We start from the raw sequence: 55448 nt of genomic DNA, 5'->3' as shown, positions 1-55448 counted from the left end.
TGCCTGAACCACAGGAGGGCGTCATGGCAACCGGCAAAAACATCCGGACCTATTTTCAGGGCCAATGGCATGACGGGGATACTCCCATCATGCGCGCAGCGGATCACGGGTCGTGGCTAGGGTCTTCGGTCTTTGACGGCGCCCGTTATTTCGACGGGTTGGCCCCTGATCTGCACGCGCATTGCGCCCGGGTGAACCGGTCCGCCGAAGCCCTGATGCTGACACCGACCATGACAACCGAGCAGATGGTCGAATTGGTGCATGAAGGGTTGCAAGCCTACAGCCCTGACACGGCTGTCTATATCCGCCCGATGTATTGGGGCATTGACGGCGATAGCACGGCAATCGTTCCGCAGGAAAACAGCACAGGGTTTGCCATCTGTCTGGAAGAAATCCCAATGGCACCTGAAACGGCTTCGGCCACGCTGTCGACCACGCGATTCCGTCGCCCGGTACTGGAATCGGCTGTGGTCAATGCCAAGGCCGGGTGCCTTTACCCCAATAATGCGCGCATGTTGCAAGAGGTACGCTCCAAAGGATTCTCGAACGCTCTGGTCGCTGACGCGATGGGCAATGTGGCCGAAACGGCAACGGCCAACATCTTCATGGTCAAGGATGGCGAGGTCTTTACCCCGATCCCCAACGGCACATTTTTGGCAGGGATCACGCGGGCGCGACATATCAAGAATCTGCGCGAGGATGGTGTCACAGTTCATGAAACGGTCTTGGGTTTCGAGGATTTTCACCAGGCGGATGAGGTTTTCATGTCCGGCAATATGAGCAAGATCACACCGGTAACTGCGCTGGAGGACACACAGTTTCAGGTTGGTCCCATTGCCCGCCGTGCCCGCGCACTTTACTGGGACTGGGCTGCAAGCGAACGCTAGTACATCGACATGAACGTGTCCGAGTTGCCAGCACGCAAACGCTCGGGCATGATCCCTTAAAATTGAAGAGGACACCCATGCGTAAGTTCTTAGTTGTTCTGGATGACAGCCGTGAATGCCTGAACGCAATGCGGTTCGCCGCGATGCGTGCCGCGCATACAGGTGGCGGAGTGACGATCTTGTCGGTTATTCCGCCGGACGAGTTCAATCACTGGATCGGTGTTGCCGAAACCATGCGCGAAGAAGCCCGGGAACGTATCCATGCCCATTTCGAAGTCTTCGCCAAATGGATGCGCGACAAACAGAATGTAGAACCTGAACTGGCCATTCGCGAAGGTGATCCGGTGCCGCAGATCATCGAACACGTTCAGTCTGACCCTGAGATCGGCGTTCTTGTTCTTGGGGCGGGGACTGACAAGAAAGGCCCCGGCCCGCTGGTAACTCAGCTCACAAAAAACTCTGGCAGCCTACCGATCCCGATCACGATTGTTCCAGGTGATCTGAGCAAGGAAAAGCTGGAAGAAATCACCTGAGGATCGAACATGGCGAAGACGTTGCAGTTCTGGTTCGACTTCGCCTCGACCTATTCCTATCTCAGCGCGATGCGGATCGAACAGGCCGCGCAGGACAAAGGCGTCCCGGTCGACTGGCAGCCTTTTCTGTTAGGTCCGATTTTCGCGGAGCAGGGATGGCGCACGTCGCCGTTCAACCTGTATCCGGCCAAAGGGCGCTATATGTGGCGCGACATGGAACGTCTTTGCGGCGCACGAGGGCTGCCGTTGGTTCGGCCTGACCCATTCCCGCAAAACTCCCTCACCGCAGCACGCCTGGCTCTGGCCCTTGAGCATGGCGAAGAACGGGTTGCCTTCGCAAAGGCTGTCTTCAGCGCTGAATTTGGGGGCGGGAGGGACATTTCTGACGAAGACGTGCTTGAGGATTGCCTGAAGATAGCGGGTCTGCCTGCGGCAGTGATGAATCGTGCAAAAGATCCGAGCATCAAGGCTGCGCTGTTCGAGCAATCCGCGCGCGCAAAAGCACTTGGCCTGTTCGGCGCACCCAGTTTTGTGGCAGGAACAGAGCTGTTTTGGGGGGATGACCGGCTGGATGACGCGATTCGTTACGCGGTCACAATTTAGAATCGTTCCAAATATTGACTTCTCCGACCCCTGAGCGCATATCAGAAACACCTCAGACGGAGCTGCCTCATGTTCATCCAGACCGAATCCACCCCAAACCCGGCCACGTTGAAATTTCTGCCCGGCCAAACGGTTCTTGAGGCTGGAACCGCAGATTTCCCGACAGCCGAGGCTGGTGACAAGTCCCCATTGGCCAAACGAATCTTTGCGGTAAACGGCGTGACGGGGGTGTTCTTTGGAAACGACTTTGTCACGGTGACCAAATCCGACGATGTTCAATGGGATCACATCAAACCTGCAATTCTTGGCGCAGTGATGGAGCATTATCAATCCGGTCAACCCGTCATGGGTGCCGACGCGGCAGCGGCCTCGGGTCATGCCGAACATACCGGAGAAGATGCAGAAATCGTCAACCAGATCAAAGACCTGCTGGACAGCCGCGTGCGCCCGGCCGTGGCACAGGACGGTGGCGACATCACCTTTCATGGTTTTGATCGCGGCGTCGTCTATCTGCACATGCAAGGCGCCTGCGCGGGATGCCCGTCATCGACCCTGACACTGAAGATGGGTATCGAAAACCTGCTGCGCCATTACATCCCCGAAGTGACTGAGGTTCGCCCAGTTGCCGTCTGACCCGACGATCCTGGCATTTGATACATCGGCCGCGCATTGCGCGGCCGCTTTGTTGCGTGGCGGTGTGATCGCAGTATCCCGTGTCGAAGGCATGTCGCGGGGTCAAGCCGAACGATTGATGCCCTTGCTGCAAGAAGTGCTGACCGAGGCCGGTTGCGTATGGGCCGATCTGGACGCTATCGGTGTTGGGATTGGGCCAGGAAATTTCACGGGTATACGCATCTCGGTCTCTGCCGCCCGGGGCCTTGCCTTGGGCCTTGGCGTCCCGGCGGTGGGCGTTTCTGGATTCGATGCTCTGATTGAACTGGCAGAAGAGAGCCAACTTCCAGCCATCCCTGCGCCGCGCGAACAGGTGTATGTACAACTTCCCGGAACCGGCCCTTGCCTTTTGCCTAGGGACGAGGCCGAACAGCATGGGCCTTTGTATGTCTGCTCCGACCCCGCATTGCAGGTACAAGCCGTTGCCAGACATGCCGCAAGACGATGGCGCAAGGTCAGTGCACCTCCGGCCCCGCTATATGTCAGACCTGCGGACGCAGCCCCGTCCCGAGATGTGCCGCCTGTGTTGCTGGACCAATGACGCCTTACGAGATGGCAGCGACACATGCAGCGGCATTCACCCAGTCACGCCCATGGACTGCCGATGAATTCGCCAGCCTTTTGGAGAACCGGTTAACTGATTACGTTGGGGATGACCGTTGCTTTGCCCTGTTTCAGGTGATCGCGGGTGAGGCAGAGTTGCTGACGATTGCGACTCACCCCGCGTTTCAAAGACAAGGTCTGGGGTTTCAGACCATGCGCAACTGGCACGACCGGGCAGTCACCTTGCAGGCAAACCGCGCTTTTCTGGACGTCGCAGCCGACAATGTTGCAGCAATCGCGCTGTATGGGCGATCCGGGTATCGCCAGTGCGGTCAGCGCAAGAGTTATTATTCCAGAAAAACAGGCCCAAATATCGATGCTCTTGTGATGGAACGCCCACTGCCCTAACGGCAACCAAAGATTTTTTAGACCATTTGGTCAGAAATCAATTGACCATGACGGTTGCAAACGTCCTTAATTCCCGCCATCACAACACTTATGCTCGCTAAAAGTGGGTAAACGGGGCTAATCTGACTTCGTGCCAACAAAAAAAATGGGAGACTTAAATGACCCTGATGAAATCCTTGATGGGTGCTGCCGCTGCTGTCGCTCTGACCGCAGGTGCAGCTTTCGCCGAACCGGCGCTGATCTTTGACCTGGGCGGCAAGTTCGACAAATCTTTCAACGAAGCTGCCTATAATGGCGCGCAGCGTTGGGCCAATGAGACCGGCGGCAAGTATCGCGAGATCGAGATCCAGTCGGAAGCACAGCGCGAACAGGCTCTGCGCCGTTTCGCAGAATCAGGTGCCAACCCGATCATCACCATGGGCTTTGGTATGGCTGATCCGTTGTCGGCTGTTGCAGGCGACTATCCTGAAACCAAATTCGTGGCTGTCGACGTGAACTGGCTGGACATCCCCAACATCCGCCAGATCGGCTTTGCCGAGCATGAAGGGTCGTACCTGGTTGGCATGATGGCCGCGATGGCATCAAAATCCGGCACCGTTGGCTTTATCGGCGGTATGGACATTCCGCTGATCCGCCACTTTGGCTGCGGATACGCACAAGGCGCCAAAGCGGTGAACCCGGACATCAATGTTGTCGCCAACATGACCGGCACCACCCCTGCGGCGTGGAACGATCCTGTAAAAGGTTCCGAACTTACAAAAGCACAGATCAGCCAGGGTGCTGACGTGATCTATGCCGCGGCTGGTGGTACAGGTGTAGGCGTTCTGCAAACGGCAGCCGACGAAGGCATTCTGTCGATCGGCGTGGACAGCAACCAGAACCACCTGCATCCGGGCAAGGTCCTGACGTCGATGCTGAAACGTGTCGACGTCGCGGTGTATGACGCGATGAAAGCAGGTGACGCCGTAGAAACCGGCGTGTTCACCATGGGACTGGCCGAAGAAGGTGTAGGCGTCGCCATGGACGATAACAACAAAGAGCTTGTCTCAGTTCGCATGAACGATGCGGTGGAAGAAGCCCGCAAAGCCATCATCAACGGCGATATCACCGTTGTCAGCTATTACGAGAACGACAGCTGCCCCGCACTGCAGTTCTGATATCGCGCGGGGCGGAAGGAACCCTTCCGCCCTGCCATCCACTCTGCCATCCGTGCCACCTGCCGGATGGGCTTTTCGGCAGTTGAGGGTAAGACATGACCGTCCCCGCCATTGAGCTCAAAGGGATTTCCAAATCCTTTGGGCCGGTTCAGGCCAACAAAGACATCTCAATCAGCGTCGCCCCCGGTACGATCCATGGGATCATCGGTGAAAACGGTGCGGGCAAGTCCACGCTGATGAGCATCCTCTACGGCTTTTACAAAGCCGACAAAGGTGAAATTTGGATCAACGGAACAAAGACCGAAATCCCTGACAGCCAGGCGGCTATCGCCTCGGGCATCGGGATGGTGTTTCAGCATTTCAAGCTGGTGGAGAATTTCACGGTTCTGGAAAACATCGTTCTGGGTGCTGAAGATGGCGGCCTTCTGGCTCCGTCTCTGGTCAAGGCCCGCAAAGAGCTGAAAGAACTGGAAGAAGAATACGAACTGTTCGTTGACCCCGACAAACGCATTGATGAGATCGGTGTGGGGATGCAGCAGCGTGTCGAGATTTTGAAGGCTTTGTATCGCAAGGCCGAGATTCTGATTCTGGATGAACCAACTGGTGTTCTGACCCCGGCTGAGGCTGACCAACTGTTTCGTATCCTGGATCGTCTGCGGGCCGAAGGGAAAACGATCATCGTGATCACCCACAAGCTGCGCGAAATCATGGAAAACACCGATACCGTTTCGGTCATGCGCCGTGGGCAGATGACAGCTACGGTGAAAACTTTGGACACCAGCCCGGAAGAACTGGCCGAACTGATGGTAGGCCGTAAGGTTTTGCTGCAAGTCGACAAGGTGCCTGCGACGCCGGGCAAACCCATTCTTGAGATCGAAAAGCTGAGCGTTTTCGATTCCGCCGGTGTTGAACGGGTCAAAGGTATCGACCTGACCGTTCGTGCCGGTGAGATCGTCGGTATTGCCGGTGTGGCGGGCAATGGGCAGTCGGAACTGCTGGAGGTTCTGGGCGGGATGCGTCCGGGACAAGGCTCGATCAAGCTGAACGGCGAACCGCTGGCCCTAAGCGGAGCCGGATCTGACGGTCAGGCGCGTCGTGCACAGCATATAGCGCATGTGCCGGAAGATCGGCAGCGTGAAGGCCTGATTATGGATTTCCACGCGTGGGAAAACGTGGCCTTTGGCTATCACCGGGACCCCGCTTATCAGCGGGGCCTGTTCATGGACAATGCCGCGTTGCGTGCTGATACCGAAGCCAAGATCGAGAAATTCGATGTCCGGCCACCGGATCCTTGGCTTGCAGCCAAGAGCTTTTCGGGTGGAAACCAGCAGAAAATCGTCGTTGCCCGCGAAATCGAGCGAAACCCTGACCTGCTGCTGGTCGGCCAGCCGACGCGCGGCGTTGACATCGGCGCGATCGAATTCATTCACAAGCAGATCGTGGCCCTGCGCGATCAAGGCAAGGCGATCCTGCTGGTTTCGGTTGAGTTGGAAGAGATATTCTCGCTGTCCGACCGGATCGCAGTGATGTTCGACGGGCATATCATGGGTGAACGGCTGCCCAATGAAACAGATGAAAAAGAACTTGGCCTGCTGATGGCCGGTGTTGCAGGAGAGGCCGCGTAGGATGGAAAAAATGCCTAAATGGGCAGATGTTGTTCTGATCCCGCTGATCAGTCTGATGCTGGCCGCTATCCTGTCGGCGCTGGTCATTCTCGCCATCGGAGAAAACCCCGTCGAGGCTGTTAAGCTGATGGTTTCGGGCGCGTTGGGGTCAACCTATGGCTGGGGCTATACGCTCTATTACGCAACAAACTTCATGTTTACCGGCCTTGCGGTCGCCGTCGCATTCCACGCCCGCTTGTTCAACATCGGTGGCGAAGGTCAGGCGATGTTGGGCGGTCTTGGGGTGGCAATGGTTTGCCTTTACGTCGACTGGCCGCATTGGAGCATTGCATTGCTTGCGGCCTGCGCGGCATCAATGCTGTTCGGCGCGTTTTGGGCCGCTATCCCGGCCTATCTTCAGGCCAAGCGCGGCAGCCATATCGTGATCACCACGATCATGTTCAATTTTATCGCCGCTGCGTTTCTCAACTACATGCTGGTCAATGTCATGCGCCCGCAAGGGTCGCAGGACCCGGCAACCGCACGGTTCCCCGAATCCGTCCATCTGCCAACATTCCAGTCAATGTTCTCAACCGCAGAGAACGTGGTGTTCCGGGGGGCTCCGGTAAACATTACGTTCTTCATCGCTTTGCTGGCCTGTGTCGTCGTCTGGGCGCTGATCTGGCGGACCCGGCTGGGCTATGAAATCCGTGCTTACGGCCACTCGGAAACCGGCGCGGTCTATGCCGGCATCTCGCCGGTTCGCATTACCATTGTTGCGATGCTGATCTCGGGTGCGCTGGCAGGTCTGATGGCCATCAACAACGTTATGGGCGAGGCGGAGCGCCTTGTTCTGAACTCGACCGAGGGCGCTGGGTTCATCGGGATTGCGGTGGCCCTTATGGGGCGGTCACATCCTTTCGGCGTATTGCTGGCCGCGCTTTTGTTCGGGTTCCTATATCAGGGCGGGGCCGAGCTGGCACTGTGGGCATCGATCCCGCGTGAACTGATCGTGGTCATTCAGGCGCTGGTGATCCTGTTCACCGGGGCACTGGACAACATGGTACGGATGCCGCTTGAGAAACTGTTCCTTGGTATGCGGAAGAGGGCAGAGTAATGGACTTCTTTGTAACCCTCATCCAGGTTCTGGATTCGACCATCCGCCTTTCCACGCCGCTTCTGCTGGCCTGTTTGGCCGGTCTGTATTCGGAACGGGCTGGCATTTTCGACATCGGGCTGGAAGGTAAGATGCTGGTAGCCGCGTTCTTTTCTGCGGCTGTCGCGGCGGTTACAGGGTCAGTCTGGCTGGGCCTGCTGGCTGGTATCGGATCGTCACTGGTGCTGTCAGGACTGCACGGGTTGGCATCGATAACCTTCCGGGGCAACCAGCTGATCTCGGGTGTCGCCATCAACTTTCTTGCCTCGGGCCTGACGGTGCTTGTCGCCCAAAGCTGGTTCCAGCAGGGCGGTCGCACGCCCTCGCTCTTTGGTGGCGGCCGGTTCGAGCCTATCAATTTTCCATTTTCCGACGCGCTCGGAGGGGTTCCGATTGTCGGCCCGATCTATTCCGAACTGCTCTCAGGCCATTCCATCCTTGTCTATGTCGCATTCCTGATGGTCCCAGCGACATGGTGGGTGCTCTTCCGCACACGGTTCGGCCTGCGCCTGCGAGCTGTGGGTGAAAACCCGGCAGCGGTCGACACAGCAGGCGTGTCCGTGGTTGGCCTACGTTTCGCAGCCGTCGCGATCTGTGGTGTACTTTGTGGTATTGCAGGTGCTTACCTGGCAACGGCTTTGCAGGCTGGGTTCGTCAAAGAAATGACCGCTGGTCGCGGCTTTATTGCACTGGCTGCCCTGATCTTTGCCAAATGGCGCCCGTGGCACGCCATGTGGGCCTGTTTGCTGTTTGGCCTGCTTCAGGCCGTAGCACTTCGATTCCAGAACATCGATCTTGGCGGCATAGTGATTCCGGTCCAGGTGATGGATGCCCTGCCCTATATTCTGACAGTGGTTATTCTGGCCGGGTTTGTTGGCAAGGCCGTACCACCGCGTGCAGGCGGAGAGCCCTACATCAAGGAGCGCTAATAAGGCCAGTTCCGAAATGAGTTTCGGTCCTGTTCGCTGCAAGGCGGCATGCAGAGTTGATTTTGCATGCCGCAACCGTTCTAAGAGGGTATGCACGTATACCTTCCCATAGCCGAAGTTTCTGTCAGCCCATTCCTGCTGTTGGGGATCGGTGGGGTCGTCGGTGTTTTATCCGGCATGTTCGGGGTCGGCGGAGGATTTTTGATCACTCCGCTGCTGTTTTTTATCGGCATTCCCCCGGCGGTTGCCGTGGCCACATCGGCCAATCAGGTTGTCGCCTCTTCTATTTCGGGATTGCTGGCGCATCTCAGGCGCAAGACCGTGGACCTAAAGATGGGAAGCGTTCTTCTGACCGGAGGGTTGTTTGGCGCGGCCCTGGGTATGCTGGTTTTCAATTTTCTCAAACACCTCGGTCAGGTCGATCTGGCTGTACAGATTTGCTACGTCGTGTTTCTGGGGGCCATCGGGACCCTCATGTTCATCGAAAGTCTTGCCGTCATCCGAAAGGCCAGCAAGTCCGGTACTCAATCTGCCCCCAAGCGACGCCAGCGTACATGGGTTCACACACTTCCCTTCAAGATGCGGTTTCGGGCATCAAGCCTTTATATCTCGGTTATACCACCTGCGCTGGTCGGGTTTGGCGTTGGCATCCTGTCTGCGATCATGGGTGTCGGCGGAGGGTTCATCATGGTGCCCGCGATGATCTATGTTCTTGGCATCCCAACCAAAGTGGTTATCGGGACATCCCTGTTCCAGATCATTTTCGTCGCCGGTTTCACAACCATGATACATGCATCGACAAATTTCAGCGTCGACATAGTCCTTGCCCTGTTCCTGTTGACCGGCGGAGTTCTGGGCGCACAGTTGGGGACGCAGATCGGTGCGCGTCTGAAAGCAGAACAGCTGCGCATTCTACTCGCGCTTCTTGTCATGAGTGTTGCCGGAAAGATCGGATTTGACCTTCTGTTGCCGCCAATAGAGATCTTTTCTCTGGCAGAACCGGGAGGGGTATGATGTTGATCGATCCGCGCCACGCGACAATTACCGCTCTTGAACTCGAGTGTGATAGAAGGCAAGCCAAGACCCAGCGCAAAGTGACGGTATCATGCATATTTACCTGCCCATAGCCGAAGTCTCGGTAAATGCATTTCTACTCCTTGGTCTGGGTGGAATGGTTGGAATTCTGTCGGGGATGTTCGGGGTCGGCGGCGGGTTCCTCATGACGCCGCTGCTGTTCTTCATTGGCATACCACCGGCTGTTGCGGTTGCGACCGAGGCCAATCAGATTGTTGCCTCGTCTTTTTCCGGGGTGCTGGCTCATTTTCGACGAAAGACCGTAGACCTCAAGATGGGTACGGTATTGTTAACAGGTGGTCTGATCGGGGCTGCGTTGGGTGTTGTTGTCTTTAACTACCTAAAAAGCCTGGGCCAGGTCGACCTTCTGGTAACCCTCTGTTACGTGGTCTTCCTTGGTATCATTGGCAGTCTGATGTTCTTCGAAAGCCTGAGGGCGCTGCGCAAAGCCAAAAAAGGCGGGGCAGCGCCAGCCAAGCGCCGCCAACGTGGCTGGGTTCATTCAATGCCCTTCAAGATGCGCTTTCGCACATCAGGTCTTTATATCTCGGTCATTCCACCGGCTGTGGTTGGTCTAAGCGTCGGGGTCTTGTCCGCGATCATGGGTGTCGGTGGCGGTTTCATCATGGTCCCGGCGATGATCTACCTGCTGGGGATGCCTACCAAAGTCGTTGTCGGCACATCGTTGTTTCAGATCATCTTTGTAACTGCATTTACAACAATGCTGCACGCGACCACCAACTATACAGTGGACATCGTCCTGGCGGTTTTGCTGCTGGTCGGAGGCGTCGTTGGCGCTCAGATCGGAACCGTAATCGGATCGCGCATGCCGGCTGAACAGCTGCGCGTTCTGTTAGCGGCGCTGGTTCTGGTCGTCTGCGGCAAGCTGGCCCTTGATTTGCTTCTTGAACCATCCGAGCTTTATTCGCTTGGCAACAGCGGGGGGCATTGAGAATGCTGCGCTATGTCTTTGCCGCTTTGTGCCTGTTCAGCCTGCCAGCCGCTGCCGATGAAGAGCAGGTCGTCCTGGGCCTTAGCCAGGATCGTGTTGCGATCACTGCCGACTTTGACGGGTCCGAGATCCTCATTTTCGGGGCCATCAAACGGGAAACCCCTATTCCCCCAGGCCCACCGGTCGCGGTTATCGTCGCAGTTGCAGGCCCGTCCGAGCCCGTTACGGTTCGCCGCAAAGAGCGAAAGCTGGGAATATGGGTTAACACCGATAGCGTTCTGGTCGACCTGGCACCAAGCTTTTACGCGGTTGCCACCAGCGAACCGTTGGATCAAATTCTGACCGATACCGAAGACCTGCGTCACCGCATTTCGATTGAACGCGCGATCCGGTCGGTCGGAGCGGCCATGCACATCCGTGGTGCTCAGGATTTTGCAGATGCCGTAATCCGTATCCGTGAATCCGAACACCTGTATTCCATCCGCGAGAACACAGTGGCCGTCGACGAGCAAACCTTGTTCCGGACGTCAATCGACATGCCCGCGGACCTCACCGAAGGGGATTATTCCGCCCGGATCTTCCTGACCCGCGGAGGAGAGGTCGTATCACAATACGAAACCACAATCGATGTCCGCAAAGTCGGGTTGGAGCGGTTTCTGTACAACATGTCCCGTCAGCAACCCGTTTGGTACGGGCTGATGTCATTGGTTATCGCGATTGCCGCAGGTTGGGGCGCGTCGACAGCGTTCCGTCTGTTGCGGGAAAACTGACACTCACCCCCTGCCGATATAGGGCATGGTCGTGGCCATGACCGTCATGAACTGCACATTCGCTTCGGGCGGCAAGGTGGCCATATGCAGAACAGACCGCGCGGCATCTTCGACCGCCATGGTCGGGTCCGGCGTCTGGCCTGCCGCCTGCGCCGCATCCACCAGATCCTGAACCATCTGCGTACGTGCGTTGCCGATATCGATCTGACCACATGCAATTCCAAAGGATCGCCCATCCAGTGAAAGGCTGCGCGTCAGCCCCGTAATGGCATGTTTGGTCGCCGAATAATGTACAGAATTCGGGCGCGGAACATGCGCAGCAATCGAGCCGTTATTGATGATCCGCCCGCCCTGCGGGCTTTGATGACGCATGATCCCAAAGGCCTCTCGCGCGCATAGAAACATACCGTTCAGGTTGACGTTGACGGTTTGATACCAATCGTCCAACGCGATTTCGTCGATTGTGCCGCCGCGGGCAAAAATACCAGCGTTGTTAAACAGAACATCAAGTCGCCCTGTCCGATCCATGAAGGCGTGGAACGCCTGTTTGACGGCGTCCGGGTCGGTCACATCTGCGGGTAATGCTATGGCCGCCGGGTATTCCTGCGCGAGGGCATTCAGCTTGTCCGCGCTGCGCGCCAGCAGCCCGACCGTCCAGCCCTGCACCAGAAAAAGCTCGGCGGTGGCCCGACCTATGCCAGAGCTTGCACCAGTTACGATTATGGAACCCATGTCTCTTCTGTCTCCAGTGTGAGTGAAACTGCGGGGACCGCGCGCAAATCATCAATCTGCAACGGATGGCTGGGCTTCGACAGCCGGTTACGGACCACCCAGATCAAACGCTCTTGTGCGCGTGTGATCGCAACATAAGCCAAACGCTTCCACAAAGGTTGCCCGGCCTCGGAACGGCCCATACGGGCCGCGGCGTAAATGTCAGGGGCAAACACCTGAACCGTGTCCCACTGTGATCCTTGTGCCTTATGTATCGTCACCGCAGCCCCGTGCAAAAACGTCGCCCCCATGCGGGCAGCAAAAGGAATGAAGGGCTCTTCCTCATCCGGTTTTTCGATCTGGACAATCGACGCAGCACTGACCTGAGGGTCTTCGGCCCCCATCACATGCAAGCGAGAAAACCCCGGTTTGCGACCGGGACCAAGATAAACAACCTGGGCCCCCTTGATCAGGCCGCGCGCCTCAAGATCCAACCGCTTCTTGCGGTGCTTCAACGGCAACTCGATCCCGTCGCAGATCAGCGGCTCGCCTTCCAAAAGCTCCGTATCCGGTGCACCATGAACCTGCCTGAACGCCTGTATCAAACGAATGCGCGTGGCGTTGCGCCAGACCAGAACCGGGCTGCGCGCCATCAGATCAACTTCGACCCGCTGCCCCCAAACGACCCTGTCATCCCGCCGGGCAGTGTCTTCGACCAGACGTTCAAATTCTTCAAATCCCATCGACGGATCGGCAAGAGCGTGCGCCAGATCCAGAATCGGGTTATCCGCGTCCTGCCGATGCACACGCTGAAGCGTCAGCTTTCGCGGTTCGGGCAAGGCTTCAAACACCATGCTGCCGGACTGATTGACCGGAGCCAACTGTGCGGGATCACCGAACAGTAGAAGGGTCGGGAATATCTCTTTCAGGTCCTCGAACTGACGATCATCCAGCATCGACGCCTCATCGACAAACCCGATATCCAGCGGTTCCTCACGTCGTTTCCAACCAGTGATGAAATCTGAACCGCGCAATCCGGCTGCGGCCAGCGCTCCGGGGATCGATTTGTTGTTACGATAAAACGCAGCGGCACGGTCCAAAGCTTCGTCTGTCAGACCTTCGATCTCGGGGCGTTCATCATTCCCGGCCAGCCACTCGGCGATACGCTCGTATTCTGGGTCATAGACCGGCGTATAAAGGATGCGGTGAATAGTAGTTGCCGGAACACCGCGAAGGCGCAGAACACTTGCGGCTTTGTTCGTGGGGGCCAGAATGGCAAGGCTGCGCTTGTCTCTGGATTTCCGGCTTTCGTAATCGCCGGACACGACCTGAACGCCGGTCTCCGCCAGCGCTTTGTAAAGTTCGGCCAGTAGCAACGTTTTGCCGGACCCGGCCTTGCCGATGACAGCCATCACACCAGACTTCCCTGCCCCCGGCAGTTTCAGAAGGGCATCGTCCTCCAGGTCGACACCGGCTGAGCGCAGCATCTCAGCGATGCTGTCATACGCGGCGGCCTGATCATCTGAGAAGGTCACGTTGGGCAAAGACATGGCGCGACCCTACAGGGCCGCGCCAACCATCACCAGATGCGGAATTGCGTTTTCCGGCCCTTAGGCAGACAAGGCAAATCGGTGCAGTTTGGATCGCCCGAAAGCCGCCTTGAACCACATGCGCGAAAGCTCACGCGGGATCCCTGCCCGTTCAGCCACGCGGTTGCAATCATCCGCTGAATAGGGCCACAACCCAACCGAGATCTGGTCACGCCCTTTGCCTTGGGTTCCAAGTACCTCGGGGGACGACCCGATCAGACGATAGATCCGGATCATACGGGCATCAAAAACACCGGCAATATGCGTCAGGCCAAAGCCTTCCATCATCTCGCCCCCGCTTAGCATGATGGCCCCGGCAGTGTGCGGGCTGGCTGTGCGGGACAGGCAGAACCGGGTCACCTCCCAGATCAGCGGGCTGCAAATCGGCTTGCCGCCGTTGAGATGCCCAAACACCTCATTGATCATTACCCGGCCGGTTGTCGGCAATACCCGCATCGACCCGCCATGGCTGCCATCCGGTTCTTCCCAGATGACATAAAGCGGGTTGAGGTCGTCGTACTCATCTCGCTCTTCTCCTTTTTTGTTGACATGGACATCCCACCCCAACCGGGTTTTGAACTGATCTGCGCGATCCTTGAACATCCCCTCAGCCAGAGTCGGAAATCTGTGTAACTCATCGGCATATAGATAACGCAACATGACTTTTCCCCTTGTCGTCCTGTGCAGGAACGAAGGGGGTACAGAGTCGTGGTTAATATTGCGTTTTGAGGACGCTCTGGCCTTAAACGACTATTAATCCCCGGCTGAGTGCCGTTGCGATTGCGTGGGTCGTGTTAAGGGCTCCGAGTTTCGACCGGGCGCTTTCAATGTAAACGCGTAGCGTGTGTTCGGAAATCGACAGGGAATGCGCCACCTGAGCACGGCTGTAACCCAGTGCCAAAAGGGTAATGGCATCGATTTCACGGGGTGACAGGCCGCGCGTGGCATCCGGTTGCCTGTCCTTTTCAAACTCCAGCGCTTTGCGGTTGATGTAGTGCGCAACAAGAATCAACTCACGCCCGTAGGTCGAGATGAAGGTCTGCCAGGTTTGATCGTCGCAGCTGTGGTTAACGGTAAAAAGAGCGAACTGACCGTTTGGCCCTCGGATCGGGATCGAGTATCCCTGATTGCCGACCCCATGGTCGTGGGCATCCTGAAGGAAAGATTTGGCCACCTTGCTGGACCAGTCCAGAGACTTCCAGTCAACTGGGTGAAATCGCTGGAAACACCCCAGAATTACAGGGTCGATACGATGATAGTTTTTTTCCCTGTACCGTTCGTCCCAGGCGTCTGAGTAGGTCGTATAGCCGTATTGGTCCCCCGCGCCGTCAACCCAATGATATGTCAGATGTGCGACCTTCAAAGTGTCTCGCAGACACTCGGCAACGATGCTGAGCTCTTCAAGCGTGCTGGTGTTTTCCAAATCCTGTAGGATTTGACCCAAATCGGTTTTCGTTCCCATCCGCGGGCGCCCGTGCCTCGTTCTTCAGGGACGCAATCTCGGCCGCGGCAATCAGTCTTGTATCATCAAGCTGTTCTGCAAGCGCGCTCAACCCATTCGCAACGGCGAACGCATTGAGGTCCGATAGTACGTCCAATATCCACTCATTTTGCGCCATCAGGGTCTCTCTGAAACAGTTAACGAAGCGTTAACACAACCATAACATGTATGATCTTTTTCGACCTATTCACCGGTTTCTACTCCCCAAAAATAGCGGGAGTAAGAATCGCAAGCATTTGAAACCATGAAAAAGGTCTGCAAACAGCAAACCACCCGCGAACCGGCAGTGCGATTCGCGGGTGGTTTTTGTCTAACGTCCTAAACTTTATCAGCCTGCGTCCAAAACTTCTTCGAGGGTGCGCAGCCCGGTACGCGGCGCCTGAACAAGCACAGACATGTTGCCCGGCTTGTGTTCATTCCGCAGCATTTTCATATGTGCTTCCGGTAGGTCGTTCCAGGCAAACACCTCGGACATACAGGGATCCAGGCGGCGCTCGACCATCAGCTTGTTCGCCGCCGCCGCCTGTTTCAGATGGGCAAAATGCGAACCCTGCAGGCGTTTCTGGTGCATCCACATGTAACGCACATCGAATGTGCAGTTAAACCCGGACGTCCCCGCACAAATCACAACCATGCCGCCTTTTTTCACCACGAAAGTCGAGACCGGGAAGGTGCTCTCGCCCGGATGCTCGAACACCATGTCGACATTGTTGCCCTTGCCGGTGATGTCCCAGATTGCCTTGCCGAATTTGCGGGCCTCTTTGAACCACTCGGCGTATTCGGGCGTATTGACCGTGGGCAGTTGACCCCAGCAATTAAAGTCGCGGCGGTTCAAAACCCCCTTTGCGCCCAGACCCATGACGAAATCACGCTTGCTTTCGTCCGAGATCACCCCGATCGCGTTTGCCCCGGCTGTGTTGATCAACTGGATAGCATAAGATCCCAGACCGCCCGAGGCACCCCAGACCAGAACGTTCTGACCCGGTTTCAGGTCATGCGGTTCGTGACCAAACAGCATACGATAAGCTGTCGCCAGTGTCAGCGTGTAGCACGCTGCTTCTTCCCATGTCAGGTGCTTAGGGCGCGGCATCAACTGTTGAGCTTGCACGCGCGTGAACTGGCTAAATGAGCCGTCAGGTGTTTCGTAGCCCCAGATCCGCTGGCTGGTCGAATACATTGGGTCGCCGCCGTTGCATTCTTCGTCGTCGCCATCGTCCTGGTTGCAGTGGATGACAACTTCGTCGCCAACCTTCCACCGCTTGACCTTGTCACCAACGGCCCAGACGATACCCGATGCATCAGAGCCCGCGACATGGTACGGTGCCTTGTGGCCATCAAAGGGGCTGATCGGCTGGCCCAGTGCAGCCCAGACACCGTTGTAATTAACGCCTGCTGCCATCACCAGAACAAGCACCTCATTGCTGTCCAGCGTGGGTACATCGACCACTTCCTGCTGCATCGCTGTGCTTGGCTCGCCATGGCGTTCCTTTCGGATGGCCCAGGCGTACATTTGTTTCGGCACATATCCCATCGGAGGGATCTCACCCATTTCATAGAGGTCTTTTTCGGGTGCCTCATACGACGCGATACCGGTTTCGGTGTCCAAAGCCATGCTGGCCTCCTTTTTCAATACTTTTGCCGCGACGCAGAATCGCGTGCTTTATCAGATGAAATATTGGCCGCTGCGAAATATTGCAACCTGTTTCGATGAGAAATTGTAATTTTATGACCCAGCAGTTGCAGAAATTATTTTGCAGACGCAGAATTTGAGGGGCGCGCGGAAACCGGTACAGATGCTGCATAATACTCCAGCAGATCACCGCGTTGCCCAGATGCAGAAAGAATATCTCCCTGCCGCTTGAGAATCCGTCGTTCAATCAACTGGTCCAAAGCGCTTGATATGGCCGGCGCATTGTCTTGGGTCTGCCTACCGTCGCGTTCCATCATCGTCTGAATAGAGGACCGCAGATCCTGTTCCGCCATCGGCCCATTGTCACGTATCAGCAAACAGGCCGCAGGGGCCGGAACCAACGGGATCGCGTTCTGGATACGCTGCATCAATGTGCGCGCCAGATCGGTCATCATGTCGTCACTGCCTTCGGCCCGGAACTCTTTCAGGGAAATCGGCATTCCGTACCGGACCGATGCCAGCCCAAACCGCTTGTAGCGCCCGATCACTCGCCGCCAGATCTGTTTGAGAATCCAACGCGTGATGACCCCGATCCGCGCCCGGAAACGACGTTCTGTTCCCAACGCCGCGCGGGTCAGAATGGTGTCTTCAAGCACGCGATCATAATTCAAAGCGACGGGAACGAATACAACATCACGCCCCTGCGACGTCGTCCCATCCATTATGTACTTGAGCAATCCAAGCTTTGGGCGGGCGAGCGCTCCTGTCAGGCTTAAACCACCTTCTGGAAACATGGCTTGCGTCACTCCGGCTTCGGTCGCATGGCGCACATAGGTGGACAAAACCTGCCGGTAGAGCTCGCTGCCTGACTTGCGCCGGATAAAGTAGGCCCCCATTGCACGGATCAACCGACTGAGCGGCCAAACCCGAGCCCATTCTCCTACCGCGTAGGATAAAGCAGAATGCGGGGCCGCCAGATATGTAACCAACACGTAGTCCATGTTGCTTCTGTGGTTCATCACAAAAACAACGGTTGCATCAGGGTCGATAGTCCTGACCGCGTCTTCGTCTTCGTAGCTAAGCCGCACCTCGTAGAACGTATTGCTTAGCAGCCGGGCCAAACGGATCGCAAAACTGAAATAGGCGAAGGCGGAAAAGGACGGCACTATTTCGCGGGCATAGCGGCGTGCCTGCTCGGACGCGACAGCTTCGGGTATTCCGGTTTCAAGGGCGTGATGCTGGACCGCTTTACCGACCTGTGGATCATAAATCAGCCGTTGAATCATGTCGTGCCGACGGGCCAGCTTGAACGGTTGGATCGGACGTTGCAGGCGCTGGTTCAAACGCGCCACGGCACGTTCCAACCGGCGGCGGAAGAACCATCGGACTGACGGGAACAGGAAATGTGAAGCGAAAGTAACCATGGCAAAGACCACGATCAGCACAAAAAGCCAAAGCGGAAGTTCCACGGTTTGCGTCATGGCCGCACCTTGCCACCAATCGCAGCTGCTCACAATCTGAACAATTGCAGGATGCCGCAACGCAGCGAATTGACTTGTCCCTAAAATTGCGCTTTAGAACCCATAGACGTAATTTTATTGCCCACCGAAACGCGAGGCCCCTTCATGACGCAGATGCAGAAAGATCGCCCCTGGCTCATCCGGACCTATGCCGGTCATTCTACCGCCAAGGCCTCGAACGCGCTATATCGTGGCAACCTCGCCAAAGGGCAAACCGGTCTTTCGGTAGCCTTCGATCTGCCCACCCAGACCGGATATGACAGTGACCACACGTTGGCACGTGGCGAAGTTGGCAAGGTCGGGGTGCCCGTCTGCCATCTGGGCGATATGCGGGTTTTGTTCGATCAGATTCCATTGGAACAGATGAACACGTCTATGACGATCAACGCTACCGCCCCTTGGTTGCTTGCCCTTTACATCGCAGCGGCCGAGGAACAGGGCGCTGACGTTTCCAAGTTGCAGGGCACGGTCCAGAACGACCTGATCAAGGAATATCTGAGCCGGGGCACTTATGTTTGCCCGCCAAAACCGTCGCTGAAGATGATCGCGGACGTGGCCGAGTATTGCTATTCCAATGTCCCCAAGTGGAACCCGATGAATGTGTGTTCCTATCATTTGCAAGAGGCTGGCGCGACACCGGAACAAGAACTTGCTTATGCGCTGGCAACAGCCATTGCCGTGCTGGACGAATTGCGCCCACGAGTACCTGCCGAGGATTTCCCCGCGCTTTGCGGCCGGATTTCTTTTTTTGTGAATGCTGGCATCCGCTTTGTCACTGAAATGTGCAAAATGCGCGCATTTGTCGATCTTTGGGACGAAATTCTGCAACAGCGATATGGTGTCGAGAACCCAAAGTTCCGCCGCTTCCGCTATGGTGTGCAGGTGAACTCTCTGGGGCTGACCGAGCAACAACCTGAGAACAACGTCTACCGCATCCTGATCGAGATGCTGGCCGTAACCCTGTCGAAGAATGCACGCGCCCGTGCGGTGCAGTTGCCTGCCTGGAACGAGGCGCTTGGCCTGCCACGCCCTTGGGATCAGCAATGGTCCATGCGGATGCAGCAGATTCTGGCCTATGAAACTGACCTGTTGGAATTCGATGACCTGTTCGATGGCAACCCTGCTGTTGATGGCAAGGTCGAAGAATTGAAAGCAGGCGCGCGGGCAGAGCTGGCGAACCTGGATGCGATGGGCGGTGCGGTTGCATCAATCGAGTATATGAAATCCCGCCTTGTGGATTCCAACGCTGAACGTCTGAACCGGATTGAACGCAACGAAACTGTGGTCGTTGGCGTGAACAAATGGATGGAAGGCGAGGCTTCGCCCCTTCAGACCGAAGATGGCGGCATCATGGTCGTTGATCCTGCGGTAGAACAGGAACAGATCGACCGCCTGAATGCGTGGCGGGCTGAGCGCGACGAAGCGGCTGTTACAGCGACCTTGTCCGCGTTGCGCCAGGCGGCTCAGACAGGAGCGAACGTCATGGAGCCGTCCATTGCCGCTGCCAAGGCGGGTGTGACAACCGGGGAGTGGGCCGAAGAGATGCGCAAGGTTTTCGGTACTTATCGTGGCCCGACCGGCGTTTCCGGTTCGGTCTCGAACAAGACCGAAGGGTTGGAGGACCTGCGCGCGGCGGTTGATGCCGTCAGCGACAAACTGGGGCGGCGCCTGAAATTCCTGGTTGGAAAACCGGGGTTGGACGGCCATTCCAACGGCGCCGAACAAATCGCGTTCCGTGCCCGCGACTGCGGCATGGATATCAGCTATGAAGGTATCCGGCTGACCCCGGAAGAAATTGTCACCTCAGCCCGCGATGATGACGCACATGTCATCGGGTTGTCGATCCTGTCCGGTAGCCATCTGCCTTTGGTCGAAGATGTAATGGATCGGCTGCAAAAGGCTGGCCTGTCTCACATTCCCGTGGTTGTCGGCGGAATTATTCCGGATGAAGATGCCGCAAAATTGAAAGCCATGGGTGTAGCCAAGGTTTACACCCCCAAAAACTTTGAACTTAATGCGATCATGAGCGATATTGTAACGCTGGTTGACCCCAAAAACCTCGCAGCCGAGTAACTGAGGTTTTAGAACCTTAATTCCCCGTTTCTTCCCTTTGGATATTTGGGATGGAATAAACCATTCGCTAGAATTACGGTGCGCGCTCAAGTGTACCGTAAAATATATCCTTTGGAGATGAATGATGGGGTTCAATCTTGAACAGATGTCGCGCAAAGACCTTTTGGCATTGCGCGACGATGTCGAAAAAGCCTTGGTAGGAGCGGAAAAACGCGAGCGCCGTGAGGCTTTGAAAGCCGCAGAAAAGGCTGCCGCAGAATTCGGGTATTCGCTGTCCGAACTTTCAAGCGACGTACCCCGCGCATCCAAGCAAAAGAAAACAAAAGAAAAATACCGCAATCCTGGCAATCCGGAACAAACCTGGACAGGTCGTGGCCGCAAGCCGAAATGGGTGCATGACGCGTTGCAGGCGGGCGCCGATATTTCCGATCTAGAAATCTGATCAGGGCGGATCAAAACAATGACAATTCATATCGGCGCTGAAAAAGGCGAAATTGCAGACACTGTCCTATTACCCGGAGATCCTTATCGGGCGAAATGGGCAGCCGAGACGTTTTTGGACGATGTGAAACAGGTCAATAACGTCCGGGGAATGCTTGGGTTTACCGGAAATTGGAAGGGAAATCCTGTAACGATACAGGGTAGCGGCATGGGAATGCCCTCGCTCTCCATTTACGTAAACGAGTTAATTCGCGATTACGGTGCAAGAACCCTGATCCGAATTGGGTCGTGTGGCGGAATGCAGGACAGTGTCAAAATTCGAGACGTCATTCTGGCAATGACTTCGACGACGCTGAGTACGCCGTCACGCGGTATCATGAAAGAACTGAATTTTGCGCCCTGCGCCGATTGGAGTTTGTTGCAGGCGGCCGCGAAGGTGGCGGCTGCCAAAGGAACCCCTACCCATGTCGGTGGGATTTATTCTTCGGACGTTTTCTATGATGAGCGCCCGGACCTGAACGAACAGATGGTGCGTCACGGGATTCTCGGCGTCGAAATGGAGGCGGCCGAGCTCTATATCCTGGCAGCGCGCCACAAATGTCGTGCTCTGGCAGTTCTCACCGTTTCCGATCACCTTCTGACGGGAGAAGCTCTGCCATCCTCGGAACGTGAAAGCAGCTTTGGAGACATGGTGGAAATCGCGCTACAGGCCGCATTCCCGGGCAACTAGCGGTAAGGTGGGTGCCCGCCGATCCTAACGCCCGTGCGTGCGATCATAGCCATTGCGCGCCGGGCTTTCCCAACCATCCAGGTCTGTGACCGTCGCGGCAAATGTTTCGACCAACAAGGGATAACACGCGGCGGTGTCCGAGGAATGCTCGGACGAGCAATCCCCACCCGGACAGGCGCTGAGATTGCCAAGCAGATCGATCTCGGCAAAGAATTCCAGATAGTCGCCGGGGCGAACGGGCGATGCCTTCATGAAATACTGACCAGTATCCCGAGTGAAACCAGTACACATGAAGACGTTCAGAACGTCGTGCACCGCGGGTTCGGCCTCATCCATCGGGATATTCAGATGATCCGCCAACGCGCGGGTCAGGTTGGAATGGCAGCAATGATGATACTGCGTGCCGGACAGCAAATTGCCCGTATATGGATCACAACGCGTGCCAATCACGTCATGAACCGACCCCCCATGGGTATCGATCCCGTACCATTCCAGTGTATCCGCTATGATCGTGGCCATCGGGCGCAGATGTGGGAAACTGGACCACATCCGCTCTCCGGTGGTCAGGTGCGTACCATGCAGAGCCCGCGTTTTTCCGGAATAAAAGCGCTCGGACAAATCATTGCGGTTCCACAGGTTCAAATCGCCAACCTGCGGGCCTTGAACCGATGTGATGCGAAAGAAATGCCCGGCAGGTACATCGAAACAGCGCGCCTCACGCGGAGGAACCAGGACTTCGCCGGTTTTGACTGCCCGTTGGCGTACAGATCTGATCCAGGGCAAATCTGGTCGCGGCAAGGCATCGTTCGGATAACAAATGACAGGGGCGACCGAACGACGGGCTTCGGCATCTTCTGGGGGGCGGGCAGTATTCTCAGAACCGGTCATGGCGTGCAGAGTGGCGGATTCTCTGGCCCGCGAAAAGCCCTATTCTCAACCATTACTTGCCTTAAGACAGCGCATAGGTTGGTCCGGCGCAGCGACTGCCGCTCCACAAAAGCTACACCGCCAGATGCCATGGCGTCTGTCCTGTCGCCAACGACAATCCCGTGTCAGCGTGGAATGGCGCGAGCGCCAGAAAAAATAGGCGAACACTCCGGCGGCCAACAAAAGCAGAAGAACAGGCATTCCTCTGCTTTGCCGATTGACCGAAGTTTTTCAAGGGCTGTCGTATTGGATCAGGCCGCGTTTGCGTATTCGAACAGCTCGGGCTCTTTGTCGGCTTTAACCGGTTCCGGCGTGTAGTAGGCCCATGCCTGCTCCAGCAGTTTCAGCGCCTCTTTAGCGTCGATTTTTTGTTTGGATGTGTTTGCATTCATTGGAGTGATCCTGACTCGAACTCATCACTCCTCCCTGAGCAAAAAATAAGACAATGCAGCCGGGGCTACATCGCCTTATTTTGCAAGATCGACATGCGTTTACCGCAATTCGGTGCAGGTGATTATACCGCGCGTTCGACCATCATCTTTTTAATCTCGGCAATCGCCTTGGCCGGGTTCAGACCTTTGGGACAGGTCTTGGCGCAATTCATGATGGTGTGGCAGCGATAGAGCTTGAACGGATCTTCCAACTCGTCCAGGCGCTCACCCGTGGCCTCATCCCGACTGTCGATGATCCAGCGGTATGCGTGCAGCAGAGCAGCGGGGCCAAGATACCGATCGCCGTTCCACCAGTAACTCGGGCACGAGGTCGAGCAGCTGGCGCACATCACACACTCATAGAGACCATCCAGCTTTTTCCGGTCTTCGATCGACTGCTTCCATTCCTTTGCAGGACGGTTGGTCTTGGTTTCCAGCCACGGCATGATCGAAGCATGCTGGGCATAAAAATGAGTCAGATCAGGGATCAGATCTTTGACCACAGGCATATGCGGCAGCGGATAGATTTTCACGTCGCCCTTGATCTCATCCATTCCATAGATACAGGCCAGCGTGTTGATCCCGTCGATATTCATCGCGCACGATCCGCAGATGCCTTCACGGCATGATCGGCGAAATGTCAGGGTCGGGTCGATTTCGTTCTTGATCTTGATCAGCGCGTCCAAAACCATCGGCCCGCACGTGTCCATATCGACAAAGTAGGTATCGACACGGGGGTTCTGACCATCATCCGGGTTCCAGCGATAAATCTGGAACTTGCGCACATTGGTCGCGCCATCCGGCTTGGGCCAGGTCTTGCCGGTCGTAATCCGGGAATTTTTGGGCAGGGTCAGTTGAACCATGTCAATTCTCCATTCAGCACAAGGCCGCCTTTCAGCCTGTCCGGGCGCGCTGGGACGCCCCTCGGTTATAATGCCCCCAATGGGCGATGTTCACGTCAAAATCCGGCGCGAGCCAGTCCGCAACGCGCTGCGGATCACCACAGTCGATATCAAAGCGCAGGAATCGCGAGTTGCCGTCGAAATAGGCTTCGACCTCGGCATGGTGCACATCATACATATGCGCCCAGCCGTGTTTCACTTCATCCGCACTCTGCCCATTGGCTTTGCAGCACCGATCCAGATACCCGCCACCGGAATGGTTGGCGCGCGAAGCAATCCAGTCATCCCTGTCCCTCGTGTTCAGCAAGAAATATGCATTCGGGTAAGCTGCATGCAATTCACGGAAGAAACGCGCCCCGTCCAACATGAAGCGCGAACTGACAAAAGCGATGTCAGTGAAGGCCCGCACCGCTCCGAACCCGTCCAATGGTCGTCGCCCCATGGCAATGTTGGTCAACATGCGGTGCGCAAGGTTTCGGCCCTGGTCATCTTCCCAATGAACCGACGGTATCCCGCTATTCTGAAACAGCCTGTGAAACGAGGTCGTCGCACAGCGGTTCAGCCCGATCAGGATGATCTTGGGATCGCCTGAACCGGATTGCAGGACCTCGACCGTCATGACAAGCACCGGACACGGACCGACCGCTGGCCAATGGCCGTTGCGGTCTTCGTGGGTATTTGGCGCTTGCTCACCATTGCCTGCTGTCCGAGCCTTTTAGAACGTACGTGCCTTGGGCGCGATTTTCTTCAGGCTGATGCCACCTTCGTCTTCGGTCGTCAGCGGATCGACGATCACGGGACGATAGCTAAGCTCAACCTGGTTGCCTTCGACCCGGCTAACCGTATGAACACGCCAGTTTTCATCATCACGCGCAGAGAAATCTTCGTGCGCGTGGGCACCACGGGATTCCTTGCGCGCCTCTGCGCCGACGATCGTGGACAGCGCGTTGGGCATCAGGTTGGTCAATTCCAGCGTTTCCATCAGGTCACTGTTCCAGACCAGCGACCGGTCGGTGACTTTCAGATCGTCCATCTTGGCAGCGATTGCCGTCATCTTCTCGACGCCTTCGGCCATGGTCTTGGCGGTACGGAATACGGCAGCATCCGCTTGCATTGTTTTCTGCATCTCAAGCCGCAACTCGGCGGTCGGAATGGAACCGCTGGCATTGCGCACCGCGTCGAACCGGTCAAAGGCCTTGTCGACCGATGCCTGGTTCAGAACCGGGTTCGCAGCTTCTGCATCCACGACTTTGCCTGCCCGGATCGCTGCCGCGCGGCCAAAGACCACAAGGTCAATCAGCGAGTTCGAGCCCAAGCGGTTCGCGCCGTGGACCGAGGCGCAACCGGCCTCGCCCACTGCCATCAGGCCCGGCACCACAGCTGTCGGGTTCTCGGCCGTTGGGTTCAGAACTTCACCCCAATAGTTTGTGGGGATACCGCCCATGTTGTAGTGCACGGTAGGCAGAACCGGGATCGGTTCCTTGGTGACATCCACGCCGGCAAAGATCTTGGCGCTTTCCGAAATGCCGGGAAGACGTTCTGCCAAAGCCTCGGCTGGCAGGTGACTGAGGTTCAGGTGAATATGATCCCCTTCCGCACCGACACCACGACCTTCGCGGATTTCCAAGGTCATCGAACGCGAGACGTAATCGCGCGGTGCAAGGTCCTTGTACTGGGGCGCATACCGCTCCATGAACCGTTCACCTTCCGAGTTGGTCAGGTAACCACCCTCGCCACGCGCTCCTTCAGTGATCAGACAGCCCGAACCGTAGATGCCGGTGGGGTGGAACTGAACGAATTCCATATCCTGCAAGGCCAGGCCGGCACGGGCCACCATACCGCCACCGTCACCGGTGCAGGTATGGGCCGAGGTCGCGCTGAAATAGGCGCGGCCATACCCGCCGGTCGCCAGCACAACCATCTTGGCATTGAAGACATGCATCGTGCCATCGTCCAGCTTCCAGCAGACAACACCCTGACACTGACCGTCATCGGACATGATCAGGTCGATAGCGAAGTACTCGATATAAAACTCAGCATTGTTCTTCAGCGACTGGCCATAGAGCGTATGAAGGATCGCGTGGCCGGTCCTGTCCGCAGCGGCACAGGTGCGCTGTACTGCCGGGCCTTCGCCGAATTCAGTGGTGTGACCACCAAACGGGCGTTGATAGATCTTACCCTCTTCGGTTCGGCTGAACGGAACGCCATAGTGCTCCAGTTCGTAAACAGCCTTGGGCGCTTCCCGCGCGAGGTATTCCATCGCATCGGTGTCGCCCAGCCAATCCGAGCCTTTCACAGTGTCGTACATATGCCACTGCCAATGGTCGGGGCCCATGTTTGACAACGACGCGGCGATTCCGCCCTGAGCCGCCACGGTGTGCGAACGGGTTGGGAAAACCTTGGTCACACAGGCCGTGCGCAGACCCTGTTCCGCCATACCCAGCGTCGCCCGCAAACCGGCCCCACCGGCGCCGACAACGACCACGTCATATTCATGCGTTTCGTATTCGTATGCAGCCATTTCTTTCAGCTCCGGGAATTAAAGGGCAATGCGCGCGATGGCGAAGATACCAGCCGCTGCTGCGCCATAAGACAAGCAGGTCAACAGAATGATCAGGACCTTTTCAAGCGTGCCGTGAACATAATCTTCCAGCATCACCTGCGCACCGTCCGCGAAGTGTTTGAAGCCAACCGCCAGCGTCAGTGCTGCCACGATGGCAGGGAAAGGTCGCGAGTAGTAGTCGAGAACGACCTCGAATGGCTGGCCCAGGATCGGACCAAATGTAAATACAAACAACGGCACAAGGATCAGCAAAGCAACCGAGCTGACTTTCATTGCCCAGAAATGGGCAGTGCCGGATTTCGCCGAGCCAAGTCCAGCGGCACGTTTGCGGTCGGTCAGATAACGCATGTCAGGCCTCCAATCACGCGACGAGGACAAGGGTCAGAAGGGTCAAGACGACCGATCCAATAACAACGGCCCAACCCAGTTTGGTCGCCGTCGGAAGGTCCAGACCAACCGCGTTGTCCCAGATCAGGTGCCGCACACCGGCCAACGTGTGATACCAAAGCCCCCAAACGGATAGCGCCATCACAAGGTCTCCAAGCATCGAGGTTATTACCCCATTCGCTACCGCAAACGCCTCAGGCGAAGTTGCTGCGGCCAGAAACCACCAGACGATCAACAGAGCTGCGAGCAGAAGGGCGTTGCCGGTGATGCGCGTCAGGATGGACGTGATCGACGTCAACTGCGGGCGATAAATCGACAGATGCGGCGAAAGTGGGCGATTGCCCCGATTTACATCGGCCATGGCGGCTCCTTTTCGGTTGGCTACCGAACGTTTTACTGGTTTTTGCGACACTGTCACGTGCTGCGAGTGCAAAAACCATCAAATTGCGCTCAATTACACGGATAATTCAAATATGTGATCACACAAAATAATCTCGTGATCACATATCACATTCCGCGCTGTCAATGTTAGCGTTTTCAAGGTCAAAGAGATGTGATCACGAATCTCTCAAGCCGTCATTTCAGGTCTGCTGTTTGCTGCGTCACTTCGCGCAGCAGTTTTCGGCGAATTCGTTCCGGGTAATCCGCGAACCCGGTGGCGGAAACGACAAAGGCACCTTCGCCCACGATGACATTCTCAAAGAAATACGCCGTCAGATCCGGTTCGCTTTCCTCAATAGCCAGCGCGTTGACAACGATCCCCTCGGCGCGCAGGGCAGCATGAACCCGCGTCGGCTCAATCCCTTCATTGGACACACCGTCCCCTGACAGGTCTATCAGGTGCCGTCGGCAGTCTGAAACCGAATCGAATGAACTCAGGGTCATTTGAAGCGCCTCGCCGATTGCCGTCGAAAAATTCCGCCAGATGCGCGGATCGGCGGCAACCTGGTCTGCAAACTGATCCAGCGTGGCAAAGCTATCGATACGGGTCCAGGGAATAGTGATCCGCTGGCGCGACGAGCCGGTCCACTGCACCAGCATCAGCCGCGCCTGCCCCCGCACCAGCGCCTCGGACACGATCGGGTCGCGCAAACCTGCGGCCAACCCATCCATCTGGATGCGATATTCGCTGCTATCGACTGAACCAGAAACATCCACGGCTAAAGCCAAGGCCAGATCGCAGGCTTGAGCCGCCGGTGCCAGAGTGACGCTGGCCAGTATCGCGCGTAGCAGGTTCATTGTGCAAACCTATCACGCCTTGCAAGCCGTGGCGTCACATATCCGTCAGATCACCTATTTGGGCATCAAAGCCCAATAATCGAGATCCAGCAGAACGTCTGGCAGGTACCGCCCTTCTTCGTTCTTCAGCTTGAACGGATCACCGCCTTTGGTCGCGACCAGACGCAATCGCACAGCGCCTATGCCAGCAACCCCGGTTTCCGCTTTGTCCAGAACTTCGGACCATGCCTTGATCGTATCACCCGCAAAACACGGGTTAGCATGGGCACCACCATTCAAGCCGACAATCATCTGCGCATTTGCAAGGCCATTGAAGGACAATGTCCGCGCCATCGAGATTACATGCCCACCATAAATGAGCCTGCCTTCCGGACGGAACGTCAGGTCGTAATGCACCTTGGCGGTGTTCTGCCACAGACGTGTAGCCAGCATATGTTCGGCCTCTTCCACAGTGACACCGTCCACATGATCGATGGTTTCACCGATCTTATAATCGCCCCAGCGATGTGCCTCGCCCGCGAGGCCAAAATCGTAGTTTGCAAAATCGAGCCCTTCCGGCACGGTCAGGTCCTGCGGATCAAGTACAGCCTTCAAATCAGGAACAACCGTCTCGGGCGCGGGTGCATCCATGTTTGCCTTGCGCACCATGACCCAGCGCACATATTCAAGAACCACCTCGTCCAACTGGTTCAACCCGCGGGTACGAACCCAGACAACACCGGTTTTTCCGTTGGAATTCTGCTTCAGGCCGATAACCTCTGATACGGATCGCAGCGTATCGCCTGCATAAACAGGTTTCAGCCAACGGCCTTCGGCATAGCCCAAATTGGCAACCGCGTTCAAGGAAATGTCAGGCACGGTTTTGCCGAACACGATGTGGAACGCGGCCAGATCATCAATCGGGCTTTCCGGCAACCCACAGTCCCGAGCAAATTCATCCGAAGAGTAAAGCGCATGACGTGCCGGATAGAGCGCATGATACAAGCCGCGCTCTCCCTCGGTCACGGTGCGAGGTACTGCATGCTGCAACACCTGCCCTACAGAATAGTCCTCGAAAAATCGGCCCGGATTTGTTTTCGCCATTACTGCTGTCCCAGTTTCATGTTGGGGGAATAGTCGGCCTCGACCTTTTTGGTCACGGCCTGCGCACAACGCATTACGTTGCCGTTGGCATCAAAGGCGTAAGCCGGGTCGCCATACAGCTCCCATCCCTTTGACAGGGCGTCGGACACCTTGTGGCAGAAGGCCGAAGTGTCTTCTTCGGTCAGCAAGCGATAAAGCTTCGACATCAAATCAAATCCTTATGAGCCGAACGGAGATGGGCCAACCAGGCCGTGGATGTACCCGATAATTCCCATCAGAACGATCGAAGCCACAAAGAACATCGCATCCTTGCCGTAAGTGCCAGGCTCTGCCGGGGTCCACTCGGGTTCAGACTTGTTGATTACAATGACTTCGACCACCGCCCAGGCCAGAAGGCCACCAAACAGGATGATCGAGGCCAGATCGCCGTTCACCAACAGGTGCGCAAAAGCCCACAGCTTGAACCCGCCCAGCATCGGGTGGCGCAGCTTGTTCAGCAGCCGGCCTTTTGTGCCCGCAGGGCTCATCAAATAAATCGCGATCAAAACCAACAGGTTGTTGACGTGAACCAGAAAGATTGGCGGCGCCCAAACATGGATGAAGTCGGTCATGCGATACCCGAAGATCATCAGTAGGATCGACGCGACCAAAGCCAGGGCAACAGCGCCTTTACACGCGTCACCCATCGCGGCGCGGCGTTCAGGTGCAACACGTTTGAACAGATGCGCCCCCCACCACAGCGCCACACCTAAGATCAGAAGAACAAAGCCCATGCTGGCCTACCCCGCTTGCAAAGCTAATATCGCCTCTGCTTTTGCCAGAATTTCGCGGGCAGTTACAACGTGCAGATTTTCGACAATCTTGCCATCGACAACAGCGACCCCTTGGCCAAGGGCCTCCGTCTCTTCAAAGGCTGAGATCTGGCGACGAGCCAGGTCGATCTCGTCATCCGATGGCGCGAAGGCGGAATTTGCCACTTCGACCTGGGCCGGGTGGATCAGCGTTTTACCATCAAAGCCCATATCGCGGCCTTGCGCACATTCGAAAGCCAGACCTTCGACATCCTTGAAGGCGTTGTAAACGCCATCGATGATAATCAGCCCTTCGGCCTTGGCGGCCAGCAAGCACAGCCCTAACGAGGTCATCATAGGCAGGCGATCTGGGCGGAAGCGGGTTTGCAACTCTTTCGCCAGATCATTTGTTCCCATCACGAATCCGGCCATCAGCGGATGCGCGGCGATTTCTGCCGCGTTCAGCATTCCACGCGGGGTTTCCATCATGGCCCAGATCGGCAGATCTCCGGTGATCGCAGCCAGCGCATCCACGTCAGCCGCCGAATTCACCTTAGGCAACAGGACTACGTCGGCATCCATTTCGCGCACAGCCTCGGCATCCGCACGGCCCCATTCGGTGTCCAACCCGTTGATCCGGACAATCTTGACGCGTGACCCGTACCCTCCGGCAGCCAAAGCCGCCTTGAGCGTTTCGCGCGCATTGTCCTTTTCGTCGGCCGCGACCGCATCTTCCAGATCGAAGATGATTGCATCTACCGGCAGAGTGCGGGCCTTTTCCAAAGCCCTATCCCGGGACCCAGGTATATAGAGAACCGAACGATAGGGGCGCTGACGAGGATCCATGGACCACTCCCATTGAAATAAAGTTGCGCGGAATGGGGCATTTTTTACCGGAAAGTTCAAGCCCAAAATTGCCGCACCGCAGCAAACAGGGGGCAACGTGCTTTGCCTTAACTGAATTTCGGCGCCTACGCCGCACCCTGACTAGCAGAGGGAACCGAAAGGATTCGGGATGCGAAAGACAATGTTCGAGATGACGATGGGACTTGGGATCATGGTTCTGGCGGCACAACAGGTACAGGCCCAGGGGCAAAACTGCGCACCGCGAGAGGATGTGCTGAAAAGGTTGACCGACACTTATGGCGAAACGCGCAGGGGCTTTGGTCTGGCCCAGCAAGGCGCAGTCATGGAACTTTTCGCCTCAGCTCAAAGCGGCAGCTGGACCATCACGGTGACCTTGCCCAACGGGGTCACCTGCCTTGTCGCTTCGGGGCAAGCTTTTGAGGCTGTAGCCGAAGCGCTGCCCCCGAACGCCTGATCAGGTAAGTGCGTCCCAGATCAGCTTACTGCCTGTGAGGGTCAGCAGCATATAGGCAATTCCAAAGAACAGGCGTTCGGACAACATGAAATGTGCGCGGACGCCCAGCCACGCACCGAGAACAGCAAACGGTGTTAACAGCATATCGGCCCATGCCGTCTGCCACGTGAACATGCCCAGATAAGCGTAGGGTACAAACTTCGCGATATTAATCACCCAGAAAACCAATACCGTACTGGCTTGAAACTCGGTCTTTGTCAGCCGTTGGGACAACAGGTAAACGGCAGCTGGAGGGCCTCCGGCATGGCTGACGAAGCTGGTGAAGCCCGCGACCAGCCCTGCAAACAGGCCAGCGGAGGGTGGCAACCGTCTGGCAAATCCGCGCACCCAGCCTTTTGACTGTGCGATGTGCCAGATCACGAACCCGACCGAGATGCCGCCGATCAGCAGGCGCAGCAGGTCATCATCCGTTGAACGGTAAAGCCATGCCCCCATTGCCACACCGGGTACAGCACCCAGGATCAGCAGGCGCGCATCCCTCCAGCTCCACCGCTTCCAATAAGGGCCCAAAGTGGCCACATCGATCACCATCAGAATCGGCAGCATCAGGGCCAGGGCCTGCCCGGGCGTTAGGATCAAGGCCAGAATCGATGATGACGCAAAAGCCACGCCCGAGCCGAAACCGCCCTTTGAGATACCCGCAAATATCACCGCCGGGATCGCCACTGCAAAAAACATCAGGTTTAATTCAAACATGCACCGGTCCCGGTTTTGGCTTGTCTCAAAGGCCCTTTAGCGCAACCACATGGGGTCTCGCAAACGGTATGCGGTTGTATGCCACGTCGCAGAACTCTTGCCTAATGCCGTTTTAACGACTAGCACAGCCGCGATTTCAAAACCGACCGGAGATATTCCAAATGGCCAGACCCAAGATTGCGCTGATCGGCGCGGGGAACATCGGCGGCACGCTTGCGCATCTTGCAGCTGTCAAAGAACTGGGTGACGTTGTCCTGTTTGACATTGCTGACGGATTGCCACAGGGCAAGGCGCTCGACATCGCCGAATCCGGCCCGTCCGAAGGCTTTGACGCTTCGATGAAAGGTACCAGCGACTATGCCGATATTGCTGGCGCGGATGTCTGCATCGTGACCGCAGGCGTAGCCCGCAAACCGGGCATGAGCCGCGATGACCTGCTGGGCATCAACCTGAAAGTCATGAAGTCGGTCGGCGAAGGTATCGCAGCGCATGCGCCCGATGCGTTCGTGATCTGCATCACCAACCCGCTGGACGCCATGGTCTGGGCGCTGCGCGAATTCTCGGGCCTGCCGCACAACAAAGTCTGCGGCATGGCTGGCGTGCTGGATTCAGCACGTTTCGCGCATTTCCTGTCGGAAGAGTTCAACGTCTCGATGCGCGATGTAACCGCGTTCGTATTAGGCGGACATGGCGACACCATGGTGCCGTCGGTTCGTTATTCGACCGTTGCCGGTATCCCGCTGCCTGATCTGGTTGAAATGGGCTGGACCTCGCAAGAAAAGCTGGATGCCATCGTACAGCGCACCCGTGATGGTGGCGCGGAAATCGTAGGCCTGCTGAAAACCGGGTCGGCTTATTACGCGCCCGCCACTTCGGCGATCGAAATGGCCGAAGCCTATCTGAAAGACCAGAAGCGTGTTCTGCCTTGTGCGGCGTACTGCAGCGGTGAATTAGGCGTTAACGGCCTTTATGTCGGGGTGCCGACAGTCATCGGCGCTGGTGGCGTCGAGCGCATCGTAAACATCAAGTTGAACGAAGACGAGCAAGCCGGTTTCGACAATTCGGTCAACGCCGTGAAAGGCCTGATCGAGGCATGCAAAGGCATCGACAGTTCACTGGCGTAAAACTGCCAGACAATCTGAATTTGAGACCGGCCCAATTATGGGCCGGTTTTCATTTGCCACCGCGGAACCCGGCCGCATATGTTGGCGCAAACGTCGCAAATCCCTTTTTTCGAATGTGATTTCAAAAAACTGTGCAGGATTATCGAATCAATTGATGACACTCGAGTTTTTGTGATCACACCCTAAAAACCCGTGATCACAAATGTTGCAAATCTTCGGCAATTTCCCGTCACAGGTCAAAAAACCCTTTAAATTTACCCGCTAGACACGCCTATAACGGTTAAACGCAGTCAGACGGGACAATTTCGATGAACATTCACGAATATCAGGCCAAGGCTCTTCTTCGCAGCTACGGCGCTCCGGTCTCCGATGGTCGCGCCGTGCTGCGCGCCGAGGAAGCCAAAACCGCAGCCGGTGAGCTGGATGGGCCGCTTTGGGTCGTCAAGGCGCAGATACACGCGGGTGGCCGTGGCAAAGGATCCTTCAAAGAAGCCGACGCTGGTGAAAAAGGCGGTGTCCGTCTGACGAAATCGGTCGAGGAAGCGGCCGAAGAAGCCAAGAAGATGCTGGGTCGCACCCTGGTCACCCATCAGACGGGTCCGGCAGGCAAGCAGGTCAACCGCATCTATATCGAAGCCGGTTCCGGCATCGAGCGTGAACTGTACTTGGCCCTGCTGGTGGATCGTCAGACCAGCCGTATCTCGTTTGTCTGCTCGACCGAAGGCGGTATGGACATCGAAGAAGTTGCCGCCGCGACGCCCGAGAAAATCCTGTCCTTCTCGGTTGACCCGGCCACCGGCTACCAACCCTACCACGGTCGCCGCATCGCGTTTTCGCTGGGGCTTGAGGGCGCGCAGGTCAAGCAATGTGTCAGGCTTATGGGCATCCTCTACAAAGCCTTCGTCGAGAAGGATATGGAGATGCTCGAGATCAACCCGCTGATCGTATCCGACAGTGGCGACCTGAAAGTGCTGGATGCCAAAGTTGGCTTTGATGGCAACGCAGTCTACCGCCACCCGGATATCGCTGAACTGCGCGACACGACCGAGGAAGACCCCAAGGAACTCGAAGCCTCCAAGTACGACCTGAACTACATCGCGCTGGATGGTGAGATCGGGTGCATGGTCAACGGCGCCGGTCTGGCGATGGCGACGATGGACATCATCAAGCTGTATGGGGCCGAGCCGGCCAACTTCCTCGACGTAGGCGGCGGTGCCACCAAAGAGAAAGTGACCGAAGCGTTCAAGATCATCACCTCGGACCCGCAGGTCAAAGGCATTCTGGTCAACATCTTCGGCGGCATCATGCGCTGTGACGTCATCGCCGAGGGCGTTGTCGCTGCAGTGAAAGAGGTTGGTCTGAAAGTGCCGCTGGTCGTGCGTCTGGAAGGCACGAACGTTGAGAAGGGCAAAGAGATCATCAACACCTCTGGCCTCGACGTGATCGCCGCGGACAACCTGAAAGACGGTGCCGAGAAGATCGTGAAGGCGGTTAAGGGGTAAGCAAGGTGCTGTGGAGTCGGCTACAGGCCGACCCCACGGCATCTATAATCCAAGTTTATCTATTTCACGTGGGAAATCGAAAGAAACAACCGATCTGATGACCATCCCCATCTTCCTCATTGGTCTAGAACGCGCCACAGGGCGGGCGCGTTTGATGGAGCAGGAACTGCAAAAGGCAGGCCTGTCGGCGACGCGCGTCAACGCTGTTGATTGCGACGCCGCCACCCGTGAGGAATTCCTGCGTGATTGTCAGGCTGAGGGGCCGTGGGGTTATTTCCATACCAAGGACATGGCCTGCACCCTAAGCCATGCCAAAGCGTGGGAGGCCGTTGTCGCCTCTGGCGCGGAGCAGGCTTTGATACTTGAGGATGATGTTTTCCTGTCGCCAGAACTGGCGGATTGGTTGAACGATGCATCCTGGTGGCCAGAGGATGCCGATATCGTGCGGTTCGAACGCTGGCGCAGCACAAAGCTTTACCTCGCACTTGAGCGCAAAAGCTCATCCCATCTGGGTCGGGAACTGCGCCTGATGCACTCACGCCACCCCGGCGGTGCCGCATATGCGTTGACCCGAAATGCGGCAGAACATTTCCTGGCGCAAAAGCCCTATGACATCACGCTGGATGGCCTGTTGTTCAACCCGTCAGCCTCGGCTGCGGCGCGTCGGGTCAATGTCTATCAGGTGGTTCCTGCGATGGTCGAGCAAGGCAACGAAGCGCCGGGCGAAATCCAGATGGGTGCCCCCCGCGCACGCCCTACGGGCTGGCCGCTGGTCCGACAAAAAATCAGGCGCGGTATCGCCGAAATCAGCAGCGGCCTGCGCACAATGGCCAATCTGGTCCTTGGTCGCGCCACGCTTCAGAAAATTACCTATGCGCCGCAGGTTCTTCCAGCGGCAGAACCCTATCAATCCAACACCGCCTAGAGAAAGGGACAAAATGGCAGTCCTCATCGACGAAAACACCAAAGTGATCTGTCAGGGCTTTACCGGCTCGCAAGGTACATTCCACAGCGAACAGGCCATTGCCTATGGCACCAAGATGGTTGGCGGCGTAACCCCCGGCAAAGGCGGGATGGAGCATTTGGGCCTGCCCGTGTTCAACTCGGTCCACGAGGCCAAGCACGTAACCGAAGCCAACGCATCGGTGATCTACGTACCGCCCCCATTCGCGGCGGACTCGATCCTCGAAGCGATTGATGCCGAGATGGAAGTGATTGTCTGCATCACCGAAGGTATCCCGGTTCTGGACATGATGAAGGTAAAACGCGCGCTGGAAGGCAGCAAGTCGCGCCTGATCGGCCCGAACTGCCCCGGTGTCATCACGCCTGACGCCTGCAAGATCGGCATCATGCCCGGCCATATTCACAAACGCGGGAGCGTGGGTGTCGTTTCCCGCTCGGGTACTCTTACTTATGAAGCCGTGAAACAGACAACGGATGTAGGACTGGGCCAGTCCACCTGTGTGGGCATTGGCGGTGACCCGATCAAGGGCACCGAACATATCGACGTGCTGGAATGGTTCCTGGCCGATGACGAAACCACTTCGATCATCATGATCGGTGAGATCGGCGGCTCGGCCGAGGAAGAGGCTGCGCAGTTCCTGGCCGATGAGGCCAAGAAGGGCCGCAAAAAGCCGGTTGCAGGTTTCATCGCAGGCCGCACAGCCCCTCCGGGCCGCCGCATGGGCCACGCGGGCGCGATTGTTGCCGGTGGCAAGGGCGGTGCCGAGGACAAGATCGAAGCCATGCGCTCAGCCGGTATCGTCGTGGCCGAAAGCCCGGCGCAGCTGGGTGAGGCTGTATTGGAGGCGATTGGTTGAAGCTGGCCGCGCTCATCCTGCCCCTTGCAGCAACCCTGTTGCTGCAAGGATGTGCTTCCGAACTCGACACGTCGGTCGAGCGCTCCTCCGAAGCTGACGATGGGCAATCCGCAGTAACCGAGCCGGTGTCAGGCATAGACAAAGAAGCACTCGCCGCGATTATTGGATTAGGTTCGCAAGTCGGAGTGTTTTATTATCCAGACAAGATTGACCGCAGGCAATTGAGTGCTGCCCCAGCAAAATTATGTGCAGCAAGAGGTGCCAAAGTCGTGGAAGTAGAAGATACCGACTTGCACCATCCAGAAGAGTTGCCGGGAGCACGACACTTGGTCGTGCGCTGCTCGGGATAGATTTGAGGATATCGGAATAGTTCAAATGACCTTCTCCGACGCCATCCGCACCTGTTTTGCCAAGGTTTTCACCTTCTCGGGCCGTGCTTCGCGGCCCGAATACTGGTTCTTTTTTCTGTTCATCGTTATCTGGAACATCATCGCTGGGATCATCGACTGGCAGTTCTTCACGCAGGTTGCGGTGACGGAAACCGAAACCTCGAAATCCGTGTCAGCCACGTCCTCACAACCGGTGCAGGGCATCGTCGGCCTAATTGTCTTCTTTCCTCATTTGGCGGTCGCTTTCCGGCGGATGCATGATACCGGTCGCAGCGGGCTGTATGCTCTGCTGCCGATCCTGTTGATCCTTGGCGCCGGAGCCGTGCTCGTTTTCGGTATCGGCCTGGCCTCTCATTTCCAGCATGGCGGCAGGCTGGATATCCTGTTCACCCGCGCCACGTTGCTCATCGTTCTTCCGACACTACTGGTACTGGTGGTGTCGCCCCTCCTGGTTCTATGGTGGCTGACACGCCCCAGCCAGCCAGGCACCAATCAATACGGTCCCAACCCAACAGAGGTAGCCCTATGACCGAACATTCGCCCAATTCCGCCTTTCATGCCTCAAGCTTCATGCAGGGGCATAATGCCGAATATCTGGAGCAGCTTTATGCGCAATACACAAAGAACCCCGGTGCGGTGGATGCCGCATGGGGCGCGTTCTTTGATGCCATGGGCGATGCCGCACCCGATGTTCAACGCGAAGCCGACGGTCCGTCCTGGGCGCGCACCGACTGGCCGCCGATGCCAGCAGACGACCTGACTGGTGCGCTGACTGGTGAATGGGCCGAGATTGACGCCAAAGCGGCGGGCAAAAAGATCAAGGACAAGGCGGCTGAAAAAGGGGCTGAGGTCAGCGACGACCAGATCAAACGCGCCGTGCTGGACAGTTTGCGGGCACTGATGCTGATCCGGGCCTATCGCATCCGGGGCCATCTGGCCGCGGATCTGGACCCGCTGGGCATGCGTGCTGCCAGCACACATCCTGAGCTGGACCCGAAGACTTACGGTTTCACCGATGCCGACATGGATCGCCCGATCTTTATCGACAACGTACTGGGTCTGCAGGTCGCTTCGATGCGGCAGATCGTTGAAATCGTGAAACGTACATATTGCGGCACCTTCGCACTGCAATACATGCATATCTCGAACCCGGAAGAGGCCGCCTGGCTGAAAGAGCGGATCGAGGGCTATGGCAAGGAAATCCAGTTCACCAAGGAAGGCCGCAAGGCGATCCTGAACAAGATGGTCGAGGCCGAGGGTTTCGAGAAGTTCCTGCACGTCAAGTACATGGGCACCAAGCGGTTCGGTCTGGACGGTGGCGAGGCGCTTATCCCGGCGATGGAACAGATCATCAAGCGCGGTGGTGCGCTTGGCCTTAGTGACATCGTCATCGGGATGCCGCACCGGGGTCGCCTGAACATTCTGGCCAACGTGATGGGCAAGCCTTATCGCGCGATTTTCAACGAATTCCAGGGCGGTAGCTTCAAGCCCGAAGACGTGGATGGCTCTGGCGACGTGAAATATCACCTCGGCGCCTCCAGCGATCGCGAATTCGATGGCAACAGTGTGCACCTGTCACTGACCGCCAACCCCTCTCACCTTGAGGCGGTAAACCCGGTGGTTCTGGGTAAGGTCCGCGCCAAGCAGGACCAACTGGGCGATACAGATCGCACCAGGGTCATGGCCATATTGCTGCACGGTGACGCGGCCTTTGCCGGTCAGGGTGTGGTGGCCGAAGGCTTTGGCCTGTCTGGCCTGAAAGGGCACAGAACCGGCGGCACCATGCATATCGTGGTGAACAACCAGATCGGGTTCACTACCGCGCCGCATTTCAGCCGCTCGAGCCCCTATCCGACCGATATCGCGCTGATGGTCGAGGCCCCGATCTTCCATGTGAACGGCGACGACCCCGAGGCGGTGGTTCACGCCGCGAAGGTGGCGACCGAGTTCCGCCAGAAGTTCCATAAAGACGTGGTTCTGGACATCTTCTGCTATCGCCGGTTTGGCCATAACGAGGGCGATGAGCCCATGTTCACCAACCCGATCATGTACAAGAAGATCAAAACCCATAAAACTACGCTTTCCTTGTACACCGAGCGGCTGGTCAAGGACGGGCTGATCCCCGAGGGTGAGATCGAAGATATGAAGGCCGCTTTTCAGGCCCACCTGAACGACGAGTTCGAGGCCGGGAAAGACTATAAACCCAACAAGGCCGACTGGCTGGATGGGCGCTGGTCGCATCTGGACAAGAACAAGGATGATTATGTCCGGGGTGAAACAGCGATCTCGGCAGAGACACTGGCGGAAATCGGAGCCGCGCTGACCAAGGCTCCTGACGATTTCGCAATGCACAAAACTGTTGAGCGGTTGCTGGAACATAAGAAACAGATGTTCGAGACTGGTGCAGGCTTCGACTGGGCCACGGGCGAGGCACTGGCGTTTGGCTCGTTGCTGACCGAAGGATATCCCGTGCGTCTGGCCGGACAGGATGCAACACGGGGCACCTTCAGCCAGCGTCACTCTGGGTTTGTTCATCAGGAAACCGAAGAACGGTATTACCCGCTTAACAACATCCGTGCCGGGCAATCCCAATACGATGTCATCGACTCGATGCTGTCGGAATACGCGGTGCTGGGTTTCGAATACGGCTATTCGCTAGCAGAACCGAACGCTCTGGTTCTGTGGGAGGCGCAGTTCGGCGACTTTGCCAACGGTGCGCAGATCATGTTTGACCAGTTTATCAGCTCGGGCGAAAGCAAGTGGCTGCGGATGTCCGGTCTTGTCACACTGCTGCCGCATGGCTTTGAAGGGCAAGGCCCGGAACACTCGTCAGCGCGTCTGGAACGGTTCCTGCAAATGTGCGGTCAGGACAACTGGATCGTGGCGAACTGTACGACACCCGCGAACTATTTCCACATCCTGCGCCGTCAGTTGCACCGTACTTTCCGGAAACCGCTGATCCTGGTGACACCGAAGTCGCTGCTGCGTCACAAGCTGGCCGTCAGCACGGCGGACGACTTCACCACAGGCTCCAGCTTCCACCGGGTGCTGTGGGATGACGCGCAGAAGGGCAACTCTGACACCAAGCTGGTGGCCGATGACAAGATCAAGCGCGTCGTCATGTGTTCCGGCAAGGTCTATTTCGACCTGCTGGAGGAACGCGACGCGCGTGGCATCGACGACATCTACCTGATGCGGATCGAACAATTCTATCCGTTCCCAGCACATTCACTGATCAACGAACTCGAACGGTTCAAGAATGCCGAGATGGTCTGGTGTCAGGAAGAGCCCAAGAACCAGGGTGCGTGGACCTTTATCGAACCCAACATCGAATGGGTCCTGTCCCGTATCGATGCTAAACACACTCGCCCGACCTATGCCGGTCGCGCCACATCGGCCTCGCCCGCAACGGGGCTGGCCAGCCAACACAAAGCCCAACAAGAAGCGCTGGTTAACGAAGCGCTGAGCATTGAAGGAAAGTAAGCGATGACGATTGAAGTTCGTGTTCCCACGCTTGGCGAATCGGTCACCGAAGCCACAGTTGCAACCTGGTTCAAAAAGCCCGGTGATGCGGTCGCCATGGATGAGATGCTGTGTGAGCTGGAGACAGACAAGGTCACCGTCGAGGTTCCTTCTCCCGCAGCGGGTGTAATGGGTGAAATCGTGGCAGCCGAAGGCGAAACCGTCGGTGTTGGCGCCTTGCTGGCAACGATTGCGGCGGGCGAAGGCGCAGCCCCGGCGCCAGCCGCAGCCCCGGCAGCGGCACCTGCCGCATCAGGTGGGTCGGTTGACGTGATGGTTCCGACACTTGGTGAGTCTGTGACGGAGGCAACCGTTTCGACCTGGTTCAAGAAGGTTGGCGACAACGTCGCGCAGGACGAGATGCTGTGCGAATTGGAAACCGATAAAGTCTCGGTTGAAGTTCCCGCACCGACTTCGGGTGTTCTTGCGGAAATCGTTGCTCCAGAAGGATCGACCGTGGATGCGGCTGCCAAGCTGGCCGTCATCTCCGGAGCTGCCGCTGGTGCAGCAGCCGCGCCGGCACAGGCGGCAGCGGCGGCGCCCGCAGCAACAAGCACCGGAAAAGACGTCGCAAACGCGCCGTCCGCCCAGAAAGCAATGGCCGAAGCCGGACTGTCGGCTGATCAGGTCACCGGAACAGGCCGCGACGGTCGCATCATGAAGGAAGACGTAGCCAAAGCCGTTGCAGCAGTTTCAGCCCCGGCACCTGCGGCGGCTGCGCCCGCCCCTGTGGCCCAAGCCCCACGCGCCCCTGTGGCTGCCGAGGACGAGGCCCGCGAAGAACGCGTGCGGATGACCCGCCTGCGCCAAACCATTGCCAAACGTCTCAAGGACGCACAAAACACCGCTGCGATCCTGACCACCTACAACGAGGTGGACATGACCGAGGTCATGGCCCTGCGCAATCAGTACAAAGACCAGTTCGAGAAGAAGCATGGCGTGCGTTTGGGCTTTATGTCCTTCTTCACCAAGGCATGCTGCCACGCGCTGAAAGAAGTGCCCGAGGTCAATGCGGAGATTGATGGAACCGACATCGTCTACAAGAACTTCGTGCATATGGGCGTCGCCGCCGGTACGCCGCAGGGTCTGGTCGTTCCCGTGATCCGTGATGCCGACAGCATGTCCTTTGCCGCGATCGAAAAAGCCATCGCCGAAAAGGGCAAGCGCGCCCGTGACGGCAAGCTGAGCATGGCTGAGATGCAGGGTGGCACCTTCACCATCTCGAATGGTGGTGTCTATGGTTCGCTAATGTCCTCGCCGATCCTGAATCCCCCTCAGTCGGGTATTCTGGGCATGCACAAGATCCAGGACCGCCCGATGGTCATCAATGGTGAGATCAAGATCCGCCCGATGATGTATCTGGCCCTGTCTTATGACCACCGGATCGTCGATGGCAAAGGTGCCGTTACCTTCCTCGTTCGTGTGAAAGAGGCGCTGGAAGACCCGCGCCGCCTGCTGATGGACCTGTAAGCATGGCAACGCATGTACTTTGGCAAGCCGACGTGGCCGATTTCAACGCCTGGCTGAAAGTGTTCCGCGAGGACAAACCGATGCGCAAGGCCGCGGGTATCCGCGACCTGCACGTCTGGCGCGACCCCGACCAAAAAGACCACGCCATCGCGATGTTCGAGGTTACAAACCTGGACAAGGCCAAAGCCTTCTTTGGTTCCGAAGAATTGGCGATGCATCACGAGCGGGGCGGAATTGCCCATATCTCGATCAAGCTGCTGGAACCTGTTTGACAATGACTATTTCCGACCCGCCAAATCGGGTCGGGGAAGCGCCGGAACGTCCGGTCGATTTAGGAGAATGTAATGGCAAATTATGACGTCATCGTAATCGGCGCCGGGCCCGGCGGCTATGTCTGCGCGATCCGCTGCGCTCAACTGGGTTTGAAAACCGCCGTGGTCGAAGGGCGCGAAACACTGGGCGGTACTTGCCTGAACGTGGGCTGCATTCCCTCCAAGGCGCTGCTGCATGCCAGCCACCAGCTGCACGAGGCCGAGCATAACTTTGCCAAGATGGGCCTGAAGGGCAAAGCGCCTTCGGTCGATTGGAAGCAGATGCAGGCCTACAAGGACGAGGTCATCGACGGCAACACCAAGGGCATCGAATTTCTGTTCAAGAAGAACAAGATCGACTGGCTGAAAGGCTGGGGATCAATCCCAGCCGCAGGTCAGGTCAAGGTGGGTGATGAGGTCCACGAGACCAAGAACATTATCATCGCCTCTGGATCGGAACCATCTTCTCTGCCCGGTGTTGAAGTTGATGAGAAGGTTGTCGTGACTTCAACCGGTGCTTTGTCGCTGAACAAGGTCCCGAAGAAAATGGTTGTGATCGGCGCGGGTGTGATCGGGCTGGAACTGGGATCGGTTTACAGCCGCCTGGGCGCTGAAGTTACCGTGATCGAGTTCCTCAAGGAGATCACGCCGGGCATGGACCCTGAGGTGCAAAAAACCTTCCAGCGCATTCTCAAAAAACAGGGCCTGACCTTTATCATGGGTGCAGCGGTGCAGAAAACCGAAGCGACCAAGACCAAGGCCAAAGTTACCTACAAGCTGCTCAAAGACGACAGTGAACATGTGATCGACGCCGACACTGTGCTGGTCGCCACGGGCCGCAAACCCTATTCGGATGGTCTGGGACTGGACGCTTTGGGCGTCGAGATGACCCAACGTGGTCAGATCAAGGTTGGTGCCGACTGGCAGACCAACGTGCCGGGCATCTATGCAATTGGCGACGTGACCGAAGGCCCGATGCTGGCACACAAGGCCGAAGACGAAGGAATGGCCGCCGCCGAGCAAGTTGCAGGAAAGCACGGTCATGTGAACTATGGCGTGATTCCGGGTGTGATCTACACCTGGCCCGAAGTTGCCAATGTCGGTGAAACCGAAGCGACGCTCAAGGAACAGGGTCGTGCCTATAAAGTCGGCAAGTTCATGTTCATGGGCAATGGGCGTGCCAAGGCGAATTTTGCGGCAGACGGGTTCGTCAAGATTCTGGCCGACAAGGAAACCGATCGCATCCTGGGTGCCCATATCATCGGCCCCGGCGCGGGTGATCTGATCCACGAGGTCTGTGTGGCGATGGAATTCGGTGCTTCTGCCGAGGATCTGGCGCTCACCTGCCACGCGCATCCGACGTATTCCGAAGCGGTGCGCGAGGCTGCCCTGGCCTGCGGAGACGGCCCGATCCACAGCTAACACCCCTGACCCCGGCGGCGATCAGCTTGCCGGGGTCAGCCATGCATCCAGATAGGTTTCCAGTCTGTCTGTGAACGTTGTCGCTGAATGCAGCGCGCAATACTGTAAGGACATGGCCTGAATGGCAAAGGCCTGCACGCCTTCTGCCAACAGCTCGGATGGTACATCCTTGCGTACCTCTGCGGATTCAAGCCACATCATCACGACCCGGAAATACCGTTCAAAACAATAGGCAATCGGCCCAATATCTGCGATAGCCGTTGCCCCCGAGTATCTGATCAACAGATCGAACACGTACCGTTCGGACGTCATGAATTCGTGGACCGGTTCCAGCGAAGCGATAATCTCTGATACCGTTTTGGGTGGGGTACCGGATTGGGCCTGATCCAGGCAAGCATTCAGCTTGTCCGCTATCAAGATTTCCATCAGCGCGTCCTTGTCGCGGAAGTGTGCAAAGAAGGTCCCCTTGGCAACACCCGCGGCCTTTACAACTTCATCCACCCGCAAGGCTTCATATCCGCCATGTCGGATAACCTCTTCCGCAGCTGATAGAAGCTTGGCGCGGGTCTTGATGGTACGTTTCTGGATCGTTTTTTGCATATCGCCCAATCGCACATTTTTTGACCGTGGTCAAATTTTTTATTGACCGTGGTCATTTTTTGATTCTATAAACTGACCGTGGTCATTTTAAGGAGAACCCCGATGCACCCCAAGAAAATCCTCATCCTCGATGGACATCCGGCAGAAAGCAGCTTGTCACGCACATTCGCAGAAACCTATGGCGAGGCAGCCCGCAAAAACGGACATGATGTCCGAATAGTCCATCTGAGCGACCTGCAATTCGATTTTGATTTCGGTCAGGGCAACTATCACGACTTCAAGCCGCTTGAACCGGTTCTGGAACACGTGTTGCAGGACTTCGAATGGAGCGACCATCTGGTCCTGACCACACCTATGTGGTGGGGCGGGCTTCCTGCAAAACTCAAGGGATTGATTGACCGGATGTTCATACCGGGGCGGACATTCGACACCCGAAACACGACGATGGCTGGCCTGCCAGCCCCGATGCTGACCGGACGCACGGCACGCGTTATCCTTACCTCAGATACGCCGGGCTGGTTCATGCGCCTGATGTACAGGCAAGCGCTTATTCGACAGGTTCGGGGCCAGATCCTCGGGTTTGTTGGCTTCAAACCAACGCGATTCACTTACTTTGCAGGCGCAAGCTATCCCAAACCGGGCAGCGTTGATCGCTGGATCAAAAAAGTGTCCAGAATCGGAGCCGCCGCAGCTTGACTGAACTGCCGTCCGCTACCTACCACATTGTTTTGGCGGCACGTGCAGCCCAGTCTTTGTCATATTGCGCGCCGCCCTCTTCACCCTCTGACGCCTCCGACAAAAGCTGCCCAATCGTCGGAAGGTTCTTGCTTTCGTCGCCACAAGTCCAAGTGCGGGCGCGCATCAGTGCACGCGCGCACTGACTGTAAATCTCGTCAATCTGCACGACGATAACCGTCGCCGGAACCTTGCCAGTCTTTTCGAACTGGTTGCGCAATGCCGCGTCTGCGGTCAATCGGGCTGTTCCGTTTACCCGAACGACATTGTCAGAACCCGGCACAAAGAACATCAGCGAAACGCGCGGGTCCCGAACAATGTTGCGCAAGCTGTCCAGGCGGTTGTTTCCTCGCCAGTCAGGCAACGCCAGCGTTTTTGGGTTTAACTCACACACAACAGCACCGTCGTCTCCACGTGGGCTTCCGTCCACACCCTCGGGACCAACTGTACTGAGAACACAAAGGCGCGCGGCTTCAATCCACTTGCGATAGAGTGGAGTTAAGTGTCGAACGACCTTCCGCAACGAAGCAGCACCCGGCGTTCCGTACAACGCCTCGAGATCTTCTACTTTTTCAATGAATTCCATCAGGATCAAACCCCACTTCGCGCATCAATTCGTTCGAGCGTGTTTCGATGACTTCCTCCAACCGCGCGAGGAACTCATCGCGGGCAACACCTGGTTTGATCGGCTCCAGAAAATCTACAATGGCAAGGCCGGGTTTACGCATCACGCCTGTGCGGGGCCAGAACACGCCAGCATTCGTCGCAACCGGAACGCATGGAAAACCAAGGCCTTCATACAGGACCGCTGTACCAACCTTGTAGGGTTTCTTTACTCCCGGTGCCACACGCGTGCCCTGCGGATAGATCACCAGCTGACCGGGTTCGGAAAACTCTTTTGAGACGTCCTTGACCATTTTTGCCACAGCCGCACCGCGCTTGCCGCGATTGACCGGGATACAGCCAAGGCGTCGTGCATACATGCCAATGACGGGTGTGAACAACAGCTCGCGCTTCATGATAAACTTGCCGTGCGGAATGGCGTCGAAAATCATGATGATATCAAGGAACGACTGATGTTTGGCCCCGATGACCACTTCATTCGTTGGGGCATTGCCCCGCACCTCGCAGCGAATACCAACCATCCACCGGGCCAGCCACATGGTGCTTTTGGCGTAGGTTTTACACGCTTTCAGCGCACCGTTTTTAGAAAAAAGAGCATAAGGAAGAAACGCGATACCAAGGATCAGCATCCAAGCATAGATCACAATCATGAAGATGAGGGAACGAACCCACTGAATTGCCATCAACATCAGGAAAGCTCCTTCAACTTGCGTCGGGCTGCGGCCCATGTGGCAACAAAGGCAACGGCTGCCCCAAGGACGGGGATAAGAACCGGCAACACCCAGTCTTTGCCCTGAAATCCAACTCCGGTCAGAAATCCGCCCGCGTCCGAAGCTTCGGGCAAAAGCAAGACACCAGTCATTCCCAGCAGGGTCCCAACCGAGGCGCCGAAAAACGCGCGATAGGTAAACCGCCGTACAAAAGCCCCCGCGATGAAACCATCCTGCGCGCCAACCAATCGCAGAACTTCGATAATCTGCGCATTGGCCGCAAGCGATGCGTTGGCCGCAAGGGTAATCATCGCAGCGGTCGCGCCACCGATCAGCAGGATTGATATCCATCCCAGACGACGCAGGGACATCGCTGCATCGACCAGCGGTTCGCGCCATCGCGTGTGATCATCCAGAACCGCGCCGGGCACCTCGGCCCCCAATCGCAATCGCAGTCCGATCGCATCCAGCCCCGGTTCGCCCTCGATGATCTCGATCAGCTGCGGGATTGGCAAAGCATCCAACGGCAGGTCCGGCCCGAACCAAGGTGCCAGCAATGCGGCCTGTTCTTCTGTGCTAAGCGCACGGGCAGACGCGACACCTGGTGTCTGGCTGAGGACGGTCAATGCCGCTTCTGTCTGGGCAGCAAGCTGTTCGGCGGGTGCATTGATGCGTAAGGTTGCAGCACCTGCCAGTTCCGAGGCCCACCGATCTGCGATGCGGCCAGAGGCAAGGGACAAAGCCAAAGCAAAAACAGCAAGAAAAGCCATGGCACCAGCGACAAACAGCGTCAGATGCGCGGTGTAGCCGGTTGGCGGAACAACGCGGTCAGCACGGGTATCGCCGCGCAACAGGTTTTGGATATCAGCCCCAGTCACAGGTCTGCCCCCGCCAAATGCAGCTTCCGCTGCGAAATCCGCAAGACACGGGCCTGAACATGACTTTTTGCCGCGCGGATCAGGCTCAGGTCATGGGTGGCAATCAGAACGGTCTTTCCCATACGGTTCAGCTCAACCAGCAGGTGCAACAGACGTTGCGACATCTCCCAATCAACATTGCCCGTGGGCTCATCCGCCAATATGACATCGGGCGACAGGATGACGGCGCGCGCCAGAGCCGCCCGTTGACGTTCACCGCCGGACAATTCCGGTGGCCGCGCTTCGAGACGTGAACCAAGCCCCACCCAGCTGAGCAGTTCGGTCAGATTGTCTTGCCCGGACGATTCCCCGCGCCCAGAGACCATCAGTGGCAAGGCGACATTCTCGGCAAGCGTCATATGGTCAAGGAACTGGCAATCCTGATGAACAACACCAACGCGTCGGCGGAGCACGGCCAGCTGATCCCGATCAAGGGCCGAGATATCCTGATCAAACACGCTAAGACGTCCTGAGGTTGGTAACAGTGCCCCGTAACACAGCTTGAGTAATGTCGTCTTTCCCGCCCCCGATGGCCCGGTCAGAAAATGGAACGACCCCGGCTGCAATTGAACCGAGACATCGCTCAGCAACTCGCCGCCACCGTAGGTATAGCTGACATTTTCCAGCTCGATCACACGTGCCCCCAATATTTTGCCGCTCTTCTTGCCCGAGCAGGGCGACGGTTTCAATGGTTCTACCGAGTCCAATTGGTGACACTTGGCCCATGAAACCGAAAACGCCCTTTGCTGTTGGGTCTTAACGGAATATCATCCCTGAAAAAACTATTATCGGCCCTTCACCCGGCCGAGGAGGCAGTATGCGTCTTACATGTCCGAATTGCACTGCGCAGTACGAAGTTCCTGACGAGGTCATCCCCGAGGAAGGCCGCGACGTGCAGTGTTCGAACTGCGATCAGACCTGGTTTCAGGCCAAGCATCCATCCGAGGCGACAGTTGAACCGAACGCGCCTGAGGACAAGCCTGTTGAGGCAGATACATCTGATACCGAGGTCGAGGCCCAGAAGGACTCCGAGCCTGCCGAAAAAACAGCGCCAGAGGTCGAAAAACCTTCTGCTTCCACAGGAAATGTTGCCCCATCAGTCGCCAGTATCCTGAAAGAAGAAGCCGCACGAGAAGCGGAGTTGCGCGCGCAGGAAGGCGGTGGCCTGGAAAGCCAGCCCGATCTGGGCCTGGAAGCCCCACCAGAGCCAAAGGTCAGGCCCAAACGCCCTGCAACTTCGGAAACCGCCGTTGATGCCGGGCAAAAGAATGCGCTGCCGGATGTCGATGCCATCAACTCGAGCATGCGGTCGGACCCGGCAGAAGATGAGGCGCAGGCGCCTCGCAAGTCCGGTGGGTTCTTGCGCGGTTTTGCGCTGATGCTGATCATCGGCGTGGTTCTGTACCTGATCTACGGGAATGCCCGCCAGATCAGCGAGGCTGTACCGCAGGCCGATCCGTTGCTCAGCTCATATGTGTCGCTGGTGGATCAGGCGCGCATCTGGCTCGAAACTCAGGCAGGATCCGGTGCGCAGAACTAAGGGCTAGAACCGCTCCAGCAACCGCTTGAGGTATTCCAGCTCGATCTGGGGACGATCTGTTTCACCGGTCCGGCGGCGGATTTCATCCAGCAACTCGCGCGCCCGGCGATAAACGTCTTCGCCCTGCAACAGGTTCTCGTCGGTTGAAATCGAACCGGCAGCGCCTGGGTTTCGGCCCAGCGGATCGCGGTTGTTGGCCTGCATGTCGCCGTCCTGCGTTCCCTGCCCTGGTTGGTTCTGCTGTTCCTGCGCCATGGCTTCACCCAGCGACCGCATCCCTTCGCGCAACGCTTCCATCGCTTCGGATTGACGGTCGATAGCTTCGGCGAGATCATCGCCACGCAGAGCTTGCTCGGCCTCGTCCATGGCGCGCCCGGCCCGATCCAACGCCTCGCGTGCGGCGTCACCTTCGGGCGTGCCGACACCGGGGAGACCTTGTTGCTGACGACCCAACTCGTCTCTCAACGCTTGCTGTCGGTCGGCGAGCGAGCCTTGCCCCTGCTCACCGTCTCCGGCCTGATCCGAACCTTCACCTTGTCCGCCCTGACCTTCGTGGCTTTGCCCCCGACCTTGCCCGCCGTTGCGGCCTTCGTTCCCTTGGCTTTCACCTGATTGCGCGCCGGGGTTGAATTGTTCCTGCAAATCACGAAAGGCCTGATCGCTAAGACCCTGCTGTTCGCGCAGGGTTTCGGCAAGACCTTCCATGGCCTGCTGGCCTTCGGATTGCTGCCCTTGGCCCTGACCTTGAGTTACACGCATGTTCTCCATCATCTGCTGGAATTCTTCCAGCGCCTGCTGGGCTTCGGCCATGCGACCTTGTTCCATCAGTTCCTGAATACGGTCCATCATGCGCTGCAGGTCATCCTGCGTCATTTGCAAAGATTCACTATTCTGGCCGGGCTGACGTTCGCCGTCTTCTCCATCTTGCTGTGCCAGACGTTGTAGTTGCTGAAGGTAATCCTGCGTCGCCTCGCGCAATTCCTGCATCAACTCCGCTATTTCTTCATCGCTGGCCCCGTTCTTCATCGCCTCGGTCAGACGTTCCTGCGCGCGGCGCATCCGTTCCAATGCATCCGCCAGCGTCCCGTCCTCGATCACCACGGCAAGGTCCCACAGGGCTTGTGCAATCTCTTCCTGTTGTTTGGGTTTCAACCCGTATCGATGAAAAGTTTCCAATCGCCTCAGAACAACCCGCAGACGCAGATAGGCTGTGTCAGAACGAAACAGATCCTCAGGGTGGTGCGACACAGCCCTCAGCAACTGCGAGACACGAGGCGCATTGGATCGCGACCAAAGCAGATCGCGCCTTTGCTCAATCACGGCTGCCGCCAGCGGATCAAAGAAGCGCCGTGCTGGCAATGCCGTCTCATAGGAATCCGAAGACGTTTGCTGCTCCGCTGCATCCGTTGCCATCAAGGTAATCCTGACCGGCAAATGCGCCCACGGATGCTGCGAGAAGTCCTCGATCAGGTCTTCGGTGAAATCTGCCCGATCACCGGTGATCGGCATGGGTAATTCAATTTCGATCACCTCGCGCGGCTCTGGCTCGGCCGCCAGTCCGTACCGACGGTCAATCGCCGGCAAATCCAGCTCGATCCGGGCCAAGCCCGAAACCACTCCGTAATCGTCGCTGGCGGAAAATGGCAGCTTCATCTGCCCGCCCGCTTCAGACTGGGCGGTGCCGGAAACTGCAATCTGCGGAGCCGCGTCGTCAATGACCTGCACCGACCAGTCCCGCCCCGCCGGTCCATCAATGCGCAACTGACCCGAGCGTTCGGCGACAAACTCCTGTTCCGGGTCTGTTGCCGCCTCGGTTCCGCTGGCAGAACTGCTTTCGGTCAGACTATGTGCACCGACCTCACCGTAAAGTCGCAAGGTGATGCGACTGCCCTTGGGAACAGAAAGCGCCGCCCCCGTCTGATCAGCAAGATATAAGGTTGGCAAACCTGTGTATCTGGGGGGGTCCACCCATCCTTCCCAAGTTGGGCCCTGTCCAGCGACGGCTGTACCCGGCGCCATGTCCGCCACTGAACCCACGCGCCACAACGAACCAAAGATCAGCGCCACGACAAATACCAGCAGAGCGGCATAGCGCAGCGCATACGGATCACGCGACGCAAGCCGAAGATCTGGTTTCACAGCCTCAGCAGTGGCCGCACGCTGTGCCATGCGGGCTTTGTGCGCCTGCCACAAGGCAACCGAGTCCCCATCGTTGGTACCGATTGCCTGATCATCTAGCAAAGCCTGAATCGGCCGACCGGGCAGAGCCTCATCCAGCCGCGCCAGCGCATCAGCGCGGGACGGCAGCTTGAATTTCGTGACACCGCGGACGGATGCTACACCAAAAGAAATCAACGACAGCGCACCAGCACCCCAGACGATTTCAACGGGCAGATGATCCTGCAGCCCCAGCATCAGAGCGGCGAGCAAAGCCAGAACAATCGAGAACGCAGGCCAGAACGCGCGCAGCACCTGTTCAGCCACCATGCCAAGATGGGTTAGCCACAGGGACAGGCGCGGAATGGGCAGGTTCGTACTGTTGGTCAAGACGGGCCTCCGGGACGGGCCCGCGCGGTTATCGCGTCAAAGCCACGATGGTATGGTATCGCGGTTTATGATTTCGTCAAAGCTTGGCCGTTCACGAATGACTGCAAATTGATCGCCATTCACCAGAACTTCAGGGATCAACGGACGGGTATTGTATTCGCTGGACATCACCGCACCGTATGCACCCGCGCTGCGAAATGCGACCAGATCACCCGATTTCAACGGTGGCATATTGCGCTGCTTGGCAAAGGTATCCCCGGATTCGCAGACCGGGCCTACGATGTCATAGGCTTGCTGTTCCACGCCAGCCGCCGGTTCCTGCACCGCTACGATATCGTGGTACGCTTCGTACATTGCAGGCCGGATCAGGTCATTCATCGCCCCATCAAGGATCAAAAAGTCGCGACCTTCGCCTGATTTCACATAGATGACCTTGCTGACCATGATCCCGGCATTGCCCGCGATCAGGCGGCCCGGCTCAATCTCGATCTCACAGCCCAGATGGCCCAGTGTTTTCTTGATCAGCGCACCATATTCAATCGGCAAGGGCGGTGCGTCGTTCGACCGGGTGTATGGAATGCCCAAACCACCGCCCAGGTCGAGGCGCCTAATGTTGTGACCTTCAGAGCGGAGGCGCTCGGTCAGCTCGGCCACCTTTGTGTAGGCCAACTCATACGGTTCAAGTTCGGTCAGTTGCGAGCCGATGTGAACGTCGATGCCAATCACCTCCAGCCCCGGCAGGTCGGCGGCGTGAGCATAAACTTCCGAGGCGCGGGCAATCGGAATGCCAAACTTGTTCTCGGACTTGCCCGTGGCAATCTTGGCATGCGTCCTGGCATCAACATCCGGATTCACCCTGACGGTAATCGGCGCGATCACGCCAAGCTCAAGCGCAATGGCGTTGATCACTTCCATTTCGGGCTCGGATTCGACATTGAACTGGCGAATGCCGCCGCTCAGCGCCATGCGTATCTCGTCCGCTGTTTTCCCCACACCTGAGAACACAATCTTGTCACCGGGAACACCAGCCGCCTTCGCCCGCAGATATTCTCCGCCCGAGACCACGTCCATCCCCGCACCTGCTTGGGCCAATGTCTTAAGGATCGCCTGATTGCTGGCCGCCTTCATCGCGTAGCAGACCAGATGATCGGTGCCGTCCAACGCGTCATCGAACAGTTTGAAATGCCGCAGCAATGTAGCCGTGGAATAGACGTAGAACGGTGTTCCAACCGCGGCTGCGATTTCGGAGACGGGGACATCCTCGGCGTAAAGCGCGCCGTCGCGGTACAAAAAGTGATCCATGCTTGCGCGCTTAGACCATAAAAGGACTTCGGATCAATGGATTCTGTATCCTTAGTCCCGGTTTAGTTTTGCGTTGAAACACCAACTCGGCCATAGCCCGAGATTGAAATGCCGGTGCCCGATTGTTTTGGTTCGGCCGCAGGTTCCGGACGTCGCGCTGACGAAGGCTCGCAAGCCGCCAAAACAGCAAGTGCACAAACCAATCCCAGAATTCTCATTTCAATACCATTTCTTTGTGTAACAGGTAATCGATACGTGGACCCAACATGAGGTGCCGGGACCATGGGCGCAACATTCAAAAGGATCAGAATCCAAGATAAATGCCCAGCGGTCCGCGGCTTAGGCCGACACCCCCGCCAACATACGCGCCGCTTGATCCAACCCCAATGGTGGCATTGACCGTGGGTTGAGGGGCAGTTGGTTGATCAGGCTCGCCATCAGCCCCGCACCCGGCCAGCACCAAGCCGGAAACCGTTATCAGGATCGCACGTAGCGCGGTCGTCATACCATTGCCTTCCATCGTTCGATCTGGGCCCGCACCTGATCGGGGGCAGTACCGCCGTAGGACTGGCGCGAGTTTACCGAATTGTCGACGCCAAGGACAGAGTAGACGTCATCCGAGATTTCACCATGGACCGATTGCATATCGTCCAGAGCCAGGTCGCGCAGGTCACACTCCTTACCTTCGGCCATGGCCACCAGCGATCCTGTGACGTGATGCGCGTCGCGGAAGGGCAGGCCCAGCACGCGCACCAGCCAGTCGGCCAGATCCGTCGCGGTCGAGAAACCCGACCCGGCGGCGGCGGCAAGGCTGTCGCGGTTGGCGGTCATGTCCTTGACCATCCCTTCCATCGCCGCCAGAGCCAGCATCCAGTTGTCGGCGGCATCAAAGACCTGTTCCTTGTCCTCCTGCATGTCCTTTGAATAGGCCAGCGGCAGGCCCTTCATCACCATCATCAGCGCGGTATTGGCCCCATAGATGCGCCCAACCTTGGCGCGGATCAGCTCGGCTGCATCCGGGTTCTTTTTCTGCGGCATGATCGACGAGCCGGTCGAAAACCGGTCGGAAAGGGACACGAAACGGAACTGGGCCGACGACCAAATCACCAGCTCCTCGGCAAAGCGCGACAGGTGCACAGCGCAGATCGAGGCGGTCGACAGGAACTCCAGCGCGAAATCGCGGTCGCTGACGGCATCAAGCGAGTTGGCGGCGGGGCGATCAAAGCCCAACGCCTGCGCCGTCATATGGCGATCAATGGGGAAAGATGTGCCTGCCAGCGCGGCGGCCCCCAACGGGGATTCGTTCATTCGGGCACGGGCGTCGCGGACACGGCTCAGGTCGCGGCCAAACATCTCGACATAGGCCATCATGTGGTGGCCCCATGTTACGGGTTGCGCAGTTTGCAGGTGGGTGAAGCCGGGCATGACCCAATCGGCGCCTGCTTCGGCCTGCGCCAAAAGCGCACGAATCAAAGCCAGCAGACCAGTTTCGGCCGCGTCTAGCTGATCCCGGACCCACAGTTTGAAATCCGTCGCCACCTGATCGTTGCGCGAACGCCCTGTGTGCAAACGGCCAGCAGGCTCGCCGATGATCTCTTTCAGCCGCGCCTCGACATTCATGTGTATGTCTTCCAACGCAGTTGAAAACTGAAACGTGCCGCTCTGGATTTCTGACAAAACGGTGAGCAGCCCTTCCCGAATGGCTTCAGCGTCACTATCACTTATGACGCCTGTAGCAGCCAACATGGCCGCATGGGCGCGCGAGCCTTCGATGTCCTGGGCTGCCATCCGCTGATCGAACCCGATCGAGGCGTTGATCGCCTCCATGATCGCGTCTGGACCGGCGGCAAAGCGGCCGCCCCACATCTGGTTCGAGGATTGATCGGTCATGTAAGAAAACCCGGAGTTGATATGCGCCTATTTCGTTTGATCCCCCTTTATATGGCCCTTGCGCTAGGTGCAAATGCCGCTTTGGCAACCGATGCCGCGACACTGGGTCCCTTACGGGAAGGCAGTCTGAAGCGCCTAATCCTGCATGAAGAACCCAAACCGGCAAAAGTGATCGAGTTTCAGCTGGAAGATGACGGGGGTGTCGGCACGCTGGCCGATTATGAGGGCAAGTATGTTCTGCTGAACTTCTGGGCCACCTGGTGTGCCCCCTGCCGCAAAGAAATGCCTCAGATCGCCGAGTTGCAGGACGAGTTCGGGGGGGACAAGTTTCAGGTTCTGACCCTTGCCACAGGCCGCAACTCACCAGCAGGGATCAAGAAGTTCTTCGAAGAAAATGGCATATCCAACCTGCCGCGTCACCAGGACCTCAGCTCGGCTGCTGCGCGCGAATTCGGTATCATCGCATTGCCCATCACGGTTATTCTGAACCCCGAAGGTCAGGAAATCGCGCGGTTGATCGGCGACGCTGAATGGAATTCGGATAGCGCCAAGGCGATTATCTCAACGCTTGTTGGCGCAGAAAGCTGAGGGAACTGGCCCATTAAGCCCTAGAATCATGATACTCTTTTGATGCTTTGATAAGGAGAGTATTTATGAAGAGTTTTGTTACATTCACCGCCGCGGCCTGCCTGGTTCTGGGTTCTGCCATTGTTTCCGAGGCCAAAGACATTAAGAAAGAAGCCCAGTTCGTCGCAGGTGTCGCCGGCAAGAAACTTGTCTCCGGTGACACCTGGTTGATCATCACTCCGGATGGAAAAATCGAGGGCGTGGGTCGCAACAACGCCAAGATCACCGGTGCATGGGTTTGGAACAAACAGTTCTGGTGCAGAAATGTTGTCGCCGGAGGAAAGAAATTCCCCGAGGATTGCCAGAAGGTCAAAATGGAAGGCAATCAGGTCGAGTTCGTGCGTAGCAAAGGCAATGGTGACGCAATCGTTTACACGATCGCTAATTAGGCTCGCCCATCGGGCGCGACTGCTTTGGGTACCGATCCGGGAAATGAGCGGCACGTTCTGTTCTGCAAAAGCTGACGTCACGCCACCTTTGACAGTTTCTATCCTCCTTTGCACTCTGCGCTCA

The 55448-nt window shown here is 57.2% G+C and carries 59 protein-coding genes; 31 read left to right on the top strand and 28 right to left on the bottom strand.

Going from position 1 to position 55448, the window contains the following annotated elements; all coding sequences use genetic code 11:
* The first annotated feature begins 23 nt into the window (after positions 1–23).
* The 13 genes from ACR0LL_RS08315 (at position 24) to ACR0LL_RS08255 (ending at position 11288) form a co-directional block, all read left to right on the top strand.
* Entirely contained in the window at positions 24–887 is an 864-nt protein-coding gene (locus ACR0LL_RS08315) for a branched-chain amino acid aminotransferase (RefSeq protein WP_480585618.1), read from the top strand.
* Positions 888–964: 77 nt separating this feature from the next.
* Complete coding sequence (locus ACR0LL_RS08310) at positions 965–1420, top strand: universal stress protein (RefSeq protein WP_267366250.1); 456 nt, start codon at positions 965–967, stop codon at positions 1418–1420.
* Positions 1421–1429: 9 nt separating this feature from the next.
* Positions 1430–2023 carry a DsbA family protein gene (locus ACR0LL_RS08305; protein ID WP_480585615.1) on the top strand — a complete coding sequence of 198 codons (594 nt, stop codon included), beginning with the start codon at positions 1430–1432 and terminating at the stop codon, positions 2021–2023.
* A 69-nt stretch (positions 2024–2092) separates the two neighbouring features.
* Positions 2093–2656: a NifU family protein gene (locus ACR0LL_RS08300; RefSeq protein ID WP_209506461.1), complete on the top strand. Its 564-nt coding sequence runs from the start codon at positions 2093–2095 to the stop codon at positions 2654–2656.
* Positions 2646–3236: a tRNA (adenosine(37)-N6)-threonylcarbamoyltransferase complex dimerization subunit type 1 TsaB gene (gene tsaB / locus ACR0LL_RS08295; protein WP_480585612.1), complete on the top strand. Its 591-nt coding sequence runs from the start codon at positions 2646–2648 to the stop codon at positions 3234–3236. Before ACR0LL_RS08300 ends, tsaB begins: the two co-directional genes overlap by 11 nt.
* Entirely contained in the window at positions 3233–3646 is a 414-nt protein-coding gene (locus ACR0LL_RS08290) for a GNAT family N-acetyltransferase (RefSeq protein WP_480585610.1), read from the top strand. The genes tsaB and ACR0LL_RS08290 overlap by 4 nt, the downstream gene beginning before the upstream one ends.
* Positions 3647–3804: 158 nt before the next feature.
* Positions 3805–4803, top strand: coding sequence for a BMP family lipoprotein (locus ACR0LL_RS08285; RefSeq protein WP_209506467.1), 999 nt, complete (start codon positions 3805–3807; stop codon positions 4801–4803).
* Positions 4804–4898: 95 nt separating this feature from the next.
* Entirely contained in the window at positions 4899–6428 is a 1530-nt protein-coding gene (locus ACR0LL_RS08280) for an ABC transporter ATP-binding protein (RefSeq protein WP_480585608.1), read from the top strand.
* 1 nt (position 6429) lies between these two features.
* Positions 6430–7524: an ABC transporter permease gene (locus ACR0LL_RS08275; RefSeq protein ID WP_267363837.1), complete on the top strand. Its 1095-nt coding sequence runs from the start codon at positions 6430–6432 to the stop codon at positions 7522–7524.
* Positions 7524–8492, top strand: a complete 969-nt coding sequence (locus ACR0LL_RS08270; RefSeq protein WP_267363835.1) for an ABC transporter permease — start codon at positions 7524–7526, stop codon at positions 8490–8492. Before ACR0LL_RS08275 ends, ACR0LL_RS08270 begins: the two co-directional genes overlap by 1 nt.
* Positions 8493–8582: 90 nt before the next feature.
* Complete coding sequence (locus ACR0LL_RS08265; RefSeq protein ID WP_480585605.1) at positions 8583–9506, top strand: sulfite exporter TauE/SafE family protein; 924 nt, start codon at positions 8583–8585, stop codon at positions 9504–9506.
* 91 nt (positions 9507–9597) lie between these two features.
* Positions 9598–10518 carry a sulfite exporter TauE/SafE family protein gene (locus ACR0LL_RS08260; RefSeq protein ID WP_480585603.1) on the top strand — a complete coding sequence of 307 codons (921 nt, stop codon included), beginning with the start codon at positions 9598–9600 and terminating at the stop codon, positions 10516–10518.
* A gap of 2 nt (positions 10519–10520) precedes the next feature.
* Positions 10521–11288 carry a TIGR02186 family protein gene (locus ACR0LL_RS08255; RefSeq protein WP_480585601.1) on the top strand — a complete coding sequence of 256 codons (768 nt, stop codon included), beginning with the start codon at positions 10521–10523 and terminating at the stop codon, positions 11286–11288.
* A 3-nt stretch (positions 11289–11291) separates the two neighbouring features.
* Here ACR0LL_RS08255 and ACR0LL_RS08250 read toward each other — a convergent pair whose 3' ends face one another.
* The 6 genes from ACR0LL_RS08250 to ACR0LL_RS08225 form a co-directional block, all read right to left on the bottom strand.
* Positions 11292–12020: an SDR family oxidoreductase gene (locus ACR0LL_RS08250; protein ID WP_480585598.1), complete on the bottom strand. Its 729-nt coding sequence runs from the start codon at positions 12018–12020 to the stop codon at positions 11292–11294.
* Positions 12008–13549, bottom strand: coding sequence for an ATP-dependent DNA helicase (locus ACR0LL_RS08245; protein WP_480585595.1), 1542 nt, complete (start codon positions 13547–13549; stop codon positions 12008–12010). The genes ACR0LL_RS08250 and ACR0LL_RS08245 overlap by 13 nt, the downstream gene beginning before the upstream one ends.
* Positions 13550–13609: 60 nt before the next feature.
* Positions 13610–14248: an acyl-homoserine-lactone synthase gene (locus ACR0LL_RS08240; protein ID WP_267363827.1), complete on the bottom strand. Its 639-nt coding sequence runs from the start codon at positions 14246–14248 to the stop codon at positions 13610–13612.
* Between the two features lie 82 nt (positions 14249–14330).
* On the bottom strand, positions 14331–15050 hold the full coding sequence (locus tag ACR0LL_RS08235) for a helix-turn-helix transcriptional regulator (protein WP_209506490.1): 720 nt from the start codon (positions 15048–15050) through the stop codon (positions 14331–14333).
* A gap of 367 nt (positions 15051–15417) precedes the next feature.
* A complete protein-coding gene (ccrA, locus tag ACR0LL_RS08230) occupies positions 15418–16701 on the bottom strand; it encodes a crotonyl-CoA carboxylase/reductase (protein WP_267363824.1) in 1284 nt (427 codons plus the stop codon).
* Between the two features lie 134 nt (positions 16702–16835).
* Positions 16836–18200: a 1-acyl-sn-glycerol-3-phosphate acyltransferase gene (locus tag ACR0LL_RS08225; RefSeq protein ID WP_480585592.1), complete on the bottom strand. Its 1365-nt coding sequence runs from the start codon at positions 18198–18200 to the stop codon at positions 16836–16838.
* 117 nt (positions 18201–18317) lie between these two features.
* Here ACR0LL_RS08225 and ACR0LL_RS08220 point away from each other — a divergent pair, with 117 nt between their 5' ends.
* From ACR0LL_RS08220 to deoD, 3 genes are all read left to right on the top strand, one after another.
* Positions 18318–20312: a methylmalonyl-CoA mutase family protein gene (locus ACR0LL_RS08220; protein ID WP_480585589.1), complete on the top strand. Its 1995-nt coding sequence runs from the start codon at positions 18318–18320 to the stop codon at positions 20310–20312.
* Between the two features lie 124 nt (positions 20313–20436).
* A complete protein-coding gene (locus ACR0LL_RS08215) occupies positions 20437–20754 on the top strand; it encodes an H-NS histone family protein (RefSeq protein ID WP_480585586.1) in 318 nt (105 codons plus the stop codon).
* A gap of 18 nt (positions 20755–20772) precedes the next feature.
* Entirely contained in the window at positions 20773–21483 is a 711-nt protein-coding gene (gene deoD / locus ACR0LL_RS08210) for a purine-nucleoside phosphorylase (RefSeq protein ID WP_480585584.1), read from the top strand.
* A 24-nt stretch (positions 21484–21507) separates the two neighbouring features.
* Here the strand turns inward: deoD and ACR0LL_RS08205 are convergent, their stop codons facing one another.
* From ACR0LL_RS08205 to ACR0LL_RS08150, 12 genes are all read right to left on the bottom strand, one after another.
* On the bottom strand, positions 21508–22371 hold the full coding sequence (locus tag ACR0LL_RS08205) for an urea carboxylase-associated family protein (RefSeq protein ID WP_480585582.1): 864 nt from the start codon (positions 22369–22371) through the stop codon (positions 21508–21510).
* 290 nt (positions 22372–22661) lie between these two features.
* On the bottom strand, positions 22662–22802 hold the full coding sequence (locus ACR0LL_RS08200; RefSeq protein WP_267363816.1) for a hypothetical protein: 141 nt from the start codon (positions 22800–22802) through the stop codon (positions 22662–22664).
* A 122-nt stretch (positions 22803–22924) separates the two neighbouring features.
* Positions 22925–23704, bottom strand: a complete 780-nt coding sequence (locus ACR0LL_RS08195; protein WP_152456842.1) for a succinate dehydrogenase iron-sulfur subunit — start codon at positions 23702–23704, stop codon at positions 22925–22927.
* Between the two features lie 31 nt (positions 23705–23735).
* The gene (locus ACR0LL_RS08190; protein ID WP_480585578.1) at positions 23736–24362 is read right to left on the bottom strand and encodes a sulfotransferase; all 627 of its coding nucleotides are present in this window, start codon (positions 24360–24362) and stop codon (positions 23736–23738) included.
* Between the two features lie 96 nt (positions 24363–24458).
* Positions 24459–26264, bottom strand: coding sequence for a succinate dehydrogenase flavoprotein subunit (gene sdhA / locus ACR0LL_RS08185; RefSeq protein WP_480585576.1), 1806 nt, complete (start codon positions 26262–26264; stop codon positions 24459–24461).
* Between the two features lie 18 nt (positions 26265–26282).
* Positions 26283–26654, bottom strand: a complete 372-nt coding sequence (sdhD, locus tag ACR0LL_RS08180) for a succinate dehydrogenase, hydrophobic membrane anchor protein (protein WP_267363812.1) — start codon at positions 26652–26654, stop codon at positions 26283–26285.
* Between the two features lie 13 nt (positions 26655–26667).
* Complete coding sequence (sdhC, locus tag ACR0LL_RS08175; protein WP_267363810.1) at positions 26668–27054, bottom strand: succinate dehydrogenase, cytochrome b556 subunit; 387 nt, start codon at positions 27052–27054, stop codon at positions 26668–26670.
* Between the two features lie 215 nt (positions 27055–27269).
* The gene (locus tag ACR0LL_RS08170; RefSeq protein WP_480585574.1) at positions 27270–27932 is read right to left on the bottom strand and encodes a DUF1194 domain-containing protein; all 663 of its coding nucleotides are present in this window, start codon (positions 27930–27932) and stop codon (positions 27270–27272) included.
* 54 nt (positions 27933–27986) lie between these two features.
* Positions 27987–29015 carry a MaoC family dehydratase gene (locus tag ACR0LL_RS08165; RefSeq protein WP_480585572.1) on the bottom strand — a complete coding sequence of 343 codons (1029 nt, stop codon included), beginning with the start codon at positions 29013–29015 and terminating at the stop codon, positions 27987–27989.
* Complete coding sequence (locus ACR0LL_RS08160; protein ID WP_480585569.1) at positions 29015–29221, bottom strand: DUF1737 domain-containing protein; 207 nt, start codon at positions 29219–29221, stop codon at positions 29015–29017. Before ACR0LL_RS08160 ends, ACR0LL_RS08165 begins: the two co-directional genes overlap by 1 nt.
* Positions 29222–29233: 12 nt before the next feature.
* The gene (locus ACR0LL_RS08155) at positions 29234–29788 is read right to left on the bottom strand and encodes an NnrU family protein (protein WP_480585567.1); all 555 of its coding nucleotides are present in this window, start codon (positions 29786–29788) and stop codon (positions 29234–29236) included.
* A gap of 6 nt (positions 29789–29794) precedes the next feature.
* Positions 29795–30652: an HpcH/HpaI aldolase/citrate lyase family protein gene (locus tag ACR0LL_RS08150; RefSeq protein WP_480585565.1), complete on the bottom strand. Its 858-nt coding sequence runs from the start codon at positions 30650–30652 to the stop codon at positions 29795–29797.
* A 169-nt stretch (positions 30653–30821) separates the two neighbouring features.
* Here ACR0LL_RS08150 and ACR0LL_RS08145 point away from each other — a divergent pair, with 169 nt between their 5' ends.
* A complete protein-coding gene (locus tag ACR0LL_RS08145; RefSeq protein ID WP_480585562.1) occupies positions 30822–31127 on the top strand; it encodes a hypothetical protein in 306 nt (101 codons plus the stop codon).
* Here ACR0LL_RS08145 and ACR0LL_RS08140 read toward each other — a convergent pair whose 3' ends face one another.
* Positions 31128–31883, bottom strand: coding sequence for a sulfite exporter TauE/SafE family protein (locus ACR0LL_RS08140; RefSeq protein ID WP_480585560.1), 756 nt, complete (start codon positions 31881–31883; stop codon positions 31128–31130). It abuts the gene before it with no gap.
* Positions 31884–32044: 161 nt separating this feature from the next.
* Here ACR0LL_RS08140 and mdh point away from each other — a divergent pair, with 161 nt between their 5' ends.
* The 10 genes from mdh (at position 32045) to lpdA (ending at position 43443) form a co-directional block, all read left to right on the top strand.
* On the top strand, positions 32045–33007 hold the full coding sequence (gene mdh / locus ACR0LL_RS08135; RefSeq protein ID WP_267363196.1) for a malate dehydrogenase: 963 nt from the start codon (positions 32045–32047) through the stop codon (positions 33005–33007).
* A gap of 308 nt (positions 33008–33315) precedes the next feature.
* Positions 33316–34509 carry an ADP-forming succinate--CoA ligase subunit beta gene (gene sucC / locus ACR0LL_RS08130; RefSeq protein WP_480585558.1) on the top strand — a complete coding sequence of 398 codons (1194 nt, stop codon included), beginning with the start codon at positions 33316–33318 and terminating at the stop codon, positions 34507–34509.
* Between the two features lie 97 nt (positions 34510–34606).
* Positions 34607–35434 (top strand): glycosyltransferase family 25 protein, encoded by an 828-nt coding sequence (locus ACR0LL_RS08125; protein ID WP_480585555.1) that lies wholly within the window; start codon positions 34607–34609, stop codon positions 35432–35434.
* 13 nt (positions 35435–35447) lie between these two features.
* On the top strand, positions 35448–36329 hold the full coding sequence (gene sucD / locus ACR0LL_RS08120) for a succinate--CoA ligase subunit alpha (RefSeq protein ID WP_209506539.1): 882 nt from the start codon (positions 35448–35450) through the stop codon (positions 36327–36329).
* Positions 36326–36679, top strand: a complete 354-nt coding sequence (locus ACR0LL_RS08115) for a hypothetical protein (RefSeq protein ID WP_480585553.1) — start codon at positions 36326–36328, stop codon at positions 36677–36679. The genes sucD and ACR0LL_RS08115 overlap by 4 nt, the downstream gene beginning before the upstream one ends.
* A 25-nt stretch (positions 36680–36704) precedes the next feature.
* Complete coding sequence (locus tag ACR0LL_RS08110; RefSeq protein ID WP_480585550.1) at positions 36705–37247, top strand: DUF805 domain-containing protein; 543 nt, start codon at positions 36705–36707, stop codon at positions 37245–37247.
* On the top strand, positions 37244–40201 hold the full coding sequence (locus ACR0LL_RS08105) for a 2-oxoglutarate dehydrogenase E1 component (RefSeq protein ID WP_480585547.1): 2958 nt from the start codon (positions 37244–37246) through the stop codon (positions 40199–40201). Before ACR0LL_RS08110 ends, ACR0LL_RS08105 begins: the two co-directional genes overlap by 4 nt.
* Before the next feature lie 3 nt (positions 40202–40204).
* Positions 40205–41710, top strand: coding sequence for a 2-oxoglutarate dehydrogenase complex dihydrolipoyllysine-residue succinyltransferase (gene odhB / locus ACR0LL_RS08100; protein ID WP_480585545.1), 1506 nt, complete (start codon positions 40205–40207; stop codon positions 41708–41710).
* A gap of 2 nt (positions 41711–41712) precedes the next feature.
* Entirely contained in the window at positions 41713–41982 is a 270-nt protein-coding gene (locus tag ACR0LL_RS08095) for a hypothetical protein (RefSeq protein ID WP_480483134.1), read from the top strand.
* 72 nt (positions 41983–42054) lie between these two features.
* On the top strand, positions 42055–43443 hold the full coding sequence (gene lpdA / locus ACR0LL_RS08090) for a dihydrolipoyl dehydrogenase (RefSeq protein ID WP_480585542.1): 1389 nt from the start codon (positions 42055–42057) through the stop codon (positions 43441–43443).
* Positions 43444–43464: 21 nt separating this feature from the next.
* Here the strand turns inward: lpdA and ACR0LL_RS08085 are convergent, their stop codons facing one another.
* Entirely contained in the window at positions 43465–44043 is a 579-nt protein-coding gene (locus tag ACR0LL_RS08085; protein ID WP_480585539.1) for a TetR/AcrR family transcriptional regulator, read from the bottom strand.
* Positions 44044–44145: 102 nt separating this feature from the next.
* Between ACR0LL_RS08085 and ACR0LL_RS08080 the strand changes: the two genes are divergently transcribed.
* Positions 44146–44739, top strand: a complete 594-nt coding sequence (locus ACR0LL_RS08080) for an NAD(P)H-dependent oxidoreductase (RefSeq protein ID WP_480483129.1) — start codon at positions 44146–44148, stop codon at positions 44737–44739.
* A gap of 19 nt (positions 44740–44758) precedes the next feature.
* On the opposite strand, the gene ACR0LL_RS08075 is transcribed toward ACR0LL_RS08080, so the two are convergent.
* From ACR0LL_RS08075 to ACR0LL_RS08060, 4 genes are read right to left on the bottom strand one after another with little or no spacing between them, the layout of a single operon-like run.
* Entirely contained in the window at positions 44759–45364 is a 606-nt protein-coding gene (locus tag ACR0LL_RS08075; RefSeq protein ID WP_480585536.1) for a pyridoxamine 5'-phosphate oxidase family protein, read from the bottom strand.
* Positions 45351–46091: a lysophospholipid acyltransferase family protein gene (locus ACR0LL_RS08070; protein WP_267363220.1), complete on the bottom strand. Its 741-nt coding sequence runs from the start codon at positions 46089–46091 to the stop codon at positions 45351–45353. The genes ACR0LL_RS08075 and ACR0LL_RS08070 overlap by 14 nt, the downstream gene beginning before the upstream one ends.
* Complete coding sequence (locus ACR0LL_RS08065; protein ID WP_480585533.1) at positions 46091–46990, bottom strand: cell division protein FtsX; 900 nt, start codon at positions 46988–46990, stop codon at positions 46091–46093. The genes ACR0LL_RS08070 and ACR0LL_RS08065 overlap by 1 nt, the downstream gene beginning before the upstream one ends.
* Entirely contained in the window at positions 46987–47664 is a 678-nt protein-coding gene (locus ACR0LL_RS08060) for a cell division ATP-binding protein FtsE (protein WP_480585531.1), read from the bottom strand. Before ACR0LL_RS08060 ends, ACR0LL_RS08065 begins: the two co-directional genes overlap by 4 nt.
* 182 nt (positions 47665–47846) lie before the next feature.
* Here ACR0LL_RS08060 and ACR0LL_RS08055 point away from each other — a divergent pair, with 182 nt between their 5' ends.
* Positions 47847–48569, top strand: a complete 723-nt coding sequence (locus ACR0LL_RS08055; protein ID WP_480585528.1) for a zinc-ribbon domain-containing protein — start codon at positions 47847–47849, stop codon at positions 48567–48569.
* 3 nt (positions 48570–48572) lie between these two features.
* Here ACR0LL_RS08055 and ACR0LL_RS08050 read toward each other — a convergent pair whose 3' ends face one another.
* From ACR0LL_RS08050 to argH, 4 genes are all read right to left on the bottom strand, one after another.
* Positions 48573–51056 (bottom strand): TIGR02302 family protein, encoded by a 2484-nt coding sequence (locus ACR0LL_RS08050; RefSeq protein ID WP_480585849.1) that lies wholly within the window; start codon positions 51054–51056, stop codon positions 48573–48575.
* Between the two features lie 96 nt (positions 51057–51152).
* Positions 51153–52418, bottom strand: a complete 1266-nt coding sequence (gene lysA, locus ACR0LL_RS08045) for a diaminopimelate decarboxylase (protein ID WP_480585525.1) — start codon at positions 52416–52418, stop codon at positions 51153–51155.
* Positions 52419–52722: 304 nt separating this feature from the next.
* On the bottom strand, positions 52723–52923 hold the full coding sequence (locus ACR0LL_RS08040; RefSeq protein ID WP_480483118.1) for an argininosuccinate lyase: 201 nt from the start codon (positions 52921–52923) through the stop codon (positions 52723–52725).
* A complete protein-coding gene (argH, locus tag ACR0LL_RS08035; protein WP_480585523.1) occupies positions 52920–54308 on the bottom strand; it encodes an argininosuccinate lyase in 1389 nt (462 codons plus the stop codon). The genes ACR0LL_RS08040 and argH overlap by 4 nt, the downstream gene beginning before the upstream one ends.
* A gap of 21 nt (positions 54309–54329) precedes the next feature.
* Between argH and ACR0LL_RS08030 the strand changes: the two genes are divergently transcribed.
* Both ACR0LL_RS08030 and ACR0LL_RS08025 read left to right on the top strand, forming a co-directional pair.
* The gene (locus ACR0LL_RS08030; protein ID WP_267363231.1) at positions 54330–54896 is read left to right on the top strand and encodes a TlpA disulfide reductase family protein; all 567 of its coding nucleotides are present in this window, start codon (positions 54330–54332) and stop codon (positions 54894–54896) included.
* Positions 54897–54961: 65 nt separating this feature from the next.
* Complete coding sequence (locus ACR0LL_RS08025) at positions 54962–55324, top strand: hypothetical protein (RefSeq protein WP_480585520.1); 363 nt, start codon at positions 54962–54964, stop codon at positions 55322–55324.
* Positions 55325–55448: the final 124 nt, after the last annotated feature.

The sequence above is a fragment of the Ruegeria sp. AI2 genome (genome assembly GCF_056541275.1).
Note: the sequence above shows the minus strand (reverse complement) of the source record. Positions and strands in the feature narration are given on the sequence as shown.

Coding starts and splice junctions, on each gene's coding strand:
- ACR0LL_RS08315 (WP_480585618.1), top strand. CDS start 24: ATGGCAACCGGCAAAAACATCCGGACCTATTTTCAGGGCCAATGGCAT.
- ACR0LL_RS08310 (WP_267366250.1), top strand. CDS start 965: ATGCGTAAGTTCTTAGTTGTTCTGGATGACAGCCGTGAATGCCTGAAC.
- ACR0LL_RS08305 (WP_480585615.1), top strand. CDS start 1,430: ATGGCGAAGACGTTGCAGTTCTGGTTCGACTTCGCCTCGACCTATTCC.
- ACR0LL_RS08300 (WP_209506461.1), top strand. CDS start 2,093: ATGTTCATCCAGACCGAATCCACCCCAAACCCGGCCACGTTGAAATTT.
- ACR0LL_RS08290 (WP_480585610.1), top strand. CDS start 3,233: ATGACGCCTTACGAGATGGCAGCGACACATGCAGCGGCATTCACCCAG.
- ACR0LL_RS08285 (WP_209506467.1), top strand. CDS start 3,805: ATGACCCTGATGAAATCCTTGATGGGTGCTGCCGCTGCTGTCGCTCTG.
- ACR0LL_RS08280 (WP_480585608.1), top strand. CDS start 4,899: ATGACCGTCCCCGCCATTGAGCTCAAAGGGATTTCCAAATCCTTTGGG.
- ACR0LL_RS08275 (WP_267363837.1), top strand. CDS start 6,430: ATGGAAAAAATGCCTAAATGGGCAGATGTTGTTCTGATCCCGCTGATC.
- ACR0LL_RS08270 (WP_267363835.1), top strand. CDS start 7,524: ATGGACTTCTTTGTAACCCTCATCCAGGTTCTGGATTCGACCATCCGC.
- ACR0LL_RS08265 (WP_480585605.1), top strand. CDS start 8,583: ATGCACGTATACCTTCCCATAGCCGAAGTTTCTGTCAGCCCATTCCTG.
- ACR0LL_RS08260 (WP_480585603.1), top strand. CDS start 9,598: ATGCATATTTACCTGCCCATAGCCGAAGTCTCGGTAAATGCATTTCTA.
- ACR0LL_RS08255 (WP_480585601.1), top strand. CDS start 10,521: ATGCTGCGCTATGTCTTTGCCGCTTTGTGCCTGTTCAGCCTGCCAGCC.
- ACR0LL_RS08250 (WP_480585598.1), bottom strand. CDS start 12,020: ATGGGTTCCATAATCGTAACTGGTGCAAGCTCTGGCATAGGTCGGGCC.
- ACR0LL_RS08245 (WP_480585595.1), bottom strand. CDS start 13,549: ATGTCTTTGCCCAACGTGACCTTCTCAGATGATCAGGCCGCCGCGTAT.
- ACR0LL_RS08240 (WP_267363827.1), bottom strand. CDS start 14,248: ATGTTGCGTTATCTATATGCCGATGAGTTACACAGATTTCCGACTCTG.
- ACR0LL_RS08235 (WP_209506490.1), bottom strand. CDS start 15,050: ATGGGAACGAAAACCGATTTGGGTCAAATCCTACAGGATTTGGAAAAC.
- ccrA (WP_267363824.1), bottom strand. CDS start 16,701: ATGGCTTTGGACACCGAAACCGGTATCGCGTCGTATGAGGCACCCGAA.
- ACR0LL_RS08225 (WP_480585592.1), bottom strand. CDS start 18,200: ATGACGCAAACCGTGGAACTTCCGCTTTGGCTTTTTGTGCTGATCGTG.
- ACR0LL_RS08215 (WP_480585586.1), top strand. CDS start 20,437: ATGGGGTTCAATCTTGAACAGATGTCGCGCAAAGACCTTTTGGCATTG.
- deoD (WP_480585584.1), top strand. CDS start 20,773: ATGACAATTCATATCGGCGCTGAAAAAGGCGAAATTGCAGACACTGTC.
- ACR0LL_RS08205 (WP_480585582.1), bottom strand. CDS start 22,371: ATGACCGGTTCTGAGAATACTGCCCGCCCCCCAGAAGATGCCGAAGCC.
- ACR0LL_RS08200 (WP_267363816.1), bottom strand. CDS start 22,802: ATGAATGCAAACACATCCAAACAAAAAATCGACGCTAAAGAGGCGCTG.
- ACR0LL_RS08195 (WP_152456842.1), bottom strand. CDS start 23,704: ATGGTTCAACTGACCCTGCCCAAAAATTCCCGGATTACGACCGGCAAG.
- ACR0LL_RS08190 (WP_480585578.1), bottom strand. CDS start 24,362: ATGACGGTCGAGGTCCTGCAATCCGGTTCAGGCGATCCCAAGATCATC.
- sdhA (WP_480585576.1), bottom strand. CDS start 26,264: ATGGCTGCATACGAATACGAAACGCATGAATATGACGTGGTCGTTGTC.
- sdhD (WP_267363812.1), bottom strand. CDS start 26,654: ATGCGTTATCTGACCGACCGCAAACGTGCCGCTGGACTTGGCTCGGCG.
- sdhC (WP_267363810.1), bottom strand. CDS start 27,054: ATGGCCGATGTAAATCGGGGCAATCGCCCACTTTCGCCGCATCTGTCG.
- ACR0LL_RS08170 (WP_480585574.1), bottom strand. CDS start 27,932: ATGAACCTGCTACGCGCGATACTGGCCAGCGTCACTCTGGCACCGGCG.
- ACR0LL_RS08165 (WP_480585572.1), bottom strand. CDS start 29,015: ATGGCGAAAACAAATCCGGGCCGATTTTTCGAGGACTATTCTGTAGGG.
- ACR0LL_RS08160 (WP_480585569.1), bottom strand. CDS start 29,221: ATGTCGAAGCTTTATCGCTTGCTGACCGAAGAAGACACTTCGGCCTTC.
- ACR0LL_RS08155 (WP_480585567.1), bottom strand. CDS start 29,788: ATGGGCTTTGTTCTTCTGATCTTAGGTGTGGCGCTGTGGTGGGGGGCG.
- ACR0LL_RS08150 (WP_480585565.1), bottom strand. CDS start 30,652: ATGGATCCTCGTCAGCGCCCCTATCGTTCGGTTCTCTATATACCTGGG.
- ACR0LL_RS08145 (WP_480585562.1), top strand. CDS start 30,822: ATGCGAAAGACAATGTTCGAGATGACGATGGGACTTGGGATCATGGTT.
- ACR0LL_RS08140 (WP_480585560.1), bottom strand. CDS start 31,883: ATGTTTGAATTAAACCTGATGTTTTTTGCAGTGGCGATCCCGGCGGTG.
- mdh (WP_267363196.1), top strand. CDS start 32,045: ATGGCCAGACCCAAGATTGCGCTGATCGGCGCGGGGAACATCGGCGGC.
- sucC (WP_480585558.1), top strand. CDS start 33,316: ATGAACATTCACGAATATCAGGCCAAGGCTCTTCTTCGCAGCTACGGC.
- ACR0LL_RS08125 (WP_480585555.1), top strand. CDS start 34,607: ATGACCATCCCCATCTTCCTCATTGGTCTAGAACGCGCCACAGGGCGG.
- sucD (WP_209506539.1), top strand. CDS start 35,448: ATGGCAGTCCTCATCGACGAAAACACCAAAGTGATCTGTCAGGGCTTT.
- ACR0LL_RS08110 (WP_480585550.1), top strand. CDS start 36,705: ATGACCTTCTCCGACGCCATCCGCACCTGTTTTGCCAAGGTTTTCACC.
- ACR0LL_RS08105 (WP_480585547.1), top strand. CDS start 37,244: ATGACCGAACATTCGCCCAATTCCGCCTTTCATGCCTCAAGCTTCATG.
- odhB (WP_480585545.1), top strand. CDS start 40,205: ATGACGATTGAAGTTCGTGTTCCCACGCTTGGCGAATCGGTCACCGAA.
- ACR0LL_RS08095 (WP_480483134.1), top strand. CDS start 41,713: ATGGCAACGCATGTACTTTGGCAAGCCGACGTGGCCGATTTCAACGCC.
- lpdA (WP_480585542.1), top strand. CDS start 42,055: ATGGCAAATTATGACGTCATCGTAATCGGCGCCGGGCCCGGCGGCTAT.
- ACR0LL_RS08085 (WP_480585539.1), bottom strand. CDS start 44,043: ATGCAAAAAACGATCCAGAAACGTACCATCAAGACCCGCGCCAAGCTT.
- ACR0LL_RS08080 (WP_480483129.1), top strand. CDS start 44,146: ATGCACCCCAAGAAAATCCTCATCCTCGATGGACATCCGGCAGAAAGC.
- ACR0LL_RS08075 (WP_480585536.1), bottom strand. CDS start 45,364: ATGGAATTCATTGAAAAAGTAGAAGATCTCGAGGCGTTGTACGGAACG.
- ACR0LL_RS08070 (WP_267363220.1), bottom strand. CDS start 46,091: ATGTTGATGGCAATTCAGTGGGTTCGTTCCCTCATCTTCATGATTGTG.
- ACR0LL_RS08055 (WP_480585528.1), top strand. CDS start 47,847: ATGCGTCTTACATGTCCGAATTGCACTGCGCAGTACGAAGTTCCTGAC.
- ACR0LL_RS08050 (WP_480585849.1), bottom strand. CDS start 51,056: ATGGTGGCTGAACAGGTGCTGCGCGCGTTCTGGCCTGCGTTCTCGATT.
- lysA (WP_480585525.1), bottom strand. CDS start 52,418: ATGGATCACTTTTTGTACCGCGACGGCGCGCTTTACGCCGAGGATGTC.
- ACR0LL_RS08040 (WP_480483118.1), bottom strand. CDS start 52,923: ATGACGACCGCGCTACGTGCGATCCTGATAACGGTTTCCGGCTTGGTG.
- argH (WP_480585523.1), bottom strand. CDS start 54,308: ATGACCGATCAATCCTCGAACCAGATGTGGGGCGGCCGCTTTGCCGCC.
- ACR0LL_RS08030 (WP_267363231.1), top strand. CDS start 54,330: ATGCGCCTATTTCGTTTGATCCCCCTTTATATGGCCCTTGCGCTAGGT.
- ACR0LL_RS08025 (WP_480585520.1), top strand. CDS start 54,962: ATGAAGAGTTTTGTTACATTCACCGCCGCGGCCTGCCTGGTTCTGGGT.